This is a genomic window from Paraburkholderia sp. BR10937 (genome assembly GCF_040965695.1).
GTDB lineage: Bacteria > Pseudomonadota > Gammaproteobacteria > Burkholderiales > Burkholderiaceae > Paraburkholderia.
On the sequence record NZ_JBFRCL010000004.1, the window covers coordinates 1 to 55029 of the forward strand.

The 55029-nt window shown below is 64.4% G+C and carries 55 protein-coding genes and 3 pseudogenes; 25 read left to right on the top strand and 33 right to left on the bottom strand.

What is annotated here, in order from left to right; genetic code table 11:
- Positions 1 to 802: aromatic amino acid lyase (locus tag AB4Y44_RS04570; protein ID WP_368698827.1), on the bottom strand; the 802-nt coding region annotated here is incomplete at its 3' end.
- Positions 803 to 1068: 266 nt separating this feature from the next.
- On the opposite strand from AB4Y44_RS04570, the gene AB4Y44_RS04575 reads away from it, so the two are divergent.
- From AB4Y44_RS04575 to AB4Y44_RS04605, 7 genes are all read left to right on the top strand, one after another.
- Entirely contained in the window at positions 1069 to 1827 is a 759-nt protein-coding gene (locus AB4Y44_RS04575; protein WP_368698828.1) for an ABC transporter substrate-binding protein, read from the top strand.
- Between the two features lie 64 nt (positions 1828 to 1891).
- Positions 1892 to 2581 carry an ABC transporter permease gene (locus AB4Y44_RS04580; RefSeq protein WP_069263215.1) on the top strand — a complete coding sequence of 230 codons (690 nt, stop codon included), beginning with the start codon at positions 1892 to 1894 and terminating at the stop codon, positions 2579 to 2581.
- Positions 2578 to 3291, top strand: coding sequence for an ABC transporter permease (locus tag AB4Y44_RS04585; protein WP_342919892.1), 714 nt, complete (start codon positions 2578 to 2580; stop codon positions 3289 to 3291). Before AB4Y44_RS04580 ends, AB4Y44_RS04585 begins: the two co-directional genes overlap by 4 nt.
- Positions 3292 to 3325: 34 nt before the next feature.
- Positions 3326 to 4093: an ABC transporter ATP-binding protein gene (locus AB4Y44_RS04590; protein ID WP_368698829.1), complete on the top strand. Its 768-nt coding sequence runs from the start codon at positions 3326 to 3328 to the stop codon at positions 4091 to 4093.
- A gap of 266 nt (positions 4094 to 4359) precedes the next feature.
- Positions 4360 to 4725 (top strand): hypothetical protein, encoded by a 366-nt coding sequence (locus tag AB4Y44_RS04595; RefSeq protein WP_324140691.1) that lies wholly within the window; start codon positions 4360 to 4362, stop codon positions 4723 to 4725.
- Positions 4726 to 4901: 176 nt separating this feature from the next.
- Positions 4902 to 5357 carry a helix-turn-helix domain-containing protein gene (locus AB4Y44_RS04600; RefSeq protein ID WP_368698941.1) on the top strand — a complete coding sequence of 152 codons (456 nt, stop codon included), beginning with the start codon at positions 4902 to 4904 and terminating at the stop codon, positions 5355 to 5357.
- A 27-nt stretch (positions 5358 to 5384) separates the two neighbouring features.
- Entirely contained in the window at positions 5385 to 5798 is a 414-nt protein-coding gene (locus AB4Y44_RS04605) for a VOC family protein (RefSeq protein ID WP_342919890.1), read from the top strand.
- Here AB4Y44_RS04605 and AB4Y44_RS04610 read toward each other — a convergent pair.
- From AB4Y44_RS04610 to AB4Y44_RS04620, 3 genes are all read right to left on the bottom strand, one after another.
- Complete coding sequence (locus tag AB4Y44_RS04610; RefSeq protein WP_368698830.1) at positions 5793 to 6116, bottom strand: hypothetical protein; 324 nt, start codon at positions 6114 to 6116, stop codon at positions 5793 to 5795. The two genes, AB4Y44_RS04605 and AB4Y44_RS04610, sit on opposite strands and share 6 nt — an antisense overlap.
- A gap of 149 nt (positions 6117 to 6265) precedes the next feature.
- Complete coding sequence (locus AB4Y44_RS04615) at positions 6266 to 6457, bottom strand: hypothetical protein (RefSeq protein ID WP_342919888.1); 192 nt, start codon at positions 6455 to 6457, stop codon at positions 6266 to 6268.
- A gap of 264 nt (positions 6458 to 6721) precedes the next feature.
- Positions 6722 to 7177 carry a MarR family winged helix-turn-helix transcriptional regulator gene (locus AB4Y44_RS04620; RefSeq protein ID WP_028206875.1) on the bottom strand — a complete coding sequence of 152 codons (456 nt, stop codon included), beginning with the start codon at positions 7175 to 7177 and terminating at the stop codon, positions 6722 to 6724.
- A gap of 259 nt (positions 7178 to 7436) precedes the next feature.
- Here AB4Y44_RS04620 and AB4Y44_RS04625 point away from each other — a divergent pair, with 259 nt between their 5' ends.
- Positions 7437 to 7934 (top strand): SET domain-containing protein, encoded by a 498-nt coding sequence (locus tag AB4Y44_RS04625; RefSeq protein WP_368698831.1) that lies wholly within the window; start codon positions 7437 to 7439, stop codon positions 7932 to 7934.
- Between the two features lie 12 nt (positions 7935 to 7946).
- Here the strand turns inward: AB4Y44_RS04625 and AB4Y44_RS04630 are convergent, their stop codons facing one another.
- Together AB4Y44_RS04630 and AB4Y44_RS04635 are read right to left on the bottom strand one after the other, a co-directional pair.
- Positions 7947 to 8114, bottom strand: a complete 168-nt coding sequence (locus AB4Y44_RS04630) for a hypothetical protein (protein WP_342919885.1) — start codon at positions 8112 to 8114, stop codon at positions 7947 to 7949.
- Between the two features lie 87 nt (positions 8115 to 8201).
- Positions 8202 to 8342 carry a hypothetical protein gene (locus AB4Y44_RS04635; protein ID WP_368698832.1) on the bottom strand — a complete coding sequence of 47 codons (141 nt, stop codon included), beginning with the start codon at positions 8340 to 8342 and terminating at the stop codon, positions 8202 to 8204.
- 1 nt (position 8343) lies between these two features.
- Between AB4Y44_RS04635 and AB4Y44_RS04640 the strand changes: the two genes are divergently transcribed.
- On the top strand, positions 8344 to 8553 hold the full coding sequence (locus tag AB4Y44_RS04640) for a helix-turn-helix domain-containing protein (RefSeq protein ID WP_368698833.1): 210 nt from the start codon (positions 8344 to 8346) through the stop codon (positions 8551 to 8553).
- On the opposite strand, the gene AB4Y44_RS04645 is transcribed toward AB4Y44_RS04640, so the two are convergent.
- The 4 genes from AB4Y44_RS04645 to AB4Y44_RS04660 form a co-directional block, all read right to left on the bottom strand.
- Positions 8517 to 9737 carry a hypothetical protein gene (locus AB4Y44_RS04645; protein ID WP_368698834.1) on the bottom strand — a complete coding sequence of 407 codons (1221 nt, stop codon included), beginning with the start codon at positions 9735 to 9737 and terminating at the stop codon, positions 8517 to 8519. The two genes, AB4Y44_RS04640 and AB4Y44_RS04645, sit on opposite strands and share 37 nt — an antisense overlap.
- Positions 9738 to 10109: 372 nt before the next feature.
- Positions 10110 to 10826 (bottom strand): SDR family oxidoreductase, encoded by a 717-nt coding sequence (locus AB4Y44_RS04650; RefSeq protein WP_368698835.1) that lies wholly within the window; start codon positions 10824 to 10826, stop codon positions 10110 to 10112.
- Between the two features lie 39 nt (positions 10827 to 10865).
- Positions 10866 to 11747 (bottom strand): NAD(P)H-binding protein, encoded by an 882-nt coding sequence (locus tag AB4Y44_RS04655; RefSeq protein WP_342919879.1) that lies wholly within the window; start codon positions 11745 to 11747, stop codon positions 10866 to 10868.
- 75 nt (positions 11748 to 11822) lie between these two features.
- The gene (locus AB4Y44_RS04660; RefSeq protein ID WP_368698836.1) at positions 11823 to 12395 is read right to left on the bottom strand and encodes a TetR/AcrR family transcriptional regulator; all 573 of its coding nucleotides are present in this window, start codon (positions 12393 to 12395) and stop codon (positions 11823 to 11825) included.
- A gap of 281 nt (positions 12396 to 12676) precedes the next feature.
- Between AB4Y44_RS04660 and AB4Y44_RS04665 the strand changes: the two genes are divergently transcribed.
- From AB4Y44_RS04665 to AB4Y44_RS04675, 3 genes are read left to right on the top strand one after another with little or no spacing between them, the layout of a single operon-like run.
- A complete protein-coding gene (locus AB4Y44_RS04665) occupies positions 12677 to 13132 on the top strand; it encodes a (2Fe-2S)-binding protein (RefSeq protein ID WP_342919877.1) in 456 nt (151 codons plus the stop codon).
- Position 13133: 1 nt separating this feature from the next.
- Positions 13134 to 15398, top strand: a complete 2265-nt coding sequence (locus tag AB4Y44_RS04670) for a molybdopterin cofactor-binding domain-containing protein (protein ID WP_368698837.1) — start codon at positions 13134 to 13136, stop codon at positions 15396 to 15398.
- Positions 15399 to 15409: 11 nt separating this feature from the next.
- A complete protein-coding gene (locus AB4Y44_RS04675; RefSeq protein WP_368698838.1) occupies positions 15410 to 16732 on the top strand; it encodes a cytochrome c in 1323 nt (440 codons plus the stop codon).
- A gap of 70 nt (positions 16733 to 16802) precedes the next feature.
- Here AB4Y44_RS04675 and AB4Y44_RS04680 read toward each other — a convergent pair whose 3' ends face one another.
- From AB4Y44_RS04680 to AB4Y44_RS04715, 8 genes and pseudogenes are all read right to left on the bottom strand, one after another.
- Positions 16803 to 17606: a transporter substrate-binding domain-containing protein gene (locus tag AB4Y44_RS04680; protein WP_342919874.1), complete on the bottom strand. Its 804-nt coding sequence runs from the start codon at positions 17604 to 17606 to the stop codon at positions 16803 to 16805.
- A 229-nt stretch (positions 17607 to 17835) separates the two neighbouring features.
- Positions 17836 to 18645: an N-formylglutamate deformylase gene (gene hutG, locus AB4Y44_RS04685; RefSeq protein WP_368698839.1), complete on the bottom strand. Its 810-nt coding sequence runs from the start codon at positions 18643 to 18645 to the stop codon at positions 17836 to 17838.
- 27 nt (positions 18646 to 18672) lie between these two features.
- Positions 18673 to 20064: a formimidoylglutamate deiminase gene (locus tag AB4Y44_RS04690; RefSeq protein WP_342919910.1), complete on the bottom strand. Its 1392-nt coding sequence runs from the start codon at positions 20062 to 20064 to the stop codon at positions 18673 to 18675.
- A gap of 34 nt (positions 20065 to 20098) precedes the next feature.
- A pseudogene (locus AB4Y44_RS04695) lies at positions 20099 to 20263 on the bottom strand (HutD family protein); the annotation flags it as partial.
- Positions 20260 to 21027: an amino acid ABC transporter ATP-binding protein gene (locus tag AB4Y44_RS04700; protein WP_342919871.1), complete on the bottom strand. Its 768-nt coding sequence runs from the start codon at positions 21025 to 21027 to the stop codon at positions 20260 to 20262. The pseudogene AB4Y44_RS04695 and the gene AB4Y44_RS04700, both read right to left, overlap by 4 nt.
- Positions 21024 to 21692, bottom strand: a complete 669-nt coding sequence (locus AB4Y44_RS04705; RefSeq protein ID WP_069263172.1) for an amino acid ABC transporter permease — start codon at positions 21690 to 21692, stop codon at positions 21024 to 21026. The genes AB4Y44_RS04700 and AB4Y44_RS04705 overlap by 4 nt, the downstream gene beginning before the upstream one ends.
- A gap of 17 nt (positions 21693 to 21709) precedes the next feature.
- The gene (locus AB4Y44_RS04710) at positions 21710 to 22465 is read right to left on the bottom strand and encodes a transporter substrate-binding domain-containing protein (RefSeq protein WP_133183100.1); all 756 of its coding nucleotides are present in this window, start codon (positions 22463 to 22465) and stop codon (positions 21710 to 21712) included.
- A 70-nt stretch (positions 22466 to 22535) separates the two neighbouring features.
- Complete coding sequence (locus AB4Y44_RS04715) at positions 22536 to 23285, bottom strand: IclR family transcriptional regulator (protein ID WP_368698840.1); 750 nt, start codon at positions 23283 to 23285, stop codon at positions 22536 to 22538.
- A 171-nt stretch (positions 23286 to 23456) separates the two neighbouring features.
- Here AB4Y44_RS04715 and AB4Y44_RS04720 point away from each other — a divergent pair, with 171 nt between their 5' ends.
- Both AB4Y44_RS04720 and AB4Y44_RS04725 read left to right on the top strand, forming a co-directional pair.
- Positions 23457 to 24452 carry an ABC transporter ATP-binding protein gene (locus AB4Y44_RS04720; protein ID WP_368698841.1) on the top strand — a complete coding sequence of 332 codons (996 nt, stop codon included), beginning with the start codon at positions 23457 to 23459 and terminating at the stop codon, positions 24450 to 24452.
- The gene (locus AB4Y44_RS04725) at positions 24449 to 25210 is read left to right on the top strand and encodes an ABC transporter permease (RefSeq protein WP_368698842.1); all 762 of its coding nucleotides are present in this window, start codon (positions 24449 to 24451) and stop codon (positions 25208 to 25210) included. Before AB4Y44_RS04720 ends, AB4Y44_RS04725 begins: the two co-directional genes overlap by 4 nt.
- 60 nt (positions 25211 to 25270) lie before the next feature.
- Here the strand turns inward: AB4Y44_RS04725 and AB4Y44_RS04730 are convergent, their stop codons facing one another.
- The 4 genes from AB4Y44_RS04730 to AB4Y44_RS04745 form a co-directional block, all read right to left on the bottom strand.
- Positions 25271 to 26626 (bottom strand): tryptophan leader peptide, encoded by a 1356-nt coding sequence (locus AB4Y44_RS04730; protein ID WP_342919867.1) that lies wholly within the window; start codon positions 26624 to 26626, stop codon positions 25271 to 25273.
- Between the two features lie 101 nt (positions 26627 to 26727).
- The gene (locus AB4Y44_RS04735; protein WP_342919909.1) at positions 26728 to 27495 is read right to left on the bottom strand and encodes a ParA family protein; all 768 of its coding nucleotides are present in this window, start codon (positions 27493 to 27495) and stop codon (positions 26728 to 26730) included.
- Positions 27496 to 27844: 349 nt separating this feature from the next.
- Entirely contained in the window at positions 27845 to 28381 is a 537-nt protein-coding gene (locus tag AB4Y44_RS04740; protein ID WP_368698843.1) for a nucleoside deaminase, read from the bottom strand.
- 23 nt (positions 28382 to 28404) lie between these two features.
- Positions 28405 to 29517, bottom strand: coding sequence for a BMP family ABC transporter substrate-binding protein (locus tag AB4Y44_RS04745; RefSeq protein WP_368698844.1), 1113 nt, complete (start codon positions 29515 to 29517; stop codon positions 28405 to 28407).
- A 206-nt stretch (positions 29518 to 29723) separates the two neighbouring features.
- Between AB4Y44_RS04745 and AB4Y44_RS04750 the strand changes: the two genes are divergently transcribed.
- Positions 29724 to 30161 carry a cupin domain-containing protein gene (locus AB4Y44_RS04750; protein WP_368698845.1) on the top strand — a complete coding sequence of 146 codons (438 nt, stop codon included), beginning with the start codon at positions 29724 to 29726 and terminating at the stop codon, positions 30159 to 30161.
- Between the two features lie 19 nt (positions 30162 to 30180).
- Here the strand turns inward: AB4Y44_RS04750 and AB4Y44_RS04755 are convergent, their stop codons facing one another.
- Positions 30181 to 31521: a polyhydroxyalkanoate depolymerase gene (locus tag AB4Y44_RS04755; RefSeq protein WP_342919863.1), complete on the bottom strand. Its 1341-nt coding sequence runs from the start codon at positions 31519 to 31521 to the stop codon at positions 30181 to 30183.
- Between the two features lie 265 nt (positions 31522 to 31786).
- Between AB4Y44_RS04755 and AB4Y44_RS04760 the strand changes: the two genes are divergently transcribed.
- Both AB4Y44_RS04760 and AB4Y44_RS04765 read left to right on the top strand, forming a co-directional pair.
- Positions 31787 to 32446: a glutathione S-transferase family protein gene (locus AB4Y44_RS04760; RefSeq protein ID WP_069263162.1), complete on the top strand. Its 660-nt coding sequence runs from the start codon at positions 31787 to 31789 to the stop codon at positions 32444 to 32446.
- Positions 32447 to 32614: 168 nt separating this feature from the next.
- Positions 32615 to 34063: a circularly permuted type 2 ATP-grasp protein gene (locus AB4Y44_RS04765; RefSeq protein WP_342919908.1), complete on the top strand. Its 1449-nt coding sequence runs from the start codon at positions 32615 to 32617 to the stop codon at positions 34061 to 34063.
- A gap of 37 nt (positions 34064 to 34100) precedes the next feature.
- Here AB4Y44_RS04765 and AB4Y44_RS04770 read toward each other — a convergent pair whose 3' ends face one another.
- Positions 34101 to 35174, bottom strand: a complete 1074-nt coding sequence (locus tag AB4Y44_RS04770) for a putative zinc-binding metallopeptidase (protein ID WP_368698846.1) — start codon at positions 35172 to 35174, stop codon at positions 34101 to 34103.
- A gap of 173 nt (positions 35175 to 35347) precedes the next feature.
- On the opposite strand from AB4Y44_RS04770, the gene AB4Y44_RS04775 reads away from it, so the two are divergent.
- From AB4Y44_RS04775 to AB4Y44_RS04785, 3 genes are all read left to right on the top strand, one after another.
- Positions 35348 to 38806, top strand: a complete 3459-nt coding sequence (locus AB4Y44_RS04775; RefSeq protein ID WP_368698847.1) for a DUF2126 domain-containing protein — start codon at positions 35348 to 35350, stop codon at positions 38804 to 38806.
- Between the two features lie 77 nt (positions 38807 to 38883).
- Positions 38884 to 41517: a circularly permuted type 2 ATP-grasp protein gene (locus AB4Y44_RS04780; protein ID WP_368698848.1), complete on the top strand. Its 2634-nt coding sequence runs from the start codon at positions 38884 to 38886 to the stop codon at positions 41515 to 41517.
- Positions 41514 to 42416: a transglutaminase N-terminal domain-containing protein gene (locus tag AB4Y44_RS04785; RefSeq protein WP_368698849.1), complete on the top strand. Its 903-nt coding sequence runs from the start codon at positions 41514 to 41516 to the stop codon at positions 42414 to 42416. Before AB4Y44_RS04780 ends, AB4Y44_RS04785 begins: the two co-directional genes overlap by 4 nt.
- Positions 42417 to 42425: 9 nt before the next feature.
- On the opposite strand, the pseudogene AB4Y44_RS04790 reads toward AB4Y44_RS04785, so the two are convergent.
- The 4 genes and pseudogenes from AB4Y44_RS04790 to AB4Y44_RS04805 all read right to left on the bottom strand — a co-directional run.
- Positions 42426 to 43436 (bottom strand): annotated as a pseudogene (locus AB4Y44_RS04790) (glycosyltransferase family 4 protein); the annotation flags it as partial.
- A 7-nt stretch (positions 43437 to 43443) separates the two neighbouring features.
- The gene (locus AB4Y44_RS04795; protein WP_342919858.1) at positions 43444 to 44316 is read right to left on the bottom strand and encodes a glycosyltransferase family 9 protein; all 873 of its coding nucleotides are present in this window, start codon (positions 44314 to 44316) and stop codon (positions 43444 to 43446) included.
- Positions 44317 to 44405: 89 nt separating this feature from the next.
- Complete coding sequence (locus AB4Y44_RS04800) at positions 44406 to 44987, bottom strand: glycosyltransferase family 9 protein (RefSeq protein WP_368698850.1); 582 nt, start codon at positions 44985 to 44987, stop codon at positions 44406 to 44408.
- A gap of 346 nt (positions 44988 to 45333) precedes the next feature.
- Entirely contained in the window at positions 45334 to 46065 is a 732-nt protein-coding gene (locus AB4Y44_RS04805; protein WP_368698851.1) for a response regulator, read from the bottom strand.
- A gap of 232 nt (positions 46066 to 46297) precedes the next feature.
- On the opposite strand from AB4Y44_RS04805, the gene AB4Y44_RS04810 reads away from it, so the two are divergent.
- The 3 genes from AB4Y44_RS04810 to AB4Y44_RS04820 all read left to right on the top strand — a co-directional run bounded on the left by AB4Y44_RS04810 (position 46298) and on the right by AB4Y44_RS04820 (position 48798).
- Positions 46298 to 47752, top strand: a complete 1455-nt coding sequence (locus tag AB4Y44_RS04810) for an ATP-binding protein (protein ID WP_368698852.1) — start codon at positions 46298 to 46300, stop codon at positions 47750 to 47752.
- On the top strand, positions 47745 to 48464 hold the full coding sequence (locus AB4Y44_RS04815) for a response regulator (RefSeq protein WP_342919854.1): 720 nt from the start codon (positions 47745 to 47747) through the stop codon (positions 48462 to 48464). Before AB4Y44_RS04810 ends, AB4Y44_RS04815 begins: the two co-directional genes overlap by 8 nt.
- 136 nt (positions 48465 to 48600) lie before the next feature.
- A complete protein-coding gene (locus tag AB4Y44_RS04820) occupies positions 48601 to 48798 on the top strand; it encodes a DUF3562 domain-containing protein (protein ID WP_342919853.1) in 198 nt (65 codons plus the stop codon).
- An 81-nt stretch (positions 48799 to 48879) separates the two neighbouring features.
- Here AB4Y44_RS04820 and pstS read toward each other — a convergent pair whose 3' ends face one another.
- Positions 48880 to 49905: a phosphate ABC transporter substrate-binding protein PstS gene (pstS, locus tag AB4Y44_RS04825; protein ID WP_342919852.1), complete on the bottom strand. Its 1026-nt coding sequence runs from the start codon at positions 49903 to 49905 to the stop codon at positions 48880 to 48882.
- Between the two features lie 230 nt (positions 49906 to 50135).
- Between pstS and AB4Y44_RS04830 the strand changes: the two genes are divergently transcribed.
- Complete coding sequence (locus AB4Y44_RS04830; RefSeq protein ID WP_368698853.1) at positions 50136 to 50624, top strand: hypothetical protein; 489 nt, start codon at positions 50136 to 50138, stop codon at positions 50622 to 50624.
- A gap of 110 nt (positions 50625 to 50734) precedes the next feature.
- Here AB4Y44_RS04830 and AB4Y44_RS04835 read toward each other — a convergent pair whose 3' ends face one another.
- Entirely contained in the window at positions 50735 to 51103 is a 369-nt protein-coding gene (locus AB4Y44_RS04835; RefSeq protein ID WP_342919850.1) for an NUDIX domain-containing protein, read from the bottom strand.
- A gap of 231 nt (positions 51104 to 51334) precedes the next feature.
- Between AB4Y44_RS04835 and AB4Y44_RS04840 the strand changes: the two genes are divergently transcribed.
- Entirely contained in the window at positions 51335 to 52246 is a 912-nt protein-coding gene (locus AB4Y44_RS04840; RefSeq protein WP_368698854.1) for a CHAD domain-containing protein, read from the top strand.
- Between the two features lie 15 nt (positions 52247 to 52261).
- Here AB4Y44_RS04840 and AB4Y44_RS04845 read toward each other — a convergent pair whose 3' ends face one another.
- From AB4Y44_RS04845 to AB4Y44_RS04855, 3 genes and pseudogenes are all read right to left on the bottom strand, one after another.
- Positions 52262 to 52654 (bottom strand): hypothetical protein, encoded by a 393-nt coding sequence (locus AB4Y44_RS04845; RefSeq protein ID WP_342919848.1) that lies wholly within the window; start codon positions 52652 to 52654, stop codon positions 52262 to 52264.
- Between the two features lie 161 nt (positions 52655 to 52815).
- Positions 52816 to 54291, bottom strand: a complete 1476-nt coding sequence (locus AB4Y44_RS04850; protein ID WP_342919847.1) for a hypothetical protein — start codon at positions 54289 to 54291, stop codon at positions 52816 to 52818.
- A gap of 65 nt (positions 54292 to 54356) precedes the next feature.
- Positions 54357 to 54713: pseudogene (locus AB4Y44_RS04855) on the bottom strand (DUF305 domain-containing protein); the annotation flags it as partial.
- Positions 54714 to 55029: the final 316 nt, after the last annotated feature.

The following is a 55029-nucleotide window of genomic DNA, read 5'->3' on the forward strand; positions in this document are numbered from 1 at the left end:
CCGAGCCTTCGAGCAGCGTGCGATAGGCCGCGGCCGCATCGATCTGGCCGCGATGACCGCGCAGTTCGTGAATGCGCGCGTCGAACGGCTTCACCGAACCTGCCGCCGCATCCACGCAGAGCGCGCCGGCAACGAGTGCCGTGCGGTACAGGTCTTCGATTGCAAACATGTTGTAGATCGCGAGCGCCGTGGAAGCCTGCGTGCCGTTGAGCAGCGCGAGACCTTCCTTGGCCTGCAGCGCGAGCGGCTTGAGGCCGACGAGACGCAAGCCCTCCAGCGCGCTCATGCGCTCGCCCTTCGCGAACACGTCGCCCACACCCAGCAGTACGCAGGACATATGCGCGAGCGGCGCGAGGTCACCCGAAGCGCCCACGGAACCCTTCACCGGAATCACCGGCAGCATGTCGGCATTGAACAGCGTGATGAGCGCGTCCATCACTTCGCGGCGGATGCCCGAATGGCCGCGGCCGAGGCTCGACAGCTTCAGCGCCATCAGGAGGCGCACGACGGGACGCGACATCGGCTCGCCCACGCCCACGGCGTGCGAGAGCACCAGGTTGCGCTGCAGGAGTTCGAGCTGCTCACGCGGAATGTGCGTGCTCGCCAGACGCCCGAAGCCCGTATTGATGCCGTAGGCGGGCTCGCCCTTCGCCGTGATCTCGGCAACGGCGCGTGCGCCCGCGTCGATGGCGGCGAAGCTGGCCGGATCGAGTTCGAGCTTCACGCCGCCGTTTTCATCGGCACGCGCGATCTGGCGCAGTTGGGGCAGGGTCAGATGGCCGGGAGTGAGTTTGATGTTCATTGCGGTGTCAAAGTTGTCTGGACAAGGTGGAATCAGATTACCGAAGCGAGCTTGTCTATACAAGTTCAATCTGCTCCACGTATACCCGCATTCCCGCTTCCTGACGCCTGAATTACGCCGTCTTTCGATTGCGGCACAGTGAAATCCCCAGGTGATAACACCGATTGCCGGCCTTTTCGACACATCGATAATTGTATAGACAACTTGCCGTGCCGAAGCTCCAGTCCATGACCGGGCACACGCCAACCATTCCTATCGGAGACTTCATGAAGAAACTTGCCTTGTGTGTCGCCCTCGCCCTAGCCGCCGGTGGCGCGTATGCGAAAGACTGGTCCACGATCCGCTTCGGCACCGACGCGAGCTACGCTCCGTTCGAGTCGAAGGCGACCGATGGCAAGCTGGTCGGTTTCGACATCGATCTCGGCAACGAAATCTGCCGGCGCCTGAACGCCAAATGCGTGTGGGTCGAGCAGGATTTCGACGGCATGATCCCGGGCCTCAAGGCCAGGAAGTTCGACGGCGCCCTCTCCGCACTCACCATCACCCCGCAGCGCGAGCAGCAGATCGCTTTCTCGGCCAAGCTGTTCAACACGCCGACGCGCCTCGTCGCGAAGCAGGGTTCGCCGCTGCAACCGACCATCGCTTCGCTGCAGGGCAAGACGGTGGGCGTCGAGCAAGGCTCGATTCAGGAAACCTACGCGAAGCAGAACTGGGCGCCCAAGGGCATCAACGTGATTCCCTACCAGAACCAGGACCAGGTCTATCTGGATCTGCAGTCGGGGCGCCTCGACGCCGCGCTGCAAGACGAAGTGCAGGCCAATCTCGGCTTCCTGAAGACGCCGCGCGGCGCGGGCTTTGCGTTCGCGGGCGCGGAAATTCCCACGGGCGCCGCCGCCATCGGCCTGCGCAAGGACGATGCCGACCTCAAGGCGAAGATCGACAAGACGATCGCCGACATGATCAAGGACGGCACGTACAAGAAGATCGAGTCGAAGTATTTCGACTTCGACGTGTACGGCGGTTAAGCACCGCCGTCTTCATCTGCAACAACCAGGGGGAGCGCCGCTCCCCTGAACGAGGACACCTTCCATGGTCTTTCAAGGCTTCGGCCCGCTGCTCCTTGCGGGCACGTGGGAAACCATCAAGCTCGCGGTGCTTTCGCTCGGCGCCGCGTTTCTGCTCGGGCTTGCGGGCGCTGCCGCGAAGCTCTCGCCCAACCGCATGCTTGCGCGCATCGGCACGGCGTACACCACGCTCATTCGCGCGGTGCCCGATCTCGTGCTCATGCTGCTGCTGTTCTACAGCATCCAGATCTGGCTCAACGACGTGACCGACATGATGGGCATGGACCAGATCGACATCGACCCGTTCGTGGCCGGCGTCATCACGCTCGGCTTCATTTACGGCGCGTATTTCACGGAGACCTTCCGCGGCGCATTTCTCGCCGTGCCGCGCGGGCAGATCGAAGCCGGTTTCGCATACGGCATGAGTTCCACGCGCGTGTTCACGCGCATCCTGTTCCCGCAGATGATGCGTTTCGCGCTGCCGGGCATCGGCAATAACTGGCAGGTGCTCGTGAAGGCCACGGCGCTCGTGTCGATCATCGGTCTCGCCGATGTGGTGAAAGCCGCTCAGGACGCGGGTAAGGCCACCCAGGCGTTCTTCTTTTTCACCCTCGTGACCGGCGCGATCTATCTCGCCATCACGACGGTTTCCAACCTGGCATTGCACCGCCTCGAAAAGCGCTATTCGACCGGTGTGCGGAGGGCAGCGCTGTGATCGAACTGCTTCGTCAATACTGGCCCAACTATCTGTTCAGCGACGGCTTCAACACGAGCGGCCTCGCCATCACGCTCTGGCTGCTGGTCGTGTCGATCGTGGCGGGCTTCCTGCTTGCCGTGCCGCTCGCCATTGCACGCGCGTCGCGCAACCGGTGGCTTTCGCGGCCGGTTTGGGTCTATACGTACGTGTTCCGCGGCACGCCGCTCTATGTGCAGCTACTGCTCTTCTACACCGGCCTCTACAGCCTGCACTTCGTGCAGGCGAATCCGGTTCTTGGCGACTTCTTTCGCAGTGCCATGAATTGCACGCTGCTGGCGTTTGCCTTGAACGAGTGCGCTTACGCCACCGAGATTTTCGCGGGCGCGATTCGCGAGACCGCGTATGGCGAGATCGAAGCGGCCCAGGCGTACGGCATGTCGAAGACCAGGATCTACACGCGCATCATCCTGCCTTCCGCATTGCGGCGCGCGCTGCCCTCGTACAGCAACGAAGTGATCCTCATGCTGCACGCCACGACGCTGGCGTTCACCGCCACCGTGCCCGACATCCTGAAAGTGGCGCGCGATGCGAATTCCGCCACCTATATGACGTTCCAGGCGTACGGCATCGCGGCGGCGCTCTATGCGTCCATCGTCTTCGCCCTGATCTGGGGTTTCCGCCGCCTCGAAACACGTGTGCTGGCTTATCTGAAGCCGCAAGGCCACTAAGAATTTCACGCAGTTTTGATGGAGTGAACCGAGTATGTACAAGCTGATTGTCGACGACCTGCACAAGAAGTTCGGCGAGAACGAGGTTTTGAAGGGCGTATCGCTCAAGGCAAAGGCTGGCGACGTGATCAGCCTGATCGGATCGAGCGGTTCGGGAAAGAGCACGTTCCTGCGTTGCATTAACTTTCTCGAATCGCCCTGCTCGGGACGTATCACGCTCAACGGCGAGGAGATCCGCACGAGTGCCGACCGTGGCGGCGCGCTGCGCGTGAGCGATCCGAAGCAACTCCAGAAAATGCGCACGCGCCTTTCGATGGTCTTTCAGCACTTCAATCTCTGGGCGCACATGACCGTGCTCGAGAACACCATCGAGGCGCCGGTCAGCGTGCTTGGCCTCTCCCGCAGCGAGGCCGAGGCCCGCGCGCGCAAGTACCTCGACAAGGTGGGGCTGGCTGCAGGCGTCGAGCACAAGTACCCCTCGCATCTTTCCGGCGGCCAGCAGCAACGCGTGGCGATCGCCCGCGCGCTGGCCATGGAGCCCGAAGTGATGCTGTTCGACGAGCCCACTTCCGCGCTCGACCCCGAACTCGTCGGCGAAGTGCTCAAGGTCATGCAGAAGCTCGCGGAGGAAGGCCGCACCATGATCGTCGTCACGCACGAAATGGGCTTCGCGCGCAACGTGTCGAATCACGTCGTGTTTCTGCACAAAGGGAAGATCGAAGAGCAAGGCGACCCCAAGGAAGTGCTCAACGCGCCGCGCAGCGAGCGGCTGCAGCAGTTCCTCGCGGGACGGTTGAAGTGAGGTCGTGGCGGGCAGTCGTTTCACGGCCCGCCAGCGCACCTCGGGGGCATGCGCAACGATGCGCGGGCATCGAAGTGCGTCCCCCGGTTACACGCCTTGTGTGCGCCAGGCCACATTGGCGCAAGCGCCCAGCGCTATAGTGAAAACGTCAACGGGAGCGACGTCCAACGCCCGCCTCCACGCCTCGCGTCGGGCTATCCGCCGGACGAGCGCGCCGCTCCATCGTGTCGAAGCAAGGCAGTAATCCGGCTTTTCAGGAGACCCCCATGAAAAAGCTGCTTGCCCTCCTGCTCATCGTTCCCGCTACGGCTTTTGCCGACGCAGCGGCATTCCCGGACGGCTCCGCGAGCCCCAGCGCGGCCGACCTCCAGCAACGCCTCTCGGGCAAGGCGTTCGACATCAAGATCGCCGACGGCAGCACGTGGCATGTGCAGTACGGCAATAACGGCGACTACGACTTCAAGTCGAGCAAGGGCTTTGCCGATCACGGCGACTGGAAAGCCGAGGACGGCAAGATCTGCAGCAAAGGCAGCAAGATGCCGTATTCGTGCAACGAAGTGCGCATGAAAGGCGCCGACCTGTACCTCAAGCGCGACAACGGCGAGATCATCCAGTTCGTCGAATCGCAGTGAGCGACGCCTGGCAGGCCCAACCAATCGAAAGCCAATCGTCGGCCATCGAGCGCCGTTGGGCCTACACTACGGGCATGCCGCCCACTCCAGACGAATGCATGCCAGCCAGCGCAGCCCTCCACGCCGATGCGCCCACGCTCACCGATGCGCATCCTGAACCGCCCCACGCCGAACCCCTGCTGGACCCGGCCCTGCTGCGCCGTCTGTTGCGCGCGAAAGACCGCATGGACGCCGCCTCTCACGAGGCCTGGCCCGTCAAGCGCCTGGCCGAAGTCAGCGGCGTATCCGAAGCGCATTTCGCGCGCTCCTTCAAGCGCGCCTTCGGGCTCCCGCCGCATCGCTACCTGCTCACACGGCGCATCGAGCAGGCCACCACCCTGCTGCGCGACACCGATCTCGACATCACAGATATCGCTTTCGCCACCGGCTGGGAGAGTCTCGGCACCTTTGGCCGCACGTTTCGCGACGTGACCGGCTCGAGCCCCAGCGCCATGCGCGTTCAGGCGCGGGCCAATCTGCCCGAGATCGACCGGGTGCCCGCCTGCGTGCTGAAAGCCGCGCAGCGCCCCGACCTCACCACAGCAGTTTTGGAGAAGCGGCGGTGGGCGGGCAAGGCTAAAGTGCGGCCCTGAAGTGCGGTCACTAACCAGGGAGGTGTTATGAATCAGGGTATCAATGTGGTGGGCCTGTACGTCGACGACCAGGACGAGGCACTCAAGTTCTACGTCGACAAACTCGGATTCCGTGTGCATACGGACGTGCGCAATGGTGCATACCGCTGGCTCACGGTCCAGCACCCGGAGCAGCCATCGTTCCAGCTCGGGCTGTTCCTGCCCGGGCCGCCCGTTCACGATGAGGCCACTGCGCAAACGCTGCGCGCCATGGTCGCCAAGGGCGCGATGCCGCCCCTCGTGCTCGCCGTGGCGGACTGCCGCGCGAGCTACGAGCGCCTGAAGGGTCTGGGCGTGGAAATCACCCAGGAGCCGGTCGACCGCTACGGCAGCGTCGACGCGGGCTTTCGCGATCCTGCCGGCAACGGCTGGAAGATGATCCAGGCGCCGAAGCCGTCATAGCGGCCAGGCGTGCGCGGCTTCGAAGGCAATGCCTTCGGCCGCGTCTTCGAAATGGTCCCGGCTTTCGGCGAGTTCCTGATAGTCGATCTGGCCGTCGAGCATCACGTATTCGTGTATGCGCAGGCCCGCACACAAGATCACCTCGATAATGCGATCCGTCGCCGGGAACACGGCCTGCGGCTTGCCCTGCTGGGTGATCACCAGAAGCTGGCTGCCGAGCCTGTCCTTCATGAATAGCGTCTGCGTGACTCGCGAGGTTTCCACGCGCGTGCGATCGCCCATCAGGTCCAGATACGTTTCGCTAATGTTCCTGAACATCCTTGCCTCCATTTCGGCGTTACCTGCCGCTCACTCTCAGTTACATGACAAGTCAACTATAGTGCCGAAATAACCCGCTCACAGGCGACATCCTGTCGCGTACGGGTGCTTAATAGAGCGCATCCTTCTTTAGATCATTGACATTATTGTTAATCGAGCGCAGCGAACGGCGCGTGGCCGTCCATCCAGTCGTACTGGCTGGTCGGCGTCGCCCACGCCCAGTTCGAAGGCGAACGCGCAGCGGCGCCGCGGCTCGCGCGATCCGCGTCGCTGCGTGGCACGGCATGTGTTGCGCAATCCTCGGCGCTTGTCCCCTGGCTTTCCGCGATGATGTCTTTCATGTCCGTCCTGCTCCAAAGAAATTAGATCCGCATGCGGCGGCCGACGGTTTGCATGGCGCAACCAGCATGTTGTTCGATGTGAGCGGACGATACGGCAATCCATTGAAGCGCTTTTCGCTTCAAATGCCATTCTTTGATGCTTGGGCGCCACTGCGTGTTAACGCCTGGCCAACCACGAAGCGGCACTGCGCTTCATGGTGGCAATTTGATGACAATTCAATGACCGATCGCGTGCCGGAAAATCATGTACGGATCAGGAGGCGGTCAAGGCGTGGCGTCCCAGCCGTGTGACGCGAGGATCTTGTCGAGCAGGAAGCGCAGCGCGACGCGCTCGGCCTCGTTCAGCCCGTGGTAAAGGTCGCTTTCGCGCTTGTCCAGGGTCGGGCCGATCTTCTTGAAAATCTTGCGGCCTTCGGCGGTGAGCGAAATGATGACGCTGCGCCCGTCCTTGTCGTTGCCCGTGCGCGCGAGGATCTCCTTCGAGAGCATGGCCTCGACCGTGCGGCTCGCCTGGCTCTTGTCGAGGTTGGCGCGCCGCGAGATATCCATCACGGTTTGCGGACCGAACGTGCCGATCGCGGCGATGATGCTCGCCTCCGGATACGGCACACCCAGCTTGTCGCGCGACATCTCGCTGCTCATGCGGTCGGCGATCTTGGTCAGTGCTTTCAGCCGATAGGTCAGCGAGGCGTCCGCGCCTGGCTCATTCGTGCTTGCCATATGCCCACTCGAGAATTGGATCCGGAAACCCGCGAAAGAAACCCGGGTATGTTGCCCTGATCCTGCCCGCGAGGTCAACTGTGGAGCGCACACAAGTCAGAAGCCGTGAGTCGGGCGCCGTCCGCTTCAATATGGTGCACGCAGTGTGCGAAGGCGCGATACGCAGCGTCGATGGCCATATCCATTTTCATCACTCGCATTCATCGTGGCCGCTTATACTGCACGCGTTCAACGCGCGAAGATGGCCATGAGCAAACGAATGACTGTCCGGCAGTCGCCGGTGCACGGAAAAGGCGTCTATGCGTTGCGTCCCCTGCGGGCCGGCGAGCGCATCTTCGAATACAAAGGCAAGATCATGAGTTGGCGCAGCGCGGCCCGGCGTTATCGTCTGCGTGAAGACGGCGCGCATACGTTTCTCTTCGGTCTTTCCGATGGCCGTGTGATCGACGGCGGCCAGGGCGGCAACTGGGCGCGCTGGCTCAATCACGCGTGCCAGGCGAACTGCGAAACCATCGAAATCAACGGCCACGTATTCATCGACGCGTGCCGCGACATCCTGCCGGGTGAAGAGCTGTTCATCGACTACGCGCTCGAATTGCCCGACGACGCCTGCGAAGACAGCGTGCGCGAATACATCTGCCGCTGCGGCGCGCCGGCGTGCCGCGGGACGATGCTCGCCGGCGCCGGTGTTGGCGTTGGTGTCAGCGCCGGTGTTGGCGCTGACACCGGCTTGAGCAGCATCGTCAGCCTGTTTTAGGCTGCACGTTGCTTAGAACCGGTGCCGCATGCCGATCGCGACAACCGTCTGCTGATTCGTCGACGACGGCGACTGCCCGCTGATATCCGCACCCAGACCCGATCCATCCGCGCTGATGTGCTGGTAGCTCGCCTGCGCATAGACGTCGGTGCGCTTCGAGAGGAAATAGTCGGCCTGCACGGACACCTCGTGCCAGCGCGGGTGATGCTCGCCGCCTGAACTCGAAAGCGCACCCTGCGTGTAGGTGTACGCGCCGTTCAGGCTGAATTACGGCGTGGACATGTAGCTCGCGTTCACCTCGTAGTTGCTGAAGCTCGCGCCCTGCCCGTTCTGCACGAGGCCGAGGCCGTTCGCGCCGTTGACCGTGTCGAGGCCGCCCAGTTGCGTGCGGGTCCATACGCTGCGCACCTTGCTCGACCATCCGAACCGCCCGCTCTCGCGCGAGTTTCTGCTCGACCAGGTGTTCAGCAAGAGCCTGACGCCGCTCGACCGCGCCATCGGCGTGTGCGTGAGTCGGCTGCGCCAGCATCTCCAGGACTCGGCGCGCGAGGCCACGCTCATTCGCACCGTGCGCAACGAGGGCTATGTGCTCGTGGCCGACGTCGGGTACGAAGCGTGAGGCGGGTCGCGCAAATCGCGGCGAAGTTGCGTCTCTGGCGGCTTTGGCCCGATACGCTCTTCGGGCGGCTCGTCGTGATCCTCGCGGCGGGCATGTTCGCGGGGCAGTTGCTGAGCAGCTCGATCTGGTTCGAAACCCACGACAATCACACGCTCGAAATTCCGGCGCGGCTCTTTGGCAGCCGTCTTGCCGATACGGTGCGCCTCATCGAGCGCGCGCCCAATGCGGCGACGCGCGAGGCGATCGTCGGCACGCTCGTGCTGCGCAATCGCGTGGTGGATGGGCGTACCGTTGGGCTCGATGCGGAGCTGATTTTGCCGAGAGATGATTGAACCGTGGGCTCTCAGTTCGAAGCCGCTTTGCGTGCGGCATCGTCGGTGGACGGCCCGGTTCCGCGCAGGTTCGTCACGTTTTGCAGCAGGTCGAACCAGAACGGCGCGCCGAACAACGTTGCGCTCGCCGTGAGCAGCCAGCCGACGATCATCCAGGCCACGCCGTCTGCGTAGGCGCCATCCCTCCCTTTGCCAGCCGATCGGCAACTGGTTCATCAGCGAAACCGCATCGGCAGACGCGTTCCCGTGCAGCGCACCCGCGAGCGAGGGATGCATCCATAGAATCCTGAACAGAAAAACCGTATCGATGTTCAGTGCAATCACGATGACTAGCGCCACGCCAAATGAAATGAACTGCGACCAGCGCTTGTAGGTGCCGGAAAGCCTGTCCATCCCGTTGTCGAACCACTTGCCGAGCGCGTCGGAAAACTGGCCGACATCCTGGTTGGCGTGCCGGTACATCGCCTGCAACACCTCTCTCAACTGCTGGTTTTGTATGGAGGCAATCGACTGGCCGATGTCCTGGTCCGCACCGGGGGCGCGCCGAAGGATATCGATCATCGCCAGGGCAAAGTCCTTCGACGGAATATAGGAGGGCTTGTACTTCAGGTCGCTCGCATTCGTCGCGTCACCGGAGTCGCGCGGGCTCACGAGTGCGTGGTTGTAGAGGTCGCGCGCCATGCCGTTGAACTGCGGGTCGTTCAGGATCTGCTTGACGCCGGATAGCAGACACTTCGCGCGCAACTGCAAAAGCGACGCAAAAAGCTCGGTCACGGTGCTGACGGCAAGGCTCACCGCGAAATAGCAGAACACCAGGCCAATGCCGACTTCGAGTACGGTGCTGTTGAACATGTGCGGCTCCGCGTGCTTGCACTTCCAGAGACGAGAGACTGCGCAGCCGGCTGCTCAGCGAAACATGTTCGTGACATTTGCGTGGCGGGAGCCCTCTCTTCAACAATCAGCGGTTTTGACACGACGCTCAAGACCGTAAATGCGGGTTGTGTGGGCAATGCCACATAGCGAAAGCATCGGAGGTTCGGCTCATCCTGAGTGCTGCTACACGAATTCAAACATTCGCAGTTCGAATCATTTATCGATCGAAGCGATGATTCGAAACCTGTCGCTTCCGGCACTTCACCCCCACATCCGGCCGATATCGAGGGCCGGAGCCGCGCAGTCTTCACACGCGCGGCGCACCGGCACGTTGCCGCCGACTACGGCACGCTACGCCTTCAGCACCGAAGGATCGATATACCCCGGCACCGCAGCCGAAAGCGATTGCTTCAGCTCACGGCTGCCCGCATCCGCGAGCACTTCGCTTTCGCCCGCTTCGAGCGCGTCGTAGGCCTGGCGAACGACATCGACGGGACTCACTTTCGGCACGTCGAAATCCTTCGTGAGATCGGTATCCACGAAGCCCACATGCACGCCGACCACGCCGACCTTGCGCTCCCTGAAGTGCAGGCGGATGTTGTTGGTGTAGCTCCATGCCGCCGCCTTCGAAGCGGAATACGGCGCGAGGAACGGCACGGCTCGCCACGAGACATCGGAGAGCACGTTGATCACGCCGCCGTTGCCGTCGCTCGGCAGCACGGACTCGAACGCGCGCGTCGTGCGAATGACGCCATAAAAGTTCGTTTCGAAGATGTGCCGCGCCTGGTCTTCTGCCTCTTCCGCAAGCGGGGACGCGAGAACTTCTGCAATCCCTGCGTTGTTCACGAGCAGTGTCACGTCCGAGGCGATCTTAGCTGCCGCCGTGACGGAGGCCGGATCCGTCACGTCGATCTTGACCGGAACGATGCCGGGTTCGTTAAAGCCTTCCGGGTTGCGCACCCCAGCGTAGACCTTCGCGGCCCCGCGGGCCAAGGCCTCGCGTGCGAAGGCCAGACCGGGGCCCCGGCTCGCGCCAGTTACAAACACGACGGAATTCCTGATTTTCATTTTGGATCTCCAATGAAATTTGCAAGTTGTTCGTTTGAATCAGACCCGGAAGAGCTCGCGGTGCTCGCGAACGAACGCCTCGACCGTCTGCGGCGCCTTGCCGGTCACTTGCTCGATGATGCTATCGGTCCCCTTGAACACGCCGTTCTGATAATCGACGGCGACTTCGATGAAGTGCTGGATCGCAAACCCGGGAAGGTCGTACTTCTGCAAATGCGCGCGATATTCGTCGAGTGTACCGGGGCGATAAGCGATCTTCCGGTCGATGACCTTGCCGATCTCGTCAGCAATGCCCTGGTGGTCGAGTTCGACCGGCCCGCAAAGCTCGTAGCGCTTGCCAATATGGCCCGACGGCTGCGCGAGCACCGTGGCGATGAAGCGGGCCTGGTCAACGGCGGCGATCGGCGCGTGGCGTCCCGCGCCGTAAGGCAGCGTGATCTGTCCTTGCTGGACGATGGTGTCGCGCACCCACGGGAAGATCAGCCATTCGGAAAAGAAGGTCGGGCGAACATGAATGGTCGGTACCCCTGACCAGTCGAGCACGCGCTCGGCGATCCAGTGATCGCGCGCGGCGTGGCTCTTCGCATTCTCGCGCGCGGAAATCTGCGACATTTCCACGACGACTTCGAGACCGGCGCGGCGCGCGGCGTCCGCGAAATACGCGGTGCCCTGAATGAACCCGGGCCGAACCGGATAGCAGAGGTAAGCGCCCGTCACGCCCGAGGTGGCGCGGATCAGGTCGTCGTGATCGAGCAGATCGCCCACCACCACTTCGGCTCCGGCGGCGCGCAGCGCGGCACTGCGTGCGTCTTCCGTACGGACCATCGCGCGAACCGCGTGTCCGGCTTCGAGCAGATTATTGACCACGTGCACGCCGGTTTTGCCCGTGGCGCCGGTAATCAGGAATTTACGCTGTTGCATGATGAGCTCTCCGTTAAAGTGCATATGCACATATGTACCCGAAATAAATCGCCAGTCTCTGGCGACAGTCTTCGTTCAGATCGTTTCGATGTGTTGCCTGACGTCTTCCAGCAGCGACGCGGAAGCGTCGGGATCGGGGATGATGCGCGCCATGGTCAGCGCGCCGATCATGGCCGCGAGCGCGAAAACGGCCTGCGAGCGGTCCGCCTGTTCCTCCGGTGACGCCATGCGCGCCGCCAGCATGTCGACGAGCGCGTCGAACCCGCGCGACGCCGCCGCGCGCGTCGCGTCGTCCGCGCGCGCCAGCTCGCTGCCCATGCCGGCAAGCGGGCAACCGTTCGCGCGCGCGTCGCGGTGACCGGTAGACATGTACGCGTCCACGACCGCCCGGAACGCGTCCTCGCCCGTGGCCCCATCCGCAGCGGCGACGAGGTTTTCGACGATGCCGGCCAGCCCCACTTCGCACGCCTCGGCAACCAGCTGGTCCTTCGACTCGAAATGGCGGTAAAAGCCGCCATGCGAAAGCCCGGCGGCGGCCATCACGTCGGCGAGTCCCGTTGCGTGGATGCCATTTGCCCTGAATGCTTCAGCGGCGACTTCCACGATGCGCTCCCGCGTCTGCGCCGCTTCGACTTTCGACTTCCTCATGATGTGACCCGCTCCGTGATTCGGTGTTGTTTAGATGGTAGTCATCATCTAAATGGAAGTCAAGATGAGTTTTGGGTGTTCGGGCGTCGCGGGGCAACCACACGGACCGTTTTCTGCACGTATTTAACGGCGGCGCTACACTCGTGCGGTTGTCGAAATGCCGTGCCCACGGGCCTGCGGTTTGGCTGGCTCATTAGGCGAGCCACGCTGAACAGCCGGCGCGCGGACGCTTCGATTGCACGATCGAGAACGACAAATCCCCACTCTCGGAGAGCCGCTCCATGACGACGCTAACCATCAACGGAGAAACTCATACGGTCGACGCGCCGCCCGACATGCCGCTGCTCTGGGTCCTGCGCGACATCGTCGGCCTCACCGGCACGAAGTTCGGCTGCGGCATTGCGCAGTGCGGCGCATGCACTGTGCATCTCGACGGCATGGCCGCGCGCTCGTGCGTACTGCCCGTCGCGGCCGTTGCGGGCCGCAGGATCACCACCATCGAGGCGATCGGCGCAACCCCCGCCGGACAGAAGGTGCAAAAGGCCTGGCGCGAGATCGACGTCGTGCAGTGCGGCTACTGTCAATCGGGGCAGGTGATGTCGGCGACAGCCCTCATCGCCGCGAATCCGAACCCGAGCGACGCGGATATCGACGCCGCCATGGCGGGCAACATCTGCCGCTGTGGTACCTATGCGCGCATTCGCGCCGCCATCAAGCAAGCCGCGAAGGAGGCCTGAGATGTCACAGGGTCTCCTCGATGCGCAAAACGGCGCGCCAGAACGCAAGCTTCATGTCACCGCAAGCGGCCCACTCTCGCGCCGCACTTTTCTCAAGCTCGGCGCGGCGGCGGGCGGCGGCCTGCTGCTCGGCATCAGCTTTTCGGCTGGCGCACAGGGCGACAGCCAGACACGCCAATCGGTCGTTGGCGGCGATGGCAACGAAGCGCCACAAGACGGCGTGTTCGAGCCGAACGCGTTCGTGCAGATCGACCGCGCGGGCAAGGTCACGCTCATCGTCCCGAAGGTGGAGATGGGGCAAGGCGTGTACACCTCGATTCCGATGCTGATTGCGGAAGAACTGGAAGTGCCGCTCGATAGCGTCACGATCGATCACGCGCCGCCCAATGCGAAGCTCTTCACCGATCCGCTGCTCGGCGGCCAGCTCACGGGCGGCTCGACGTCGATTCGCTTTGCCTGGCAGCCCATGCGCGAAGCGGGCGCCGCCGCGCGCACCGTTCTGATCCAGGCGGCGGCGCAGCAGTGGCAAGTCGATCCCGCCACCTGCCACGCCAAAGCAGGCGAGGTGCTGCACGACGCGAGCGGCCGGCGCATCGCCTATGGACAGCTCGTCGATGCGGCCGCTCATCTGCCCGTGCCGCAGAAGGTGGCGCTCAAGGACCCGAAAGACTTCACGCTGGTCGGCAAGCCCACAAAGCGCCTCGACTCGCCCGAGAAAGTGGACGGCTCTGCGCTTTTCGGCCTCGACGTGCGCCTGCCCGGCATGGTCTACGCGGCCATCGTGAACTGCCCCGTGTTCGGCGGCACGCTCGCGAAGGTCGACGACACGCACGCGAAGCAGGTGCCCGGCGTCACGCAGGTCGTGAAGATCGACAACGCCGTGGCCGTGATCGGCGCGCACACGTGGGCCGCGAAACGGGGCGCTGCGGCGCTCGTCGTCGAGTGGAACGAAGGCGCAGGCGCGAACGTGTCGATGCAGCAGATCGTCGCCGATCTCGCGAGCGCCTCGCAACGCGAGGGTGCCGTCGCGCGCAAGGACGGCGACGTGCAACAGGGATTCGGCACCGCAAAAACGCGCATCGATGCCGTCTATCAGCAGCCGTTCCTTGCGCACGCAACGATGGAGCCGGTCAACTGCACGGTCCACGTGCAGCCCGATAGCTGCGAAATCTGGGTGGGCAGCCAGGTGCCCACGCGCGCCGTGGACGCAGCCGTAGCCGTCACGGGTCTGAAGCCCGAGCAGGTCACGCTGCACAATCACCTGCTTGGCGGCGGCTTCGGGCGGCGACTCGAAACCGATTTCATTACCCAGGCCGTCAAGATCGCCAAACCGCTCGGCGTGCCGGTCAAGGTCTTCTATACGCGCGAAGAAGATATCCAGCACGACATGTACCGGCCGTATTACTACGACCGTCTTTCGGCGGGGCTCGACGCGAACGGCAAGCCCGTGGCCTGGCAGCATCGCATCGCGGGCTCCTCGATCATGGCGCGCTTTGCGCCCCCCGCGTTCCAGCACGGCGTCGACCCCGACGCCGTCGAAGTCGCCGCCGACCTGCCCTACGACCTGCCGAACCAGTTGATCGAATACGTGCGCCAGGAACCGCACGCGGTGCCCACCGCGTTCTGGCGCGGCGTGGGGCCCACGCGCGGCACGTTCGTGGTGGAGAGCTTCGTCGACGAACTGGCCGTGGCCGCGAAAACCGATCCGGTGACCTACCGCCGCAACCTGCTCGGCAAGTCGCCGCGCGCGCTCAACGTGCTCGACGTAGCCACGCGCGCCGCGAACTGGGGACCACCCATGCCGAAGGGCCAGGGACGCGGCGTTTCGGTGATGCACGCGTTCGGCAGCTTCCTCAGCATGGTCGCGGACGTGACCGTGGACGACGGCGAGGTGCGCGTGAACCGCGTGGTGTGCGCCGTGGATTGCGGCATGGCCGTGAATCCCGAGACCATCGAGGCGCAAATCCAGGGCGGCATCGTATTCGGCATCACGGCCGCGCTGTGGGGCGAAATCACAATCGAGCGCGGACGTGTCACGCAAACCAACTTCACCGACTACCGGATCATGCGCATCGACCAGATGCCGGTGATCGAAGTGCATCTGGTGAAGAGCGCCGAAGCGCCCGGCGGGATCGGCGAGCCCGGCACCTCGGCGGTCATACCGGCAGTAGCGAATGCGATCTACGCGGCGACCGGAAAACGTCTGCGGCACTTGCCCGTGGGCCGCCAGCTCGTGAACGCGGGCGCGTCCGCGCAGTCGGCTTGAGGGAGCGAACCATGACGAAAACGATCGACGCATCCCAACGAGCCCGCGGCCTGCGCCGCTTTGCCGGTGCCACGCTCGCGCTAGCAGCATTCGCGTGCGTGACTGCACGCCCCGCCCTCGCGGCGAGCGCTGCGGACTCCGCCACGATCCAGCACGGCGCCTACCTCGCCGCCGTGGGTGACTGCGCAGCGTGCCACACGGCGCCGCACGGCAAGCCGTTTGCAGGCGGCCTGCCGATGAACACGCCGCTCGGCCGCATCTACTCGACCAACATCACGCCCGACCCGGACACAGGAATCGGCGGCTACACGCAAGCGGACTTCGCGCGCGCCATGCGCGAGGGCGTCGCCAAGGACGGCCACAATCTCTATCCGGCGATGCCTTATCCCTCGTATGCGAAGGTGCGCGACGAGGACGTCGCCGCGCTCTACGCGTACTTCATGCAGGGCGTGCAGCCCGTCAAGCAGAGCAACCGCGACGCCGACATCAAGTGGCCGATGAACATGCGCTGGCCGCTCAAGATCTGGAATGCCGTCTTCCTCGAAAAGGGAGCGTACCAGGACAAGGCGGGCAAGGACGTGGCATGGAACCGCGGCGCGTATCTCGTGCAGGGCCTCGGCCATTGCGGCTCGTGCCACACGCCGCGCGGCATCGGTTTCAACGAGAAGGCGCTCGACGAAAGCGGTGACGCCTGGCTCACGGGCGCCCTGCTCGACGGCTGGTTCGCCTCGAACCTGACCGGCGCGCACAACACGGGCCTCGGGCGCTGGAGCGCAGCGGACCTCGCGCAGTTCCTGAAGACAGGTGCGAACCAGCACGCCTCGGCGTTCGGCGCGATGACCGACGTGGTCAACAAGAGCACCCAGGCCATGAACGATGCGGACGTCAACGCGATCGCGGTCTACCTGAAGTCGCTGCCGGCGAAGGGCGACGACGGCGCAGCGGCCTACGCCTATGACGCGCAGGCGACGAAAGTGTCGCTCTCGCGTCCGGCGAACGATGCGGGCGCGCGCGTCTACACGGCGTATTGCATGCATTGCCACGGCGCCGACGGGCGCGGCTTCGCGCCGATGTTCGCGCCGCTCGCGGGCAATCCGAACGTGCTGGAGAAGGACGCGTCGTCGCTCATCAACGTCACGCTCAACGGCACCGGCGATCTCGTGATCCAGGGCATGCCCGCGCCGTACCCCATGCCCGCTTATGCAGATGTCCTAAGCGACAAGCAGATCGCCGATGTGCTCACGTTCGTTCGCGCGGGCTGGAACAACAAGGCAGGTGCGGTGGGTGCGGCAGAGGTCGCGAAGATGCGCACGAAGACACAGGCGGCGCGCTAGGAAGGAGTGTTGAAGCGATCGCGCCGGCCGGGAATGCGGCCGGCGCGAGTAGTGCGAAACGCGTTTAGCGTTAGTGCGCGAGCGGTTGCGTCACGTCCTGGCCGAACCACTGCATGGAGATCTTCTTGAGCGTGCCGTCCTGCTTGAGCGAGGTGAGCGCGTCGTTGATCGCCTTCTCGAACTTCGGATTGCCCTTGCGGAACGGAATGGCCATTTCCTGATCGGCACCCGGCAACACAGCGCCCGGACGCAGCGGCAGATTCGACGTCTTGATGATGTACGGCAGCATCAGGCGGTCGTCCATCGTCGCGTCGATGCGCTTCGCGGCCAGATCGCGCAGCTTCTCGGGCGCGCCGGGATACGTCTGCACGTTGATGCCGGGCACAGCGCGTGCCATCTGGTCATAGTTGGTGCCGAGCGTCACGCCGAGCTTCTTGTCGCCCTTGAATTCGTCGAGCGTCTTGAATTCGCGTTTGTCGTCGGAGCGCTGGATCAGCTGCGCAGCCGAGTACGTGTACGGCTGGCTGAAGTCGAGCGCCTGCTGGCGTTGCGGCGTGATGGTCACCTGATTGACGATCACGTCGAACTTGCCGGCCTGCAGCGCCGCGATAATGCCGCTCCACTCGGTCGGAATGAACTCGGGCTTGACCCCAAGCTTTGCCGCCACGGCCTTCGCGACGTCCACGTCGAAGCCGACGAGGTCGCCCTTGCTGTCACGGGAATCGAACGGGGGATAGGTGCCTTCCAGACCGATCTTGAGCACCCCGGCCTGTTTGACCGAATCCAGCAGATCTTCCGCATGGGCGGAAATGGCGGTAAATCCCAGTGCCGATACGGCAAGCGCGCTTGTGAACAGGAGCTTCGTCAACTTCATTCAAACTCTCCTCTTTATGTGGATGTCTCGACCGCTTCGCGATGGCACATCAGCGCCCCCCCGAGGCCGCGTCGCTAGAGAATACTACGATCGGCAGCGCGATCGTAGCCCGCACAACTGAGTACTTTCCCGCGCTGAGCGGCGCGCGGAACGGGGCAAATCGCCTGCGAGATCCGCGGCTTTCCGAAATGTAGGGATTCGCTTAATAGCGCATTTACGCGCCGCGCGATCAGCCCGCGGAGGCGTTCATCGCTTGCACGACCTCTAACGCGCCGCCCACCATCGCACTCACCACCGGCTCGACCTTCCGCGCGATCGACGGCATGTAGTCGAACGGCGCTGCCTCACTCATATACGTCGACTGGCACATTTCGAGTTGCACGGCATGCACGCCGTCCTGCGGTGCGCCGTAATGACGCGTGTTGTAGCCGCCCTTGAACCGGCCATTCGCGATCCACGTGAAGTCGCTCGCGGCCGCCGCGCGCTCGACCGCCGCCTGCACCGGCGCCGCCGCCGTGCGCCCGTCCTGCGTGCCGATGTTCAGATCGGGCAGCTTGCCGTCGAATAGCCGCGGCAGCACGCTCGCAATCGAGTGCGCTTCCCACAGCAGCACGTTGGCGTGCTGCGCGCTCAGGCGCTGCAGCTCGGCGCGCAGCGCGTCGTGATACGGCTGCCAGTATGCGGCGACGCGGCGTTGCTGCTCGTGCGCATCAGGCGCGCGGCCCTCGCGATACAGCGCCTCGCCACGGAACGTTTCGGTCGGGCACAGCGAAGTCGTCGTCTGCCCCGGATACAGGCTTTCGTCGTTGGGCGGGCGGTTCAGGTCGATCACATAGCGCGACACGCGCGCGCCGAGTATCGTCGCGCCCAGCGTCTTCGCAAACGCGTAGAGCCGGTCGAGATGCCAGTCGGTATCGGCGACCGTGAGTGCGATGTCGGTATAAGCGTCGCGCAGCGACTCGGGAATCTGCGTGCCGAGGTGGGGAATCGAGATCAGCAGCGGCGCCGTGCCGCGTTCGAGCGTAAAGAGGTCGGTCATGGGGGCTCCGTTCGGTTGGCCGCGCACTCAAGCGCCGGCGAGGAGATGGTTCAACGCCTTGCGATAGCCGGCGTACAGGCGCGCTTCGTCGCGGTGGCGGCGCTGCGCGACGACTTGCTCGCCGCCCACGTAGACGTCGCGTACCGGCGTCTCGCCGTGCTCGCAGAACACCACTGAGGATAGCCAGCTTTGCGGCGTCTGCTGCGCGAGGTTCGGATGCTGCGCGTCGAGCACGAGCCAGTCCGCGCGAGCGCCCTCCTGCAGCGCCCCCACCGCGCGCCCCGTCGCGCGCGCGCCACCCGCGAGCGCCGCGTCGAAGAGACGGTCGGCCACCTGCGCGGTCTCGGGCGACGCCAGCACGTTGCGTTCGCGCCGCGTGAGCCGCTGCCCGTATTCGAGCAAGCGCAATTCGGCGCGCCAGTCCACGCCGATATGGCTATCCGAGCCAATGCCAAATGCGCCGCCCGCATCGAGATACTCGCGCGCGGGGAAAATACCATCGCCGAGATTCGCTTCGGTCGTGAGGCACAGGCCCGCAATCGCGCCGCTTTGTGCGAGCGCGGCGGTCTCCCGCGCATCGATATGCGTCGCATGCACGAGGCACCAGCGCGTGTTCACGTCGAACCGGTCGAGCAGCCATTGCACGGGCCGCGCGCCCTCGGTCGCCATGCAAGCCTCGACTTCGGCCATCTGCTCGGCGATGTGGATGTGGACGGGCGCACCGGGAAGCACTTGATCCAGACCTTCCAGCAGCACGCGCAACGAGTCATGCGAAACCGCACGCAGCGAATGCGGCGCGACGCCGTAGCGCAACGCGCCGTGCTCGGGCCGCCACGCACGCAGCGCATCGACGATGCCGAGCAACGGGTCGGGCGTGTTGATGAAGCGCCGCTGATCGTCGCGCGGCGCTTGCGCGCCGAAGCCACTGTACTGGTAGAGCACGGGCAACATCGTCATGCCGATGCCTGTCACGCTCGCTGCGTGCACCACACGCTGCGCCAGCTCGGCGGGGCTCGCATAACGCTGGCCGTCCTGCGCGTGGTGCACATAGTGAAATTCGCAGACGGACGTGTAGCCTGCCTTGAGCATTTCCACGTAAAGCCAGCTTGCGACCGCGGCAAGATCGTCGGGCGTGATGCGCGCCGCAAAGCGGTACATCAGGTCGCGCCAGCTCCAGAAGCTGTCGGTCGGATTCGCGCGATATTCGGTGAGGCCTGCCATCGCGCGCTGGAACGCATGCGAATGGAGATTAGGCATGCCAGGCATAATCGGCCCCCGCGCACACGCGACGCCTTGAGGCGCTTGCGCCAGATCGGGCGTCACGCGGCGCAACGTGCCCGTAGCGTCCCATTCGAGCAGCACATTGCGGCGCCAACCGCCGGGCAAATACGCATGTTCCGCGAAAAGCGCGTTCGTCATGGAAAGCGGAGGAATCAGGGTGCTCATGAAATCAGGCTGGCGCGACATTCGCGAGACTCGCACGCCACGCGAACCCATCGGGCAGCGCGCTCACTGCGCAACCCGTCGCGATTTCGCGCGTCACGCCGCCGCCGTTTTTCCAGGGCGCGGGCACAAGATCGACGCCGCGCAGCAACGTCACTTTTGCGCCTTGGCTCATGCGCGCGACAACACCGCTTGCAGGAAACTGCGCGTGCGCGGCTGTGCCGGTGCGGTGAAGATCGTCGAAGGCGGTCCCGCCTCGACGATCTCGCCGCCGTCCATCACCACCACGACGTCGGCTACTTCCTTCGCGAAGCCCATCTCGTGCGTGACGACCACCATCGTCATGCCCTCGGAAGCCAGCAGCTTCATGACCTGCAACACCTCGCCGACCAGCTCCGGGTCGAGCGCGGAAGTCGGCTCGTCGAACAACATCACGCGCGGCTGCATCGCAAGCGCGCGCGCAATGGCGACACGCTGCTTCTGCCCGCCCGAAAGGCTCGCCGGCATCACATGCGCCTTGTGCGCGAGCCCGACTTTCTCGAGCAGCGCAAGCGCGGCAGACTCGGCTTGCGCCTTCGATGCCCCGCGCAACATGCGCGGCCCAACGGTGATGTTGTGCAGCACCGAGAGGTGCGGGAACAGGTTGAACGACTGGAACACCATGCCGACTTCGGTACGCAGCGCATTGAGCGCGCGGTCATTGAGCATCGCGCCGTTTTCCACGAGGCGATGACCGCAGATATCGATGGTGCCGCCCTCGGCCTGCTCGAGCCCGTTGCAGCAGCGCAGGAATGTGCTCTTGCCCGAACCGCTCGGGCCGATCACTACGACCACCTGTTGCGGCTGAATGTCGAAGTCGATGCCGTTGAGCACGAGGTGCGAACCAAACGACTTCTTGAGTCCGCGAATGCTGACGATCGGATCCGGTTGAGCGCTCATTGCACCATCCCTCCCGCGCGCAAGCGGCGCTCGACGCGATGCAGCGCATAGTTGGTCGTCTGCGTCAGCACGAGATAAACGAGCGCGATCACGAGATACACCTCCAGCGAGCGATACGAAACGCTGATGATTTTCTGGCCTTCATGCATCAGGTCGTCGATCGTCAGCAGCGAAACCAGCGCGGAATTCTTGATGAGCGCGATGAATTCGTTGCCGAGAGGCGGAATCATGCGCACCACGGCCTGCGGAAGGATGATCGCGCGCATGGCCTGCGCCGACGACATGCCGATCGAACGTGCGGCTTCCATCTGCCCGCGATCGACGGACTGGATCGCGCCGCGCACGATCTCCGAGACATACGCCGCCGAATAGAGCCCGAGTCCCAGCATGCCGCAGACGAACGCCGGCAGCAGGATGTTGAACTGCGGCAGTCCGAAGAACAGCAGGAACAGCTGCACGAGCAGCGGCGTGCCGCGAAAGAATACGAGGTAGCCCGTGCAGAAGCCGTAGACAAGCCGCCGTTGCGGCGCGAGCCGGCCGATGCCGATCAGGAGGCCGAGCATGCAGCTGAGCACGAGCGCCGCGGCGGTTACTTCCACCGTGACCAGCGCGCCGTGTGCGATGTCGGCCCAACCGGCGATAGCCGGAGAGAAGTCGAGTTGCATGGATCAGATCCGCCGGTTCACTTCGAACCCGTGCCAAACCACTTGTTCACGATCTGGGCGTAGGTGCCGTCCGCCTTGATCTTCGCAAGCGCAGCGTTCAGCGAATCGCGAAGTTGCGGCTCGTCCTTGCGCACGGCAATGCCATAGGCTTCCTTCGTCAGCTCCGTGTCGAGTACGCGAAATCCCGAGCGCGTGCGGGCGAACTGGTACGCGGCGGGCTTACCCGTGACGGCGGCGTCGGCGCGGCCAATGCCGACGAGATCGAACATTTCCTGGTTCTTCTCGACCTCGACGCGCGTGACCTTCGGGTAGTTGTCGCGCAGGAAGTTCACCGACTTCGTGCCGACCTGCACCGAGACCTTCTTGCCGTCGAGATCGGCGAGCGTCTTGATGGGCGAGTCGGCCTTCACGAGCGCGACGAGGCCGCCCGCGAAATACGGCTGCGTGAAGTCCACCACCTGGCTGCGTTCAGGCGTGATGTAGATGCCGGAGATCGCGGCGTCGAAGCGGTGCGCGATCAGACCCGGAATCAGCCCCTTGAAATCGATGTCGGTCCACTGGACCTGCTTGCCCATTGCCTTGGCGAGCGCGTTCATCAGGTCGACGTCAAAGCCGGTGCGCTGACCGTTTTCCGTGAACTCCATCGGCGGGAACGTCGCATCGGTCGCGACCTGGAGGACGTTCTGCGCTTGCGCGCTCGCGGTGCCGGGAGCGGCGGCGGCGAACATGGCGAGGGCGACGCACGTGGCGGACAGCAGTTTGTGCAGTTTCATGTTGGACTCCAGTGTGGTTTGTCGGAAGGCTGCGGTTTTTCGCTTCGTTCTTTGGCTTCGCTTGTTGCGGTCAATCGGTTTGCAGGCGAGCGGAAATGGTGTGCGCGGTGCGCAAGGTCCAGTCGGCGAGCTGCAACTCGCGGCCCGCCACGCGCGAGGACGGCGCCATCAAGGTGATCGACGCGTTAGCGCCCGCGCCGCGTGCAACGCGCCGGAACACAGGCGCACTCACGCCCCATACGCCAGGATCGACTTCGCTTTCGCTCACCGCGTAGCCGCGCGCGCGAATCTGCTCCAGTTCCGCTTCCATGGCGGCGCGGCCCTGAGGGTCGCCGGCGAAGAGGCGATCGAGCGTCTCGCCGCGCGCCTTTTCCTGCATGAACGCGAGCAACGACTTGGCCGACGCGCCGGCCTTGAGCGCAACCGCGCGTCCCTTCTCGAACGAGCAGCGCAGCGAATGCGTGCTTTCGACCATTTCGAGGCAGACCACCTGATCGTTCACGGCGACGACGAGGCCGACACTTTCCTGCGAGGTCCGCGCGAGTTGCAGCATGCCTTCGCGGCTCGATTCGACGAGCAGCGAATTGACGTCGAAGCCAAGCGCAAGCTGCAGACTGATGGGGCCCGGCGCGTAGTAGCCGGCGTCTTCGGTCACGAAGCCCCAGCGCTTGAGCACCGCGACCTGGCGGTAAAGTGTGCTTTGCGCGAGCCCCGTGGCCGCGAGCATGTCCTTCGCGGACATCGCCTTGCCGCGGCTCGCGAGTGCCGAAAGCACCAGTAGCAGGCGCTCTGCGCCGGTGACACCGGGTTCCTGTTTCACCTGAATGACGAAGGCTGAATTGATGCACTCAGCATGCCACGTCACTCCCAGAAATCAAAAATACGATTCCCAGCGAATGGGAATGAGATGAGAGGGTTTTCCCTGGCGATGCCCGATGTCCTGCGTGGGTCCGCGCGGTGTCTTTTACCGGCTTCTGGTAATGTCACGCACATGCAAACGATCCTCTCCATCGAGAATCTCTCGAAAGTCTATGCATCGGGACTCCGGGCGCTCACGAACATCAATCTGGACATTCAGCGGGGCGAAATCTTCGCGCTGCTGGGGCCGAATGGCGCGGGCAAGACGACGCTGATCAGTATCATCTGCGGCATCGTCAATGCGAGCGAAGGCAGTGTGCGCGTGGCCGGTCACGATATCCTCACCGACTACCGCGCCGCGCGCTCGCTGATCGGCCTCGTGCCGCAGGAGCTGACGACCGACGCGTTCGAAACGGTCTGGGCCACCGTATCGTTCAGCCGCGGCCTGTTCGGCAAGCCGCCCAACCCCGCGTATGTCGAGCGCGTGCTGCGCGATCTCTCGCTGTGGGAGAAGCGGAACAACAGGATCATGACGCTCTCGGGCGGCATGAAGCGCCGCGTGCTGATCGCGAAGGCGCTCGCGCACGAGCCGCAAGTCCTGTTTCTGGACGAGCCGACGGCGGGTGTGGACGTCGAGCTGCGCCGCGACATGTGGGAACTCGTGCGCGGGCTCAAGGCGAACGGCGTGACGATCATTCTGACGACGCACTACATCGACGAGGCGGAGGAGATGGCCGACCGCATCGGCGTCATCAACTCAGGGAAGATCATGCTCGTCGAGCGCAAGGACGTGCTCATGCGCAAGCTCGGCCGCAAACAGCTGACGCTGCAGCTCGACGCCCCGCTGAGCGCCATTCCGGACGGTCTCGCCGCGTGGGGGCTGGAGCTGGCCGACGGCGGCTCCGAACTCACCTATACGTACGACAGCGAAAACGAACGCAACGACATCATCACGACGCTGCTCAAGAATCTGAACGAGGCCGGCATCGGCTTCACGGACCTGAAAACGAGCCAGAGTTCGCTCGAGGACATCTTCGTGAGTCTCGTCCATAAAGACCCGGCTGCCGTTTCACGGCCCACGCCAGATTCGGTCGCAGAAGACGGCAAAGGACAGGTAACTTCCCGATGAATCATTACGCAATTCGCGCCATCTACCGGTTCGAAATGGCGCGCACGCGGCGCACGCTGATGCAGAGCATCGTCGCGCCGGTCATTTCGACCTCGCTCTACTTCATCGTCTTCGGCTCCGCAATCGGTTCGCGCATCAAGGAAGTGAACGGCGTCAGCTACGGCGCGTTCATCGTGCCGGGTCTGATCATGCTATCGCTGCTCTCGCAGAGTATCTCGAACGCGTCGTTCGGCATCTACTTCCCGCGCTTCACGGGCACGATCTACGAGCTGCTCTCGGCGCCCGTGTCCTACCTCGAAATCGTGGTCAGCTATGTCGGCGCGGCGGCGACCAAGTCGGTCGTGCTCGGGCTCATCATCCTCGCGACCGCGGCGCTCTTCGTGCCGATACAGATCCAGCATCCGGTGTGGATGGCGCTGTTCCTGCTGCTCACCGCGGTCACGTTCAGCCTGCTCGGTTTCATCATCGGCATCTGGGCGGATAACTTCGAGAAACTGCAGATCGTGCCGCTCCTGGTCATCACGCCGCTCACGTTCCTCGGCGGCGCCTTCTACTCGGTCGACATGCTGCCGACGGCGTGGAAGGTGATCACGCTGTTCAACCCGATCGTCTATCTGATCAGCGGCTTTCGCTGGAGCTTCTACGGGCTCGCGGATGTCGATGTCGGCGTGAGTCTCGGCATGACAACTGCCTTTCTCGCGCTGTTCCTCGCGATCACCGCGTGGATCTTCAAGACGGGCTACCGTCTGAAAACCTGACGTTAGCGACTGACGTTAGCGACTGACGTTGGCTAACTAGCCGGGTGCCCGCCTCGAATTTCAGGCCGGCACCTCTCCCGGCGCGCCGTCGAGCGGCCGTTCGTGCTGGCCATTCAGGGGAGCGGCGAACGTGCCGTCCAGAATGCGCAGCTTGTCGGTCATATCGGGAAAGTTGTGACCTGCCGTGCGCAGCTCGTTCACGAGCCGATGCGCAACGGCCCGGCAGTGCGCCAGCGTCTCATGCAGGCGCGGCTCCGACTGCAGACCGGTCACTGCCCGCTCCAGATCCGCTGGAGTTTCGCTCAGCAAAGCGGGAACGACTTCGTCCGGCGGGATCAGCGAGCCGTGACTCAGCAGTTGCGCGGTCCAGTCGCAGCCGTACAGCAGTGCGCGCCGTTCGGCCCTGCGCGCCTCGTCCTGCTCGAGCACGGCGAGACTGTGGCGATTCTTCTGGATCTCGGCGCGCCACGGCGCCAGGACGTCGGCACGCAGCGCCGCAATCGCTTCGCCGAGCGCCGCGTTCTGCCCACCCGCGACGAGGCGGCGTTCATCGAGCCGGTCCACCTCGTCCCGGTAGCTTTCGAGGTAAGCGAGCCAGTTCAACGGCAGCTCGGGTTTTTCGAAGAATGCGCGCCGCACGTCATTGAGTTCGTTGCGAATATCCTGCAGCGCCAGGTTGTCGGCGACACGCGCCTCATGCACGTCGTGGGCTGTGACCATCTGCCGGTGCAACGGAAAGAGCGGATTGCTGTAGCGCCGCTGCAGATGCCGCTCGGCCGCGCCCGGCCGGGCGCTCCATTTCCAGTTGGGCAAAGTCTTCGCGTCGAATTCGACCGCCTGGATCATCGGCCGGAACACGGACAGCGCTTCGTCCGTGGCGTGGCGAAAGCAGTCCGCCAGCTTGTAGTCGTTGCCTTGCAGGGAGGCGGCCTCGTCCCCCGCATAAGGCGAGTCCGGCCTGAGCCTGAGCGTGCCCGTGGCCAGAAAGAATTCCATCGGCAGTTCGACGCTCAGGCCTTCCAGCCTGAACGCGCGCTGCTCGGCGGAAACCGCCTCGACGGCACGCGCGAGGCGGTTTTCCTGATCGAGGAGCGCATCGATCGCGTCCCCCGACGACGGCTGCGCCGCATCGGCCAGCAGGCAAAACGTTTCGCGCGCCATTCTCGCCGCGATGGTGCCGTGCTTCTCGGCAAAGAGCCAGAACCAGAGGGCGAGCTGGTAGCCCTTGACCCCATTTTGGGCGATCGATTCGACTTCGGGTGTGAATGCGATGCCGGGTGCGGCCCAGTTCGTGAACGGCGGCGTGCCGACGCCCTGGTACATGCCCAGGAGTTGGCGTATCGATTCATGCGTATTGGTGGGCCAGTTGCGCGCCTCTTCCTGGCGCTTTTCTGTCTTCCAGAACCTCCAGTCCATTCTGCACCTCGCAAGAGAGCAAGAGTCTTGGTGCGACTCGCTGCGAGGGATACTTGCACACTCCGCCGGGGGCGTAAACCGGTGATGTCCGCGCTTGCTCTTCAGGCCCCGCTCAGTTCCTGATGGAGCGCGACGAATTCGCGCGTGAGCTTGTGCGCCGGATCGAGGTGAACGACGGGCTTGGCCTGCTGATGCGATTCGCGAATCTTCACCGACGAGGACAGCCGCGACGCCAGCACCGGCAATCCTTCCTCGACGAGTTCGTCGACGAGTTGTTGCGGCAGGCTCGCGCGCGGCTGGAACTGATTGATGACGATGCCTTCGACCGTGAGTCCGGCATTGTGGTCCTGCTGAATTTCCTTCACGTTCTCGAGCAGCGTGTAGAGCGCGCGGCGCGAGAAGTCGTCACAGTCGAACGGGATGAGGCAGCGCTCGACCGCGATCAGCGCCGAGCGCGTGTAGAAGTTCAGCGCAGGCGGCGTGTCGATGTAGATCGCATCGTACATGTCGAGTTCTTTGAGCGCGTCACGCAGCTTGTAGATCTTGTAGCGCGACTCGAGCTTGCCGTGCAGCGTGTCGAGATCGGCATGCGCGGGCATCACGTCGAGATTCTCGAAGGGTGTCGAATGAATGAACGACGTGACCTCGACCGGCCGGAAGCTGAACGTCAGCGCGGTTTCGAAGAAGTCGGCGACGTTGGGCTTCGCGTCGGCGGAAGCCGCGCCGAGCAGGTACTGGCTCGAATTTGCCTGCGCGTCGAGGTCGATGACGAGCGTACGCCGCCCCTCGTTCGCGCTGATCGCAGCGAGATTGCAAACGATCGTTGACTTGCCTACGCCACCCTTCTGATTGAACACCACGCGCCGCATGTCTTCGCTCCCCTGTTTCTCTCTCATTCAATGAGATGGATGGGGATGAGGATACCCGATGCGGCGCTGCAATAAGGATTTTTGGTGGCGGTTTTTCTGGCAAGCACAGGCACGCGGCTAATTACATAACCGCTTCATTTTCCGGAGCCTGGCTGGTTATAACCCGTACCGTCGCAGGCGTAACTCGCGGTGGCTGGCAGCGCCAGGACAAGCGATGCAGCCAACAGGGCTGCAAAGATGCGCCGAGCTTTCATTTGCGTTTCTCCTGTTCAAATGGATGCCGGTGCGTTAAGCATAGGTCAGGTCACTTAAAGCGCAATTTCGCGTGATGACAACCCGAAGTCTTTGCTCACGCGTCTCCCCAAAATTTGCGCTGCACCTGCATCACCTCTTCCTCGACCTCGGCTACGGGCCCGATCAGGTCCACGCGCTTCTGGCAATGATCGAAAACGTAGCGCGACGACACGCTCATCGTCGGGTTCTCCGCGTGATTGCCCGTGGCCTGCAGCAGCCGCTCTTCCGTCATGCCGAACACCACGCGCCCGATGTTCGCCCAATAGGCCGTACCTGCGCACATGCAGCACGGCTCGACCGTCGTATAGAGCGTGCAACTCCACAAGTATTGCGGCGTGAAGTTGAGCGCGGCGATGCGCGCGAGCACGGCTTCCGCATGATTGACGGTATCGACGTTGCCCTGTTCGATCAGAACCGATTCCTGATCGGGCCCGACGAGAATGGCGCCAAACGGGTGATGGCCCAAGTGCGTCGCGCGCTCCGCGACCACGCTTGCGTGCCGCAGATGACGGACGATCTGTTCGCGCGTCGGCGCGAGCCCTTGCTCGGGGAACGCCGATGCATTCTGCTGTGCGGACATGGTCAGGCTCAAAGTGTGTCTCCTCCTTGTTGGCGTTATTTCGGCAATGCGCCGTCTACGCCCTGCACGAACCAGTTCAGCCGCAGCAACTCGGCGTCGGGCAGCGATGTGCCCGCCGCCACCTTGATCGCGCCGCTCTGATCCTTGATCGGCCCCGCGAACGGATCGAATTTGCCGGCGATGATGTCGTCGCGCTTCTGCGCGAGCGCCTTTTGCGCGGCCGGCGAGACGGTTGCGGTGTTGATGTCGGCGAGATCGATGGCTTTCTCCTTGAGGCCCCACCACGTCGGCGTGTTGGTCCACGTACCGGCTTGCACCTGATCGATCAGGTGAGAGTAATACACGCCCCAGTAGCTCACGCAAGCGCCCAGTTGGGCATTCGGGCCGAACTTCTTCATGTCGGAGTCCCACCCGAACGCGTGCACCTTTTTCTGCTCGGCCGTCTGCATCGTCGCCGTCGAATCGGTGTTCTGGATCAGCACGTCCGCGCCCTGGCCGATCAGCGTTTCGGCCGCCTGTTTCTCCTTGCCCGGATCGAACCAGCTATTGATCCAGATGACCTTGACCTTCGCATTCGGATTGACCGAACGCGCGCCCATCGTGAAGGCATTGATGTTGCGCACCACTTCGGGCACCGGCACCGAGGCGACGAAGCCGAGCGTATTCGTCTTCGTCGTATAGCCGCCGACCAGACCGGCCAGATACGCGCTCTGGTACGTGCGCACGTCATAGGTCGCGAAGTTCGCGGCCTTCTTGTATCCGGTCGCATGCTCGAATACAACGTCCGGATAATCCTTTGCGGTCTTCAGTTCGAAGTCCTGAAAGCCGAAGCTCGAGCCCACGATGATCTTGTTGCCCTTGCTCGCGAGGTCGCGAAACACGCGCTCGGAGTCGGCGGATTCGGGCACGTTCTCGACGCGCGTAACCTTGATCTTGTCGCCGAACTTCGCTTCGATCGCCTTCACGCCCTGTTCGTGCGCGTAGGTCCAGCCTGCGTCGCCGGGGTTGCCGAGGTAGACGAACGCGACGCCCATCGGGGCCGCAGCGATGGCGGTAGGGCTCGACGCAACCCAGACGCCGAGCGCGGCGAACAGCGTAGCCACGAGGCGCAGCGAGCGCACCGACGCGCGAGCGAATCTTGTTGCCATGAGGTCTCCGAAACAGGGAATGGAAAGTCAGATACTGGTCAGTCAAAATTGAGGCCGATATTTCGATTCATTATGTGATGAATAACGGAATCGATATAACGCTCATTGCTTCGTTGGAGCACGCTATCGCCAATGGCTTCACGCTGGAACGCGTCGTGCTTGCCGAACCCGTTGCCCCTCCAACCTTTGCGCCCGGGAGACCTGTCATGCAAACCGCACTTGCCACCGATTTTTCGCACGTCAAGCCGCAGGACACCTCGTTCACGGGCGGCGGGTTGCGCGACTTCTTTGTCTACCGCGACCTGGGTATCGCCAAAGCCACGCATGGCAAGGTGGTCGCGCAACTCGTCAGGGCAAATCTTGCGCCGGAAGTGGGCACGGGCTGGCACCGGCATGAGGCAGATTTTCATATCGTCATCATGCTCAAGGGCTGGGCGCGCTTCATGTACGGCGACAAGGAAACGCTCGTCGAAGCGGGCGATTGCGTGCATCAGGCGCCGGGCATCGCCCATTACCTGTTCGATTACTCGCCCGATATGGAGTACCTCGAAATCGTGAGCCCCGCCGACTTCAAGTCGATCGACGTGGAAGCGCCCTGCGCCGTGCCCGCGCCGACACCCTGGCAGGCGAGCCCCGCAATCTGAGGCGGCCGCCCTGGTTGGACTATGTTGCGGCGGCGCGGCTGATGGCCGTTGCCGCATGCGCATCGGCATCGAGCAGCGCGCGCAGGGTCACCCGATCGTCGCCCATCGCCTCCGGCGCCGCGATGCGCCGTGCACGCGGCTCGTGGTCGTGAATCGTCGAACGCACGAGCGGATAGATCTGCGTGTCCCAGCGGCGGCCATTGAAGACGCCGTAGTGGCCCACGCCCGTCTGCACGTGATGCGTCTTCATATAAGGGCGCAGCCCCCGGCACAGGTCGTGGGCGGCAACGGTCTGGCCAACCGCGCAGATATCGTCCTTCTCGCCTTCGATCGTGAGCAACGCGGTGCGGCGGATCGCGTGCGGCTCCACGAGGCGCTCGCCCACCTTGAGCTTGCCTAACGGCAGGGCGTATTCCTGAAACACCGAGCTGACCGTTTCCAGGTAGAACTCCGCGGTGAGATCGGAGGTGGCGAAGTACTCGCGGTAGAACACGTTGAGCGCATCCGCTCTCGTGGGGTCGCCCTTCGCCCGCTCGTGGCGCATCTCCTCGAACGAAGCGAGATGACGCTCGAGGTTCATCGACATGAACGCACTGAGCTGCACGAAACCCGGGTACACGCGCCGCTGCGCGCCGGGGAAACCGCCTGGCACCGCGCTGATGAGATTGCGCTCGAACCACGTGATCGGCTTGCTGTTGGCGAGATCGTTGACCCTGGTGGGATTCACGCGGCAATCGATCGGTCCCGCCATCAGCGTCATGCTCGCGGGCTGCGCGGGATCGTTGTCGGCGGCCATCAACGCTACGGCCGCGAGCGCCGCGACCGTCGGCTGGCAGATCGCCACCAGATGCGCATCGGGGCCGATCCGCCGGATGAAGGACATGACGTGCTCGACGTATTCGTCGAAGCCGAAGCGCCCCGCCGACAAGGGCACGTCGCGCGGGTTGTGCCAGTCGGTGATATAGACGTCGTGGTCGGCGAGCATGGTGCGCACGGTGCCGCGCAGCAGCGTCGCGAAGTGCCCCGACATCGGCGCGACGAGCAGCACGCGCGGCTGCGGCGTGGCGACGTCCTTGCGAAAGTGCAGCAGCGAGGCGAACGGCGTGCGCTTGACGACGGCTTCCGTCACCGGCGTGTGCACGCCATCCACCTCCACCCCATCGATTTCGAACGGCGGCCGCGCGTGCGAGAGCCCGGCAAGCTCGATCTGCTCCCACCAGGCGTCGAGATAGCGCGCGTCGAAGCCGCACGCGAGCGCGGGCCACGCCGCGAGCGCCGCGCGGGAGAACGACGCGGTGGCGCGCCCGAACCTCGTCAAGTCCGCGAACGTCTGGTAGGCCAGATAGGCGAGCAGGTTCATGGGCAGTGGTCCCGATTGTCTTGAACGCGAAGCGAAGCAGGCAATACGTATGCCAGAAGCGTTCATTGGCACAGTGCTTGCACCTGCACGGCCAGGCGCGCGGGCGCTTCGCGCAGAGCGGCGGTTGCGCCTTCCTGCATGCCGCAATGTAGTGCGGCCAGTTCGCGCAAGCGGTGCACGCAGAAGCGATGCGCGCATTCGGTGCATGCGGCTTTCTGCGCGTCGCACTGTTTGCCGCCATGTCCTCGCCGTTCAGGAGCTCTCCATGAGTCAGACGAATACGACCCTGACGATCAGCAGCCGGAACTATTCGTCGTGGTCCATGCGCGGCTGGCTGCTCGCCAGACTCGCCGGACTCGAATTCGACACGGTGACGGTGCCGCTCGACGACGCAGCCACGCGTGCCGAACTGCTGCTGCTCTCGCCTTCGATTCTCGTTCCCTGCCTGCGCCACGACGGCATTACGGTCTGGGACACGCTCGCGATCTGCGAATACCTCAACGAGATCCAGCCGCAGGCGCAGCTGTTGCCCGCGGACCGCACGGCGCGCGCGCACTGCCGCTCGGTGTGCGGAGAAATGCATTCGGGCTTCAGCGCATTGCGCTCCGCGCTGCCGATGAACCTGCGCGGCCACTTTCCGAACTTTCGCGTCTGGTCGCGCGCGCAGGACGACATCGCGCGCATCGTGACTATCTGGCGCGAATGCCTGCAGAAGTACGGCGGCCCCTGGCTCTTTGGCGAGATCGGCGCGGCGGATGCGATGTATGCGCCGGTCGTCACGCGCCTGCTCACCTATGACGTGCCGATCGACCCCGACATCGGCGACTACTGCATGCGCGTGCTCAAGCAGCCTTACGTCGCCGAATGGATCGCGGCGGCCCAGTCGGAAACCGAGGACATCGACGAACTCGATATGGAGTTCTGAGCGGCGCCCCGCACCAGCATCGAGCATGAGGGCTTGTGCTCGCAGGCCTGGCATCGGCATGGAAGTTGCATCGCCCCCCATGCAGCCCGGCACGAACAAGCCTGAACAAGCGAGCGCAAAAAAACAGCGAACGGAAAAACGCACATGACGCCAACAGTCTTCAACGAGATGTTCGAGTACGGGGAGTTCGACGTTCGCGGCCTCGCCGCCACGGCGTTCGCGCAGGCCGGCGAGCCGCGCGCCCACTACCGCGAATTCTTCGCCTGGATGCGCAGCCAGAGCGAGCAGCAGATGCTCAAGAAGCGCACCGAAGCCGATGCCATCTTCCGGCGCGTAGGCATCACCTTTGCCGTTTACGGCGAAAAGGACGTATCGGGTGCGGGCACCGAACGCACGATTCCGTTCGACGTGATTCCGCGCATCTTCCAGCGCCAGGAGTGGAACACGCTCGAGCGAGGCCTGCGCCAGCGTGTGAACGCGCTCAACCGCTTCATCCACGACATCTATCACGAGCAGGAGATCGTCAAGCGCGGCATCGTGCCCGCCGACCAGATCCTGCGCAACGCACAGTACCGCCCCGAGATGCAGGGCGTGCACGTCGCGCACGACATCTACGCGCATATCGCGGGCATCGATATCGTGCGCGCCGGCGAGGGCGAGTTCTACGTGCTCGAGGACAATCTGCGCGTGCCCTCCGGCGTCTCGTACATGCTGGAAAACCGCAAGATGATGATGCGGCTCTTTCCCGATCTGTTCGTGCGCAATCGCGTGGCGCCGGTAGCGCACTACCCCGACCTGCTGCTCGACACGCTGCGCGCCGCCGCGCCGTCGGGCACCGACAACCCGACGGTCGTGCTGCTCACGCCGGGCATGTACAACTCTGCCTACTTCGAGCACGCGTTCCTCGCGCAGCAAATGGGCGTCGAGCTCGTGGAAGGCCAGGACCTGTTCGTCGAGAACGATCACCTCTATATGCGCACCACGCAGGGCCGGCAGCGCGTGGACGTGATCTACCGGCGCGTGGACGACGACTTTCTCGACCCGCTCGTCTTCCGCTCCGACTCGGCGCTCGGCGCGGCGGGTCTCATGAACGTCTACCGCAAGGGCAACGTGACGCTGTGCAACGCGGTAGGCACGGGCGTCGCCGACGACAAGTCGATCTACCCGTACGTGCCCGACATGGTGCGCTTCTATCTGGGCGAGGAACCGCTGCTCAAGAACGTGCCCACGTGGATGTGCCGCAAGGCCGACGACCTGCGCTACGTGCTCGACCATCTGCCGGAGCTGGTCGTGAAGGAGACGCACGGCGCGGGCGGCTACGGCATGCTGATCGGTCCCGCCGCCACGCGCGCCGAGATCGAGGCGTTTCGCGCGGCGCTCATTGCGAACCCGGACAAGTACATCGCGCAGCCCACGCTCTCGCTTTCCACCTGCCCGACGTGGGTCGAATCGGGCGTGGCGCCGCGCCACATCGACCTGCGTCCGTTCGTGCTCTCGGGCAAGGAGGTGCGCATGGTGCCGGGCGGGCTCACGCGCGTGGCGCTGCGCGAGGGCTCGCTCGTGGTGAATTCCTCGCAGGGCGGCGGCACGAAGGACACCTGGGTGCTGGAGCGCTGAGCCGGCACAGCAACGAACTCGCGCGGCGCGTAGGCGTTCACGGCCGCGAAGACGAAGCCGAGATCACGCGATGAACGAAGCGCAACTTGTCGATGACGGGCGAAGCCAGCGCGAACGGGTAGCCGTCGGGCATGCCGAGGCTGCGGTTCAGGCTGTTGAGCGCGTAGGTGAGCGGAAACCAGCGCGCCATCAGGCTGTCGAAGCTCGCCTCGTCCACCGGCGTCTGGTCGACCAGCGTGGGCTCGTCGGGGCTGTCGGGCAGCAGTGCGAGCCCGCAGGCCGTGGCCGTGTCGAGCGTATCGACGATATGCAGGTAATGCGCCCACGTCTCGGCCCAGTCCTCCCACGGATGCACGGACGCATACGCGCTCACGTGGCGCTCGGCCCAGTCGGGCGCGGGGCCATCGGCGTAATGCGCGGCGAGCGCGGCGGAATAGTCGGCGCGCTCGTCGCCGAAGCGGCGGCGATACGGTTCGAGCCAACGCCCCGTCGGCTCCCGCGCGACGAGACGGTCGAAATAGTAGTGGCCGACCTCGTGGCGGAAATGCCCCAGCAAGGTGCGATACGGCTCGTGCAGCGAAATGCGCGTGCGCTCGCGATGCGCGTCGTCGGCCTCGGCGATGTTCATCGTGATGAGGCCGTGATCGTGGCCCGTCATGATGCGCTGGCCGTCGCCCGTCTCTTCGAGAAACGCGAATTGCAGGCCATGTTCCGGGTCTTCGGCGCGCGTGACGAGCGGCAGGCCGAGCGCCCCCAGCGTATAGAGCAGGCGCCGCTTGGCCGTCTCGAGGCGATACCAGTACAGGCGGTTCTCGGGCCGCGAGAGGTCGGGGATCGTGCGCGTGAACTGGCAGGCGCGGCACAGCGTGTCGTCGCAATCGGCCGGAATCATGCCATTGCAGACGTTTTCGACCGCGTAGTTGTGGCACTGGCGAAAGATCGCGCCGTTTGCCTGCGCATTCAGGCTGCGCCAGCGGCCTTCGCCCGCGTCCTCGAACGCGTGCATCTCTCCCGTCTGCGGTACGTAACCCAGGCGCGACTCGCACCGCTCACAGCGCTCGTTTTCGAAAAACACCAGCTGACTGCAGTGATCGCAGTGAAAGGTCTTCATTGCCGCATTCCTGTGATGGTCGCGCGTTCCGCTGTGCCTCGCGCAGCACGCCGCGTGCCTCGCCCTCGCGCGGCCGCCGCTGTCACATCCTGCACTTTTGCCATGCGCATCATAGGCGCGCTGCGCCGTGCGCCTTTTCCGCCGTTCCATCCACGTCGATCGAGGAGTCGGGTGTGTCCATCCGTGTCGCGTTAAACCATGTCACGCAGTATCGCTATGACCGGCTCGTGCGCCTCGCGCCTCACGTAGTGCGCCTGCGACCCGCGCCGCACTGCCGCACGCCCATCCTCTCGTACTCGATGCGCGTGGAGCCCGCCGGTCATTTCGTCAACTGGCAGCAGGACCCGTTCGCCAACTATCAGGCGCGGCTTGCGTTTCCCGAGCCGACGCGCGAGTTCCGCGTCACGATCGATCTGGTCGCGGAAATGGCGGTCTACAACCCGTTCGACTTCTTTCTCGAACCGAGCGCCGAGCGCTTTCCGTTCGCGTACGCGCCCGAGCTGGCCGCCGAACTTGCGCCGTATCTGGCGCACAGCGAGCCGACACCGCGCTTCGCCGCCTTCGTCGAGACGATCGATCGCACGCCGCGTGTGACGATCGACTTCCTCGTCGAGCTGAACCAGCGCCTGCAACGCGAGATCGGCTACCTGATCCGCATGGAGCCGGGCGTGCAGACGCCCGAGGAAACGCTGGAGAAAGGCTCCGGCTCGTGCCGCGACACGGGCTGGCTGCTCGTGCAGACGCTGCGACAGCTCGGGCTCGCGGCGCGCTTCGTGTCGGGCTATCTGCTGCAGCTCACGCCCGACGTCAAGGCGATCGACGGCCCGCGCGGCGCCGAGGCCGACTTCACCGACCTGCACGCCTGGTGCGAGGTCTATCTGCCGGGCGCGGGCTGGATCGGGCTCGATCCGACCTCGGGCCTGCTCGCGGGCGAAGGCCATATTCCGGTGGCATGCACGCCGGAGCCCGGCAGCGCCGCGCCGATCTCGGGCGCGCTCGACGAATGCGAAGTCGAGTTTTCGCATGCCATGTCGATCTCGCGCGTGCTCGAAACGCCGCGTGTGACGAAGCCCTATACCGAAGCGCAATGGGCCGATATGCACGCGATGGGAGTCCAGGTGGACGCCGCGCTCGCCGGCCAGGACGTGCGCCTCACCATGGGCGGCGAGCCGACCTTCGTGGCGGCGGGCGACCGCGACGCGCCCGAATGGAACACCGATGCGCTCGGCCCGACCAAGCGCCGCTACGCCATCGCGCTGATGGACAAACTGCGCGCGCACTATGGCGCACTGGGCTTTCTGCATATCGGCCAGGGCAAGTGGTACCCGGGCGAGCAGTTGCCGCGCTGGGCGCTTTCGCTCTTCTGGCGGGCGGACGGCGAGCCCTGCTGGCGCGATCCCGCGCTCTTCGCCGACGAGCGCTCGCCGACCCACCACACCGCGGCGGACGCCCAGCGCTTCATCGAACACCTCGCGGGGAAGCTCGCGGTCGATCCGCGACACGTGCAGCCCGGCTACGAGGACACCTGGTACTACCTGTGGCGCGAGCGCCGCCTGCCCGTGAACGTCGATCCGTTCGACTCGCGCCTCGACGACGAACTGGAACGCGTGCGGCTGCGCCGCGTGTTCGACGCCGGCCTCGATACCGTGACCGGCTACGTGCTGCCGCTTGCGTGCGAGCGCGGCGAGTTGTCGGCGGCCCAGCCCGCCCTGCAGGGGCCGCGCTGGGTCAGCGGCCCGTGGTTCTTCCGCGACGAGCGCATGTACCTGATTCCCGGCGACTCGCCGATGGGCTACCGTCTGCCGCTCGATTCGCTGCCGTGGGTCGCGGCGGGCGACTACCCGTGGCAGCACGCGCGCGATCCGTTCGCCGCGCCGGCGCCGCTGCGCAGCGCGGCCGAGCTGCGCATGCAATACGAGGCGGGCTTCGATGCTGCCGCGTCGTCGCGGCGCGAAGAAAACGCGGGAAGCGCGGGGGGCGCGAACGGACCCGAAACAAACCGCTACCCCGAGCGCGGCGAATCCGCTGCGTGGACGCACCGCACCGCACTGTGCGTCGAAGCACGCGACCCCGCGCGCGCCGCCGGGCCGAAAGCCGAAGCCGCCGCCTTCGGCCGCGCGCAAGGCCAGCTTCACGTGTTCATGCCGCCGCTCGCCGAGCTCGACGACTACCTCGACCTGCTGGCCGCCGTCGAAGCCACTGCCGCCGAGCTGGCGCTGCCCGTCGTGATCGAAGGCTATCCGCCGCCGCGCGACCCGCGCCTGAAAATGCTCCAGGTCACGCCCGACCCCGGCGTGATCGAGGTGAACATCCACCCGTCGTCGAACTGGGACGAGCTGGTCGAGCGCACCGAATTCCTCTATCAGGCTGCGCACGAAACCCTGCTCTCCACCGAGAAGTTCATGCTCGACGGCCGCCACACCGGCACCGGCGGCGGCAATCACCTCGTGCTCGGCGGCGCCACGCCCGCCGACAGCCCGTTCCTGCGCCGCCCCGACCTGCTCGCGAGCCTCGTGGCCTACTGGCACAACCATCCGTCGCTGTCGTACCTGTTCTCGGGCCTCTTCATCGGGCCGACGAGCCAGGCGCCGCGCGTGGACGAAGCGCGCAACGATCAGGTCTACGAACTGGAAGTCGCGTTCGCCGAGATCGAGCGTCAGGTCGATCTGCTGCGCGGCTTCGGAAGCCCCTTCGACGACGGCCCGCGCGTACCGCCCTGGCTCATCGACCGCACGCTGCGCAACATCCTTATCGACGTGACCGGCAACACGCATCGCGCCGAGTTCTGCATCGACAAGCTCTACTCGCCCGACGGCCCGACCGGCCGCCTCGGTCTGCTCGAGCTGCGCGGCTTCGAAATGCCGCCGCACGCGCGCATGAGCCTCGCGCAGCAACTGCTGCTGCGTGCACTCGTCGCGCGCTTCTGGAAGACGCCGTACACGCAGCGCCTCACGCGCTGGGGCACCGAATTGCACGACCGCTTCATGCTCTCGAGCTTCGTGCAGATGGATTTCGACGACGTGCTCGCCGAAACGTCTGCGGCGGGATTCCCGCTCGATCCCGCCTGGTTCGCGCCGCACTTCGAATTCCGCTTCCCGCTGGTCGGCGAACTTCAGACGAGCGGCATTGCGCTCTCGGTGCGCCATGCGCTCGAACCGTGGCACGTGATGGGCGAAGAAGGCGGAGCCGGCACGACGGTGCGCTATGTCGATTCGTCGGTGGAGCGGCTCGAAGTGCGCGTGCTCGGCATCAACGAAAACCGCCACGTCGTGACCGTGAACGGCCGCGCGCTGCCGCTTCAGCCGACCGGACGCGTGAGCGAGAGCGTAGCCGGTGTGCGCTTTCGCGCGTGGCAACAAGCGGCTTCGCTGCATCCCACCATCGGCGTGCACGCGCCGCTCACGATCGATATCGTCGACACCTGGAGCGCGCGCGCGATCGGCGGATGCCAGTATCATGTTGCGCATCCGGGCGGCCGCAATTATCAGACGTTTCCGGTCAACGCCTACGAGGCCGAGAGCCGGCGGCGCGCGCGCTTCTTCACGACCGGCCACACGCCTGGGCCCGTGGAAGTGGCGCCGCCCGAGCGCAGCCTCGAATTTCCGTTCACACTGGATCTACGCCGCGGCTGATTGCGGCCGATAACCCGTCAAGAGCCCTAACCGAAAGCGCGCCTCGCGAGTGAGGCGCGCTGCCACGACCCACGATCTTGCCGACCCAATCCACCCTGCCGTTCGATTCCTCCGCCAGCGACGACCAGGCGGGCGCGCCGCTGCGCACGCTGCCGGTGCGCGCCGGACACTGGGACGAGCTGCAAACGGCAGAAGGCGAGCTGCGCGAGCCGTGGCGGCAGTTCTTCGGGCTGCTCGGCAAGCCGGGCGTGGCGGGATTCGACGGCGCGGCGGCGTCGGTCGCACGCCAGGTGCGCGAGAACGACATCACCTATAACGTCTACGCGGACACGGGCGGACCGCGGCCGTGGGCGCTCGACGTGCTGCCGTTCATCATCGACGAAGCCGAATGGGCGCAGATCGAGCGCGGCGCCGCGCAGCGCGCGCGCCTGCTCAATGAGATCGTCGCCGATATCTACGGGCCGCAAACGCTGCTTGCGCGCGGCCTGCTGCCGCCCGCGCTGGTGTTCGGCCACCCGGGCTATCTGCGCGCGGTGAAAGGCTTCGTGCCGCCCGACCGCCAGTATCTGCAAATCGTCGCGCTCGACCTCGCGCGCTCGCCCGAAGGTCAGTGGACCGTCGTCTCGCACCGCACGGAAGCGCCCTCGGGGCTTGGCTATCTGCTGGAAAACCGGCTCATCGTCTCGAGCCTCTTCGCCGAGCCGTTTCGCACCATGCGGGTGCATCGTCTCGCACCGTCCTATTCGCAGCTCATCGCCACGCTCGCGGCGGCCGCACGCGCAATCATGAGCGCCGACGAGCGCAGCGTGAGTGGCGCGTCTGCGCATATCGTGCTGCTCACGCCGGGGCCGTTCAGCGAGACTTACTTCGAGCACGTGTTCCTCGCGCGCTACCTCGGCCTCACGCTCGTCGAGGGCAAGGACCTCACCGTGCGTGACGACATGCTGTACCTGAAAACGCTGGACGGGCTGGAGCGCGTGCACGCCGTGCTGCGCCGCCTCGACGACACCTTCTGCGACCCGGTCGAGCTTCGCGCCGACTCGACCATCGGCGTGCCGGGCCTGCTGCAGGTCATGCGCGCGGGCAACGTGATGGTCTCGAACGTGCCCGGCGCGGGCTTCGTCGAATCGCCCGCGCTGCACGGCTTCATGCCCGGCATCGCGCAGGCGCTGCTCGGCGAGGAGCTTGCGCTGCCGGGCATCGCGACCTGGTGGTGCGGCGAAGACGCGGCCTGGCGCGACGCGCTCGCGCAGGTGCCCGAGGCGCTGCTCGTGCCGACGTGGCCGGGCGCGGCGAACGCCCCGTCCGCGCCGCCCGGACTCGCCGCCGGCGTGCAGACGCTCGCCGACTGGCGCGAGCGTATCGAGCAACTGCCTGACGCCTTCACGGTCCAGCAGCCGCTGTGCTACAGCTATACGCCGCGCTATGAAACCGGCGCGGGCATGCTAGGCGCGCGGCCTGCCGTGCTGCGCGTCTACGCGATCTCCGACCAGGAATGCGGCTGGCGTGTGCTGCCCGGCGGCTTCACGCGCCTCGCGGCCGAACATCAGGAATCCGTATCGATGCAGATGGGCGGCAGCAGCGTGGATACCTGGGTGCTGTCGAGCCAGCCCGGTTCGACCTTCACGCTCCTGCCGAGCCCGATCAAGCCCGGCGAGCTGCGCCGCGAGCGCCGCCGCGTGCCGAGCCGCTCGGCGGAGAACCTGTTCTGGGCGGGGCGTTACGGCGAGCGCGCCGAAAACGGTGTGCGCCTGTGCCGGCTGATTCTCGGCTCGCTCGAAGGCAGCGACGCCGAAGAGCTGTTCGGCACCTTCATCGAACTGGCCGCCGCGAACGGGCTCGTGCCCGCCACGGTCAGCGAAGCCCGGCGCAGCCTCGACGACTTCGAGCGCGCGCTCGTGGCCAATCTGCACGAAAATGCCGGCGCAACGGGCATCGGCCGCACGCTCGCGAGCCAGGCGTACGCGTGCGGCGAGATTCGCGGCCGGTTGTCGAACGATCACTGGCGCACCGTGCTTGCCTCGCGCAACGACTTCCGCGACGCGCTTCACGCGCTTTCGCTCGTGCCTGCGGCGGCGCGTCAGGGTGCGGCGCTCGAATTCAGGCGTCCCACGCCGTACGACCGCATGGCGCTGATGGGCGCGCTCGATGCGCTCGCCACCCAGTTGAGCGCCATCAGCGGCTGCCAGGGCGACCGTATGACCCGCGACGAAGCCTGGCGCCTGCTATTCGCGGGGCGCCATATCGAACGCGTGGCCGCGTTGGCCACCATGCTGCGCATCGCCGCGCACGAACGCACGCTCGCCACGCCCGCGGGCTTCGACGTGCTGCTGCAGCTGTTCGACAGCACGCTCACGTATCGCTCGCTGTATCCGGGGCGCCTCGAAGTGCCTGCCCTGCTCGACGTGATCGTGACCGACCCGACCAATCCGCGCGGGCTCTACGGCGTCTATGCGCGGCTGCGCGCGCGGCTCGACGAAATCGCCCAGGCGGCGCGCGGCCCGAAACGCGAGCCGTTCGCCTCGCAGCTCGCGCCCGTCGAGGCGCTGCCGACGCTGGAGGCGCTCTGCGAGCCCGGCGACGACGGCCGCTACCCCGCGCTCACCGCACTGTGCGACAGCCTCGCCGAGCGCATGGCCGCGATGTCGAACGAGATCAGCGCGCGCTGGTTCAGTCACGCCGTGCCGCTCGCCGCACAGGTCTGGTCATGACCGGCACGCGCCTCGCGGTCACGCACCGCACGACCTACCGCTATTCGACGCTCGTCGAAACCGCGCAGCATCTCGCGACCATCCGCCCGCTCGACCTGCCCTGGCAGCGCGTGCTCGCGCACCGCGAGCGTATCGAACCCGCCCCGTCGTATCAGACGAGCCGCCGCGACGCCTTCGGCAACGAGGTCCTCTACTTCTCGTTCGATGCGCCGCACGACTATCTGCAGATGACGAGTGAAACGAGCGTGCTGCTCTCGCCGCGCTACGCGACGCTCGACGCAGACAGCACGCCGGCCTGGGAAGATGTCGCGCAAACGCTGCGTTACACGGCGGGCGGCGCCTTCCGTGCGGAGTCGGAGTTCTGCTTCGCCTCGCCGAATATCGCCTTGCAGCCGGAACTGCGCGCCTACGCGCTGGAGAGTTTCGCGCCCGCCGCCCCGGTTCTGGCCGGCGCGATCGACCTGATGCATCGCATCCACGCGGACTTCGTGTACCGCCCTTCGGCGACGTCGTTCGACACACCCGCCGCGCGCGCCTTCGAATTGCGCCATGGCGTATGTCAGGATTTTGCCCAGGTGATGATCGGCTGCCTGCGTTCGATCGGGCTCGCGGCGCGCTACGTGAGCGGCTATCTGCGCAACGACCCGCCCGAAAGCGCTCAACCGATGATCGGCGCGGACGCCTCGCATGCGTGGGTGTCGCTCTACGTGCCTTCGGCGCCGTCTGCACCCTCTGCCGGCTGGATCGATCTCGATCCGACCAACGACGTGCTCGCCGACCAGGGCCACGTGACGCTCGCCATCGGCCGCGATTACACCGACGTGTCGCTCCTGCGCGGCGTCATTCTTGGCGGCGGCGCGCATCGGGTGGACGTGGCGGTCAATGTGAACGCGGAATGACAGCCGCGCTCAGACGCAGCGTCGAAGCGGCGCCGCGTAAGGCGCCAACGGGCTGATGCTCCACCTGGTGTGAACCTGGCTGGCCAGCGAAAGCAGCGAGTCGACGTGCCCGGCCACGCTGGCGTCGTACAGCACGGCTTGCCCGTTCTCGTTGGCGACTTCTCGCATGCGCCGACCATTCACGACAGCCCGATTGGCGACTGCACGCCTGATCGTCTCGCGCAGCGACCGCACATCTCCCCGCTCGAACACGTGTTTCGCATGCGTGGCAATGACGTCGCCGCAACCCATCGTCGACGGCATGATCACCGGCGTGCCGCACATGACCGATTCGATCCCCACCAGCCCGAACGGCTCATAGGCGGAAGCGAGGATCGTGAAGTCCGCCGCGCGAAAGCAGTCTTCGATATCGCGCTGAAAGCCGATGTAGCGCACATGCGGCGAGTGACTGGCCACCGGGCGGCCCGCTACCGCGACGACGACGGGTTCCTTCAGGTCTTGCACGGCGGCTTCAATGAGCGGGAGTCCCTTGCGCACATGACTGCTCGACGGAAAGAGCAGCACGCACTCGTTGTCCTGGAAGCCGAGCCGCTTGCGCAGCGAAGCGCGAGCCGCCGCATCGACGGGCGTGAAACGCGCCGTATCGACCGGGGGACGCAGAATGCGCACCCTGGCTTCATCGATCCCGTACAGTTCGATCAGTTCGTCACGCATCAACGGCGAGTGCGCGAGAATGATTGCCGCATTGGCATACAGGCGTTCTTCCAGCGCAATCTGCCAACGGTCGGCAAGCTTGAGGCTACGGCCCGTTGCGCGCAGAAAACCGCGATGGGTGCCGCCACAGACCGCGATATCCGAACTGTCGACCCGGTTGCAGCCGATCATGACGTCGACGTTCGCGACGCGCTTCGCACGGCGCAGCCGCCACGAGAACCAGGCGTCGCGCAGCTTGCCCGGCAGAAACGATACGTTGATGCGATGCGGCTCGACCATCGCATACTCCGGCAGCGCGTGGTCGAGCTTGCGCTCATGAGCGCGCCTGCAGCGCCTGAAAGTGCGCCATCACACGGCTTACGCTGAGCAGCTTCGTCCATAGCAGCTCCTTGACATTGCCGAACGGGATGACGTTGGGCGGCAATACGACCTGGCCGGGTCCCCAGCACGGGCGCCACGTACGGGCAAGGCCGCGCCGCATGAAAAGCGTGAGCGTGGGGACGCCGATCGATGAAGCGAGGTGGCCCAGACCCGAGTCGTTGCCGATGAACCACGCCGACTCGGCGATCCACGTCGCCACGTCTTCGAGTCGCGGCAGCGAGTGAACTTCGTGGCCTTGCACGGTGCTTTGCCGCCAGGCGGCGAACTCGCCGGGCGCAACGAGAAAGCTCGGATGCAAATGAGCGTGCTTGAGTTCGTGGGCGAGCGCGAGAAACTTCTCGCGGCTCCACATTTTTTCCCGGTGGCTGCCGGTCGGATGGATCACGACACGATCCGCGAAACGGCCACGCTGCACGCCAGGCGGCACGACGAGGCCGTTCGAATGCGTCACGCCGCGCAACCCGAACACATTCGCGGCAATATCGACGACGCGGTCGACCATGTGCTTCCCGCCGCCGTATTCGGGCAGGTCAGCCAGACGCAATGTCTTGCCGGTGCGGCTCAGCATCGGCCCGAACTCGGTCGGACGCAGTTCGATCACCGTTTCGAAGGCACCCGCATACGCCGCCTGATACCCGACCGTCATATGGGGAAACCAGTCGGCGAGCTGCTCGGCGACCCAGCCAAACACAATGGGACGGTAGCCGTTGCGAATCAGATTGTTGACGAGCACGAGCCCGATGAGGCTATCGCCGATCGGCGGCGGCAACGCCACTGCAACACTGCCCTGGATCTGTATTTTCATTTTCGTGCGAATTTTTATACGTTAGCAAGACTAAATTTATATTCAGCATGCGTAGAGAACCCCAACATGCGTTTATCGCGATCGAGGCTTCAGTTAATCGACGCCACGCGCGCCCGCAATACCCGAAACGCGCGCTGCACGCGTCTCACTGAGATGCTTTCGCGCCACCACTTTTCCTTGAGCCCCGCGGTCGGTACCCACCAAGGCGGCAGCACGATTTCGCCGTGCTGGAACCCCGGGCGCCAGCGTTGCGCGACGCGGCGCCGGCGGAATACGGTCAGCGTCGCAATGCCGAGTGCCGAAGCAAGATGCCCGAGGCCCGAATCGTTGCCGATAAACCAGCCCGATTCGTAGAGCCACGCCGCAAGCCCGGCCGTATCGCGAAACGAGCGCAACGGCGGCGCTACGCTGGCAAGCGGCAGCCAGCGCGAACGTTCGCTGTCGGGAACCACGAACTCAGGCGCGAAGCCTTCCCGGCTCAAACGCCGGGATAACCCGATGAAGCGGCGCGCCAGCCAGCACTTGTCGGCCGTGCTGGCCTCCGGATGCACCGCCACGCGTTGGGCGTAACGGCGGTGCTGAAACTCCAGCGGCGCACGAATACCGTTCGATATCTCAACGGTTTGCAATCCGAAATGAGCCGCTGCGAACGCCGCAAAGCGCTGCGCCATGCACCTGCCGTCGTCCAGGCGTGTCGTGCTGTGCGTGACTCACACGGGCGGGCTGTGGCATCGGTTGCGTGTCTGATCGGGTTTCGGCTATGGACACGCATGGTGCCACTGTGGCGCGATTTGGGGGTTACGTGATCTTTCTGCGCATTTCTTTGACGCCACGCCGGCGCGCGCGAACGTTACGGGCCCGATTACACGTAAAGAATTAGCAATGTTTCTGGACTTCGTGAATGCGACGTCACCTGCTACGCTGGTCTTCGCCTGACATTGCGCGGGAAGCCTCGACCGCTGATGAACGGTGCTTTACCTTCAACCCTTTGCATACCCGGCGCATCGCCGGGTTTTTTTACGCGCGGGCAGCAGCCTGGTCCAGATCGGGAAGCGCGTCGTCAGGGCAAAACACATAACCATCCCTGTAACGCGTTTGAATATATTGGCGGCCGCAGGGCGACAGGCCGAGCAGCTTGCGCAGACGAAAGACGACGACGTCGACGCTGCGCGCGTGCAGCGACGAATTGCGATCGATCATGCTTACGATGCGCTCGCGCGAAAGCGGCCGCAGGCGGTTCGCGGCGAACACCGCGAGCACCGCGAGCACCAGGGGAGGCGCGGGAATCTTGAGGCCGTCCCTGAACAGCTGGTTGTCGATGGCGTCGAGTTCGAAGCCGTCGAAGACGTACTTCGTCTCTCTACGCGGCGACGCAGGGTAATCGATCTTGCAGCGCAATGCATGGTGCAGGCGCGCGAGCAGTTCGCGCGGATCGAACGGATCGACCATATAGTCGTTGGCGCCGAATTCGAAGGCAAGCACCTTGTCGGCCACGTCGGCGGACTCGCTCACGATGATGGCGGGCGTCAGCCACCCTCGCTCACGCAGCGTGCGCAGCGCTGCAATGCCGTCGATCCTGAGCGCATCGTGCCGCAGGATGATGAGCGAAGGCGTTTCGCGCGCGAGACGCTGCTCCAGCCGCTCGACGCCATACAGCACCGACACCGCGATCTCCTGCCGCTGCAAATAAGTACGCAGGTCGTCCCGATACGCCTGATCGGGTTCGACAAGCAGCACGTGAATGTCCATCGATCTGTCCCTTCCTCTGTGATGCACGTCATTCCATCCGGATCCCGCGCACGAACGCATGGATGCGCTTCGATCTGCAGCGGATCATACGGAACAACGGTGCAGGAAAAAGAAGGGAAATCTGGAGAAAGTGTGGATTCGGACGGGCCACGTATACCTTACGGTATGCTTCGGGCGAAAATAGTGCCGAATAATTTCGCACTCGCCTGTATTGCTCCCTGCTGAACCCGTCATGAAAGTCAGCGTCACCTCCAAACTCTTCCTCGCGATTCTTTCGGCTTGCGTGCTCGCCGCCGTGGCCATGGGCGTCGCGATCCGGACGAGTTTCGAATTCGGCTTCGTGGATTTTCTGCAGGAGCAAAGTGCGAGCGAACTGGCGGCGCTCCAGCAGGAACTGGAAGCCTCGTACACCCAGCATGGCAATTGGGATTTCGCTCGCGAGTCCACGCAAGACCGACCTCCATTCGATGGCGGGCCGCCGCCAGGCGCGCCGCCGGGCGACGGCCGCCCGCCCGATGCGCCGGGCGGCTTCCACAGCGACGATGGCAACGGCGGTCCCCTCGCCCCCGGCCTTGCCGGGCGCCCGCGGCCGTTTCGCCCGCCCTACACGCTTTACGACGCAAACATGAAGCGCGTCACGAGCGCGGGGCCGCCCCCGCCGCCCGACGCCGTACGCCATCCGCTGCGTGTCAAGGGCCAAACGGTCGGGTGGATCGCGGTGGCGGGACCCAACTCGCTCATCAACCAGGCGGAGCAACGCTTCAAGGACCGCCAGCTGCAGGCGACGTGGATCATCGTGGGCTTTACCGCGTTGCTCTCCGCCGCCATGTCGATCATCCTCGCGCATATGCTGCTCACGCCGATCAAGCGGATCGTCACGGCCACGCATCGCCTCGCGGGCGGCGACTACGCCACGCGCGTGCCGGCCAAAGGCCGCGACGAATTGCAGATGCTCGCGAGCGATTTCAACCGGCTCGCGGCATCGCTCGAAAAGGCCGAAAGCGACCGGCGCGACTTCATCGCCGATATTTCGCATGAGTTGCGCACGCCCCTCTCGGTGCTGCGCGGCGAACTCGAGGCGATCGAGGACGGCGTGCGCCGACCCGACACGGCGACCATCGCTTCCCTGCAGTCCGAAGTAGCAATGCTCAGCCAGTTGATCGACGACCTCTACGAACTTTCGCTGGCTGACATCGGCCAGCTCTCGTTCGAGAAAGTGCCGCTCGATCTCGTCCCCATCGTGGAGGCCGCATGTGACGTATTTCGCGAGCGCCTCGCCGCCAGGGACATCGCGCTGGAATTCGATCCCGACGACGCTCATGCCACGCTTTCGGGCGATCCTTATCGCCTCACGCAACTGTGGAAAAACCTGCTGGAGAACGCGCTGCGCTACACCAATGCCGGTGGCCGCGTGAGGCTCTCGGTCACGTCGAACGACAACGACATTCATGTCGACGTTCAAGATTCGTTTCCGCCGGTTCCTGCGCCGCTGCTGCCGCATCTGTTCGACCGGTTCTTCCGCGTCGACCCATCGCGCAGCCGTCAAAGCGGGGGGGCGGGTCTCGGGCTCGCATTGTGCAAGCACATCGTGGAGCAGCACGGCGGCACCATCGAGGCATCGCGCTCCCCACTCGGTGGGCTGCGGATCCTGGTCCAACTTCCTCGCCTGCACACGCATCATGATTGATCCGACCACGCGGCCGTCCATCCTCATCGTCGAAGACGAGCCCAAGCTCGCGGCCCTGCTCGCCGACTACCTCGCGAAGGAGGATTTCGCCACGGCGATCGTGGCCGACGGCCGCGAGGTCGTGCCCTACGTGCGCGAACACCAACCGTCGATGGTGCTGCTCGACCTGATGCTGCCTGGACGCAGCGGCCTCGACGTGTGCCGCGAGCTTCGCACGTCCTCCGCGATACCCGTGATGATCATCACGGCGCGCGTGGACGAAATCGACCGTTTGCTCGGGCTCGAACTGGGTGCCGACGACTACGTATGCAAACCGTTCAGTCCGCGCGAAGTCGTGGCGCGTGTGAAAGCGATCCTGCGCCGTGCCGAACTGCTGGCGCGAGCGCACCAGGAGGCGGAAGGCACCGCGGCCTCGCCGTTTTCGATCGATGTTAGGCAACACGCCGCGCGCCTGGACGGCCGCGATCTGCACCTCACGCCCATCGAATTTCGTTTGCTTGCGCTATTGCATTCGGGCCCGGGCCGCATTTACGCGCGCGACTTTCTTCTGCGCGCGCTATACGACGATCACCGGGTCGTGGCCGACCGCACGATCGACTCGCACGTCAAGAACCTGCGGCGCAAGATCCAGTCGATCCGGCCCGAGCAGGACATGATCCGCTCGATTTACGGTGTGGGTTATCGCCTGGAGATCGCGCCTGCCGGTGAATGAATTTGACAGGCTGTACACCGACGAATCCGCATCGAACGAGAGGCGCCAGTAGATAGGCTAAATGTATTGGCGTGCCGGACGCGCGATGCAGTCTAATGGCCTTCCCGCGTTCCCCTCTATACGCATGGAGGCATCGATGAACCAGCACGCCGCAGAAGAACTCGTAAAGGCGATTGCAGCCGAGACCCATGCTCCCATGGAGACCGTTTCCAGGATGTACGAAGAAACCTGGGCAGCATTCAGCGACGGCGCGCGCATCATGGATTATCTGACCGTGCTGGTCGCGCGGCGCGTGCGCGAGAATCTGCGGAGTTTGCGCACAGACGCACACTAGGCTCGTGAAGCCCCGAACGCTCTGAGTGGCTGGAGATGCAGGCGCGCGTCATGCATGCGCGCGCCCGCATTACACTGCAGGTTAAGGTGCGATCGGCTTGCCGCTCGCGTCCTTGACCTTCTCCTTCCACTGCGACTTGATTTCGCTCACGACCGACTCCGGCAGCGAGATGTAGTCGAGGCTATCGGCGGCGGACGAGCCGTTCTTGAAGGCCCAGTCGAAGAACTTGAGCGTTTCCTTGCCCTGCTCAGGCTTGTCCTGCGCCGTGTGCAGCAGCACGAAGGTCGCGCCGACCACCGGCCATGCGTCCTTGCCCGGCTCGTTGGTGAGGATCTGGTAGAACGACTTCTTCCAGTCCGCGCCGGCGGCCGCCGCCTTGAACGTTTCGGTGTTCGGCTGAACGACCGCGCCCGCTTCGTTCTTCATGGCGGCGTAGACCATGTGGTTCTGCTTCGCGTACGCCCACTCGACGTAGCCGATCGCACCCGGCAGACGCTGCACGAAGGCCGCGACGCCGTCGTTGCCCTTGCCGCCCGTACCCGTCGGCCAGTTCACGGTCGTGCCTTCGCCGACCTTGCTCTTCCACTCGGGGCTGACCTTCGAGAGGTAGTTCGTCCAGATGAAGCTGGTGCCCGAGCCATCGGCGCGGCGCACCACGGCGATGTCGAGGTCAGGCAGCTTGACCTTCGGGTTCAGCGCGACGATGGCCGGATCGTTCCACTTCTTGATCTTGCCGAGGTAGATGTCGCCGAGCACCGGGCCCGACAGGGTGATCTCGCCCGGCTTCACGCCCGGCACGTTGATCGCCGGCACGACGCCGCCGACCACCGTCGGGAACTGGAACAGGCCGTCCTTGGCCAGCTGGTCATCCTTCAGCGGGGCATCCGAACCCGCGAAGTCGACGGTCTTGGCCTGAATCTGCTTGATGCCGCCCGACGAGCCGATGCCCTGGTAATTCACCTTGCCGCCGCCCGACTTCTGATAGGCGTCGGCCCATTTCGTGTAGATCGGCGCTGCGAAGGTGCTGCCCGCGCCCGTGATATCCGCAGCCTGGGCGATGCCCGTGCCCAGCGCGAGAATGACAATCGCAAAGAGACTGACTCTCATCCCGTACTCCTTAAAATCGTTATTGATGCGCTGGACGTTACGTTCGCAATGTGACGATTGGGTGACACTGCAGTCGATCGCAAAAGAGAACTTGCGAATGCTGACGTCACCATTCAGCAGACGTGTTAGCAAGGACTCACTGAACAGGTTCGAAGGCAGATCGCGGCGCGGGTGGAACGTCGCAATAAACCGTATATACTGTTTATACTGTTTTCAGACCGGAGATCGACATGACTGTAGCGACCACACGCAAACCCACCAAGAAGACGTTCCACTTCCCGAAGTCCGCGGCAGCCGAGGCAACTGCGGAAGCGCAAAGCGAAGCAGCAAAGCCCGCTGCGGCAGCTGCAGCGGAAGCGGCGGTAAAGTCCAAACGCAAAAAGGCCGTATCCAAAGCGGCGGCGAAGCCCGCTAACGGCGCAGCAGAGGCACTGGCTCCTGCACCTGCGGCCGCCCCCACCGAAAAGGTCAAGGCCAAGCGCGTGAAGAAAGACAAGGTCGTGCGCGACAGCTTCACGATGCCCAAGACGGACTACCAGCGCATCGCCCTCCTCAAGCGCAAGTGCCTGGAGGCCGGTGTAGCGGTGAGAAAGAGCGAACTTTTGCGCGCCGGCCTTCAATTGCTGGAAGCGACCCCGCAGAAGCGGCTGCTGGCTGCGATCGAAGCGCTCGAGACCGTCAAGACGGGCCGTCCGGCCAAAGGCGACGAAAACGCCTGATGGGCGCGAAGCGTTGGTGATGTTGGGCTTGGGGTATCTGCCTGAGGAAGGCAGATGCATCCGGATTGAACGCCGTGGGCGTTCAATCCTTCACCACGAGGGCCGTGGTGTTATTTCCTGCGCCGCTGGTTGATCAGCCGCACGATATCGTTTGTTGGACCGCTGGTGAGCAGGCGCGGGATGTCGTCGAGATGGACCCATCGACACCTGACTATCTCGCTGCTCGGCCGTGCCTTGGCCTGCCTCGGTATTTCGCAGGAAAAGACGTGGTGGTGTTTCTGCTTGCCGCGAATGTCGAACAGATACCTGGCCGACTTGCCCAGCAGCCGGGTCTCCTCCTTGAGTTCCCGAAGCGCGGTCTCCGTAAGATGCTCGCCGCGCTTCAACATGCCACCCGGTAGTGCCCACTTCGACTGACTGCGTGCTACCAGGAGTATTCGCTTACCTCTACGACAGATCACGGTGGCCCGTTTCTTCAACTCGAACTCCCACTTCGTTCCGGGGGGCGCTTCTCGATACATCCGCATGGCAACGCCTGATGTAGGTAAGCATCGTAATACAGAAAATCAGAAGTTCAACCTGCCGGCGACGCAAAGGCTGTCAACTTGTCAGAATTTGCACACTTCATCAAATCGTCACGAAGATTAGATTGCCAACCGGCCGTATGGTATGGTTTGGGCCAACCTGTTCTTGTGAGACTCGAGGTTGAAATGGATATGGACGGTGACTGGCCGCTGCCACGGCCGCGCACTCGCTTCAGAATCGATCGGCGCCGCTCCGCCGCGTCACTCACCAGCAAGACCTCCATCGCCAGCACCTTCTCGTCATTGGCCATGCCAGTGGTCGTCGAAGTGGTGCAAAGAACGAAATCCCTGGCAACAGAAGTCGACCCCGAAGCGTTTCATCAGCTTCGGGTGGCCTTCAGAAAACTTCGTGCCTTGTATTGGGCGTACTCGCCCTGGCTCGGCGAGGAAGCCACCGCGCACGCCAGCGAAGAATTCAAGCGCCTGGCCGCCGTGGCGGGCGGAACGCGCGACTGGGACATCGCAGGCGATCTCCTCAAAACCGCACAGAAGTCAGACGCCTCCATCGAACTGCTCGTGAGCGCCGCGCGCGAGAAGCGCGCGCAAGCGGTGGCGCATAGCCAGGCGATGATCAAGAGCGACGCCGTCGAGGCATTTCTGAACGACGCCGTGCTGCGCGCGCAAACCACGCTGCAGTCGAGTTGCGATGATCTGCCGATCCGCGCGTTTGCCAGGCGGCGAGTCCGCATGGCTCAGCGCACGCTTCGAAAGCGCAGCAGACGCGCCGCGCGAAGCGAGGCCGGCCACGAGGAGAGTCTTCATGACGTGCGCAAGGCCGGTAAAAAGCTGCGCTATCTGCTCGAGTTTTTTCAACCCGTGATCAAAGGCGGGCACGAGCGCACCATCAAGGAGCTCACGTCCGTGCAAAAGACGCTGGGGGAGTTCAACGACATTGCCGCGAGCGAGACCTTGATCCGCAACACGACATTCGACGAGGTACCTGCCGACATCGTCGAGAAGTCATTGCAGTGGCTGGAAGCCTTGAAGTACCAGCGAATCGACGTGGCCTCGCGAAGGGTGAGAGCCATTACCGACTGAACCAGCAAGCTGCCATCACTGGCAGGTCACGACGCTAACGGGAAGGTTCTCACTCGCCGTGCCGAGCCGCTCGCGCGACGCGGTGGTGATGGAACCGCCGGGCGGTATGCACGCCGATTGGCCCATTCCCCCGCCTTCCGTTTGTGGCGCGCCGTTGTTGAACGACTGCCACGTGATGATGACCGATGCGCCGCAGTTGTTGATCAGGTCGGTGTAGTCGAGTCCCAGTCTGGCATTTTTCCCACGATATTCCCGGTCGACGCAGTCCGTCGAAAGCTCGCTCGGTTCGAAACCAGGTGAGGCGGTGGGCGCCGCACGATCGCCGGCGGCATTGGCCGTGCCATGCACCAGAAGGATCAGGAGCAGGACGGTAAGCTGGCTGTTAGCCAGATTGCGGGAAGCGCTCATTGCTTCACCTCGCTTTCGGGTACCGATCACCGTCAGTTAGCTTCCCGCAGAAGCAGGCGTCAAGCGTCGGGCGCTTCCGTACGTGGTCAAACAAACAGTGTCGCCCGAGCCGTAAGTCTTTACTAAGGAATTCGAAATGACGAAGACGATTCCTGGGATCTTCACAAGGCCTGCACCTGCACTGCCGGTCCGGGCGCGCCGCCCACGCTCGGCGCGATCACGAGATATCGCCGGTGATCGGACACGCCCGGCGTGCCGGGCACGACGACCTGTCGAATCTGCCCCAGCGTGTTGACGATCGCGGAGCCGGCCGGGTTGGCCTTGAAGCTCGCGAGGACGTCGATGCGGCCACTGCCGTCGGCGTGGTCAGAAAGTCCGAGGAAATACGGCTGGCCCGCCTGCAATCCCGTCACCGCAGCCTGCAGCACCTGCAGCAATCCCTGATCGAACAATGCCACTGAAGTGGGCGCAGCGCCATGGTCGGCCGCGGTGCCACCCACCGGAATCAGCATCACGTGCGTTGCCTCGCCCGCCGCGCCGAGCGGCTGCGTGTTGGCCGTGCCGTCGCCATCCGGCACGGCGTCGGGCACGTACGCCACGGCTTGCGGCGCCTGGCCGACCGGCACCGTGGCGACGACCTGGTTGGTCAGCGTGTCGATTGCCGTCAGCGCATCGCCGTTTTCGAGGCCCACGTAGACACGCGTCCCGTCGCCCGACGGCCAGATGCCGTGCGGCAGGCTGCCGACCGCAATGGTCGCCACCTGCGAAAAGTCGTCGGTGCGGAACACCTTGATCTGGTTCAGGCCGCCTACCGTCACGTATGCAAACATGCCGTGGGCGTTCTGCACGATGTTCACGTGATTGGTGATCGGCCCCGTATCGAGCGTTTTCAGCAATGCAAACGGCGGGCGGGCGTCGAACACCTGGGTCTTGCCCACATCCTTCAGCGTGAACCAGACCTGCCGGCCATCCGGCGTTGCCGCGATGTTCGGGCAGAACGGGCTCGCCTGTGTCACGCGGGCCACGACCTTGTGATCGGCTACCGAAACGACATCGGTTTCCGGGTTGAAGGACGAACAGATATAGCCGTACTTTCCATCGGGCGAGAAGATCTGCATGCCCGGCCCGGCTGGCACCACAATGCGCGTCTTCTCTTCGAAGCTCTTGCCGTCGAGCACATCGACGTAATTCTCACCGCGCACGGTCACCCACACCTCCTTGCCGTCAGGCGTGAAGAATGCCTCGTGCGGGGAGCGGCCCACATAGGTCACGTGCTTGACCGCATTGGTTTGCGTATCGATGAAGGTCACCGAGTTCGAGCCGATGGAGACAATGGCCAGTGTGCGGTGATCGGGCGAAAAGCCCATCCCGTGCACGAGCAACTGACCGTGATAGAGCGGGCTGAAGTTGGCCGGAGTCGGCTCCCCGAGCCGGATGACACCGACCAGACGATTGGCCGCGGGATCGATGATCGACACGGTGTTCGAAAACTGATCAGACGAATAAACGCGGTCCCGATGGCTCACCGGAATATCGGCGGCCGCCAGCGAGCCGGGGACCTGCCCCGCCTCGGCGAGCGTGGCGGCGGCAAGCGCGACGGCAGTCAGGGCCGCGCCAAGCATGGCGTTGGTTTTCATGACGTTGTCTCCTGCGTTTTGATGCGAGTGGGTCAGTGCGACATCGGCGCCGGCTTCGCGTCATGCACCGCGAGGCGCATGGCAACGATCTCCTGCTGTTGCTCGACCACGATCTCCTGGGCGATCCGGCGTAACTGCTCGTTGTGTCCATGCCGCAGTTCCGCCATGGCCATATCGATGGCACCCTGGTGATGGGGAATCATTGTTGCGACGAAATCGCGATCGATGTCGCCCGTGGGCCTGGCCGCCATCCCCGTCATCATCTTCGTCATGGCCGCGTCGTTTTCAGAGAGAAACGAGCTTTCTTCACTATCGCGAGACGCTCCAGCGTCACCCGACGACGCGACGCATAGACCGGCCAGGGAAAGCACGGCCACACCGCTCGCCGTTGCCCGCAAAACGAGTCGAATTGCAGCGTTCATGACGTCCCCTCCGTATCGGTCGAATCCCGTTCGACGTGAAGGCAAACAACGGACTCGCCGATTTACTCCATGCCGAGCGAAATTGAAGTGCGGATCGACGAACCGCGAAACGTTGGCAAACGCTTCCCGACTCACGAGCCTCGCGCGGGCCGGGTGGAATAACATCTTTGATAGCGCGTTCGCCCCGTGACATTCGCGTAAGCGGGCGTACCATCATTGCACAGCGCATGAAGGTCGCACGCGCGGGCCCGACCGATTGATCTTTTGCCGGGCACCGCATAGCAGATTAGCCGCGTCGCCGCGGTGAGGAGCGCTA

Excerpts from the sequence above, each read along its gene's own strand:
- AB4Y44_RS04575 (WP_368698828.1), top strand. The coding sequence starts at position 1,069 with ATGAAGAAACTTGCCTTGTGTGTCGCCCTCGCCCTAGCCGCCGGTGGC.
- AB4Y44_RS04720 (WP_368698841.1), top strand. The coding sequence starts at position 23,457 with ATGCAAACGATCCTCTCCATCGAGAATCTCTCGAAAGTCTATGCATCG.
- AB4Y44_RS04690 (WP_342919910.1), bottom strand. The coding sequence starts at position 20,064 with ATGACGAACGCGCTTTTCGCGGAACATGCGTATTTGCCCGGCGGTTGG.
- AB4Y44_RS04675 (WP_368698838.1), top strand. The coding sequence starts at position 15,410 with ATGACGAAAACGATCGACGCATCCCAACGAGCCCGCGGCCTGCGCCGC.
- AB4Y44_RS04680 (WP_342919874.1), bottom strand. The coding sequence starts at position 17,606 with ATGAAGTTGACGAAGCTCCTGTTCACAAGCGCGCTTGCCGTATCGGCA.
- AB4Y44_RS04745 (WP_368698844.1), bottom strand. The coding sequence starts at position 29,517 with ATGGCAACAAGATTCGCTCGCGCGTCGGTGCGCTCGCTGCGCCTCGTG.
- AB4Y44_RS04850 (WP_342919847.1), bottom strand. The coding sequence starts at position 54,291 with ATGAAAACCAACGCCATGCTTGGCGCGGCCCTGACTGCCGTCGCGCTT.
- AB4Y44_RS04725 (WP_368698842.1), top strand. The coding sequence starts at position 24,449 with ATGAATCATTACGCAATTCGCGCCATCTACCGGTTCGAAATGGCGCGC.
- AB4Y44_RS04710 (WP_133183100.1), bottom strand. The coding sequence starts at position 22,465 with ATGAAACTGCACAAACTGCTGTCCGCCACGTGCGTCGCCCTCGCCATG.
- AB4Y44_RS04815 (WP_342919854.1), top strand. The coding sequence starts at position 47,745 with ATGATTGATCCGACCACGCGGCCGTCCATCCTCATCGTCGAAGACGAG.
- AB4Y44_RS04595 (WP_324140691.1), top strand. The coding sequence starts at position 4,360 with ATGAAAAAGCTGCTTGCCCTCCTGCTCATCGTTCCCGCTACGGCTTTT.
- AB4Y44_RS04610 (WP_368698830.1), bottom strand. The coding sequence starts at position 6,116 with ATGTTCAGGAACATTAGCGAAACGTATCTGGACCTGATGGGCGATCGC.
- hutG (WP_368698839.1), bottom strand. The coding sequence starts at position 18,645 with ATGACCGACCTCTTTACGCTCGAACGCGGCACGGCGCCGCTGCTGATC.
- AB4Y44_RS04655 (WP_342919879.1), bottom strand. The coding sequence starts at position 11,747 with ATGCAACAGCGTAAATTCCTGATTACCGGCGCCACGGGCAAAACCGGC.
- AB4Y44_RS04800 (WP_368698850.1), bottom strand. The coding sequence starts at position 44,987 with ATGGCGCAGCGCTTTGCGGCGTTCGCAGCGGCTCATTTCGGATTGCAA.
- AB4Y44_RS04795 (WP_342919858.1), bottom strand. The coding sequence starts at position 44,316 with ATGAAAATACAGATCCAGGGCAGTGTTGCAGTGGCGTTGCCGCCGCCG.
- AB4Y44_RS04650 (WP_368698835.1), bottom strand. The coding sequence starts at position 10,826 with ATGAAAATCAGGAATTCCGTCGTGTTTGTAACTGGCGCGAGCCGGGGC.
- AB4Y44_RS04820 (WP_342919853.1), top strand. The coding sequence starts at position 48,601 with ATGAACCAGCACGCCGCAGAAGAACTCGTAAAGGCGATTGCAGCCGAG.
- AB4Y44_RS04830 (WP_368698853.1), top strand. The coding sequence starts at position 50,136 with ATGACTGTAGCGACCACACGCAAACCCACCAAGAAGACGTTCCACTTC.
- AB4Y44_RS04665 (WP_342919877.1), top strand. The coding sequence starts at position 12,677 with ATGACGACGCTAACCATCAACGGAGAAACTCATACGGTCGACGCGCCG.
- AB4Y44_RS04670 (WP_368698837.1), top strand. The coding sequence starts at position 13,134 with ATGTCACAGGGTCTCCTCGATGCGCAAAACGGCGCGCCAGAACGCAAG.
- AB4Y44_RS04805 (WP_368698851.1), bottom strand. The coding sequence starts at position 46,065 with ATGGACATTCACGTGCTGCTTGTCGAACCCGATCAGGCGTATCGGGAC.
- AB4Y44_RS04700 (WP_342919871.1), bottom strand. The coding sequence starts at position 21,027 with ATGAGCGCTCAACCGGATCCGATCGTCAGCATTCGCGGACTCAAGAAG.
- AB4Y44_RS04785 (WP_368698849.1), top strand. The coding sequence starts at position 41,514 with ATGACCGGCACGCGCCTCGCGGTCACGCACCGCACGACCTACCGCTAT.
- AB4Y44_RS04705 (WP_069263172.1), bottom strand. The coding sequence starts at position 21,692 with ATGCAACTCGACTTCTCTCCGGCTATCGCCGGTTGGGCCGACATCGCA.
- AB4Y44_RS04605 (WP_342919890.1), top strand. The coding sequence starts at position 5,385 with ATGAATCAGGGTATCAATGTGGTGGGCCTGTACGTCGACGACCAGGAC.
- AB4Y44_RS04840 (WP_368698854.1), top strand. The coding sequence starts at position 51,335 with ATGGATATGGACGGTGACTGGCCGCTGCCACGGCCGCGCACTCGCTTC.
- AB4Y44_RS04625 (WP_368698831.1), top strand. The coding sequence starts at position 7,437 with ATGACTGTCCGGCAGTCGCCGGTGCACGGAAAAGGCGTCTATGCGTTG.
- AB4Y44_RS04730 (WP_342919867.1), bottom strand. The coding sequence starts at position 26,626 with ATGGACTGGAGGTTCTGGAAGACAGAAAAGCGCCAGGAAGAGGCGCGC.
- AB4Y44_RS04755 (WP_342919863.1), bottom strand. The coding sequence starts at position 31,521 with ATGAACCTGCTCGCCTATCTGGCCTACCAGACGTTCGCGGACTTGACG.
- AB4Y44_RS04845 (WP_342919848.1), bottom strand. The coding sequence starts at position 52,654 with ATGAGCGCTTCCCGCAATCTGGCTAACAGCCAGCTTACCGTCCTGCTC.
- pstS (WP_342919852.1), bottom strand. The coding sequence starts at position 49,905 with ATGAGAGTCAGTCTCTTTGCGATTGTCATTCTCGCGCTGGGCACGGGC.
- AB4Y44_RS04615 (WP_342919888.1), bottom strand. The coding sequence starts at position 6,457 with ATGAAAGACATCATCGCGGAAAGCCAGGGGACAAGCGCCGAGGATTGC.
- AB4Y44_RS04770 (WP_368698846.1), bottom strand. The coding sequence starts at position 35,174 with ATGAAGACCTTTCACTGCGATCACTGCAGTCAGCTGGTGTTTTTCGAA.
- AB4Y44_RS04590 (WP_368698829.1), top strand. The coding sequence starts at position 3,326 with ATGTACAAGCTGATTGTCGACGACCTGCACAAGAAGTTCGGCGAGAAC.
- AB4Y44_RS04735 (WP_342919909.1), bottom strand. The coding sequence starts at position 27,495 with ATGCGGCGCGTGGTGTTCAATCAGAAGGGTGGCGTAGGCAAGTCAACG.
- AB4Y44_RS04660 (WP_368698836.1), bottom strand. The coding sequence starts at position 12,395 with ATGAGGAAGTCGAAAGTCGAAGCGGCGCAGACGCGGGAGCGCATCGTG.
- AB4Y44_RS04750 (WP_368698845.1), top strand. The coding sequence starts at position 29,724 with ATGCAAACCGCACTTGCCACCGATTTTTCGCACGTCAAGCCGCAGGAC.
- AB4Y44_RS04620 (WP_028206875.1), bottom strand. The coding sequence starts at position 7,177 with ATGGCAAGCACGAATGAGCCAGGCGCGGACGCCTCGCTGACCTATCGG.
- AB4Y44_RS04580 (WP_069263215.1), top strand. The coding sequence starts at position 1,892 with ATGGTCTTTCAAGGCTTCGGCCCGCTGCTCCTTGCGGGCACGTGGGAA.
- AB4Y44_RS04760 (WP_069263162.1), top strand. The coding sequence starts at position 31,787 with ATGAGTCAGACGAATACGACCCTGACGATCAGCAGCCGGAACTATTCG.
- AB4Y44_RS04645 (WP_368698834.1), bottom strand. The coding sequence starts at position 9,737 with ATGTTCAACAGCACCGTACTCGAAGTCGGCATTGGCCTGGTGTTCTGC.
- AB4Y44_RS04810 (WP_368698852.1), top strand. The coding sequence starts at position 46,298 with ATGAAAGTCAGCGTCACCTCCAAACTCTTCCTCGCGATTCTTTCGGCT.
- AB4Y44_RS04765 (WP_342919908.1), top strand. The coding sequence starts at position 32,615 with ATGTTCGAGTACGGGGAGTTCGACGTTCGCGGCCTCGCCGCCACGGCG.